Origin of the sequence: Novosphingobium lentum NBRC 107847 (assembly GCF_001590965.1) — a bacterium.
GTDB classification, from domain to species: Bacteria; Pseudomonadota; Alphaproteobacteria; order Sphingomonadales; family Sphingomonadaceae; genus Novosphingobium; species Novosphingobium lentum.
The window spans coordinates 54,731-111,382 of record NZ_BCTW01000012.1 but is presented as its reverse complement, the minus strand read 5'-3'; the positions used below and the strand labels follow the sequence as shown (position 1 = coordinate 111,382).

The 56,652-nt window shown below is 66.3% G+C and carries 54 protein-coding genes and 1 tRNA gene (2 of these 55 only partly in view); 35 read left to right on the top strand and 20 right to left on the bottom strand.

Annotated features, from left to right (window positions below; genetic code table 11):
* On the bottom strand, window positions 1–957 hold the 5' portion of the coding sequence (locus tag NL2_RS12455; RefSeq protein ID WP_068075696.1) for an acyl-CoA dehydrogenase family protein. It extends 183 nt beyond the left edge of the window; the window shows 957 of its 1,140 coding nt (coding positions 1–957); its start codon is at window positions 955–957; its stop codon lies off the left edge, out of view.
* A gap of 172 nt (window positions 958–1,129) precedes the next feature.
* On the opposite strand from NL2_RS12455, the gene NL2_RS12450 reads away from it, so the two are divergent.
* The gene (locus NL2_RS12450; RefSeq protein WP_068075694.1) at window positions 1,130–2,401 is read left to right on the top strand and encodes a cytochrome P450; all 1,272 of its coding nucleotides are present in this window, start codon (window positions 1,130–1,132) and stop codon (window positions 2,399–2,401) included.
* Complete coding sequence (locus NL2_RS12445) at window positions 2,394–2,573, top strand: rubredoxin (protein ID WP_068075692.1); 180 nt, start codon at window positions 2,394–2,396, stop codon at window positions 2,571–2,573. Before NL2_RS12450 ends, NL2_RS12445 begins: the two co-directional genes overlap by 8 nt.
* An 88-nt stretch (window positions 2,574–2,661) precedes the next feature.
* On the opposite strand, the gene NL2_RS12440 is transcribed toward NL2_RS12445, so the two are convergent.
* On the bottom strand, window positions 2,662–2,952 hold the full coding sequence (locus NL2_RS12440) for a hypothetical protein (RefSeq protein ID WP_369405449.1): 291 nt from the start codon (window positions 2,950–2,952) through the stop codon (window positions 2,662–2,664).
* Between the two features lie 197 nt (window positions 2,953–3,149).
* Here NL2_RS12440 and NL2_RS12435 point away from each other — a divergent pair, with 197 nt between their 5' ends.
* The 16 genes from NL2_RS12435 (at window position 3,150) to NL2_RS12360 (ending at window position 15,894) form a co-directional block, all read left to right on the top strand.
* On the top strand, window positions 3,150–3,500 hold the full coding sequence (locus NL2_RS12435; protein WP_068075688.1) for a hypothetical protein: 351 nt from the start codon (window positions 3,150–3,152) through the stop codon (window positions 3,498–3,500).
* Window positions 3,501–3,635: 135 nt separating this feature from the next.
* Complete coding sequence (locus NL2_RS12430) at window positions 3,636–4,235, top strand: hypothetical protein (RefSeq protein ID WP_068075686.1); 600 nt, start codon at window positions 3,636–3,638, stop codon at window positions 4,233–4,235.
* Window positions 4,236–4,255: 20 nt separating this feature from the next.
* Entirely contained in the window at window positions 4,256–5,566 is a 1,311-nt protein-coding gene (locus NL2_RS12425) for a hypothetical protein (RefSeq protein WP_068075684.1), read from the top strand.
* A 130-nt stretch (window positions 5,567–5,696) separates the two neighbouring features.
* Window positions 5,697–6,242 carry a DUF3617 domain-containing protein gene (locus NL2_RS12420; protein WP_169799509.1) on the top strand — a complete coding sequence of 182 codons (546 nt, stop codon included), beginning with the start codon at window positions 5,697–5,699 and terminating at the stop codon, window positions 6,240–6,242.
* Between the two features lie 85 nt (window positions 6,243–6,327).
* Complete coding sequence (locus NL2_RS12415) at window positions 6,328–7,140, top strand: esterase/lipase family protein (RefSeq protein WP_245647675.1); 813 nt, start codon at window positions 6,328–6,330, stop codon at window positions 7,138–7,140.
* A gap of 196 nt (window positions 7,141–7,336) precedes the next feature.
* Window positions 7,337–7,702 carry a hypothetical protein gene (locus tag NL2_RS12410; protein ID WP_068075680.1) on the top strand — a complete coding sequence of 122 codons (366 nt, stop codon included), beginning with the start codon at window positions 7,337–7,339 and terminating at the stop codon, window positions 7,700–7,702.
* 40 nt (window positions 7,703–7,742) lie between these two features.
* Window positions 7,743–8,072 (top strand): ArsR/SmtB family transcription factor, encoded by a 330-nt coding sequence (locus NL2_RS12405; protein WP_068075678.1) that lies wholly within the window; start codon window positions 7,743–7,745, stop codon window positions 8,070–8,072.
* A 120-nt stretch (window positions 8,073–8,192) separates the two neighbouring features.
* Window positions 8,193–8,627, top strand: a complete 435-nt coding sequence (gene arsC / locus NL2_RS12400; protein WP_068075676.1) for an arsenate reductase (glutaredoxin) — start codon at window positions 8,193–8,195, stop codon at window positions 8,625–8,627.
* The gene (locus tag NL2_RS12395; protein ID WP_068075674.1) at window positions 8,627–9,292 is read left to right on the top strand and encodes an aquaporin; all 666 of its coding nucleotides are present in this window, start codon (window positions 8,627–8,629) and stop codon (window positions 9,290–9,292) included. The genes arsC and NL2_RS12395 overlap by 1 nt, the downstream gene beginning before the upstream one ends.
* Complete coding sequence (gene arsH / locus NL2_RS12390; protein WP_068075672.1) at window positions 9,289–10,059, top strand: arsenical resistance protein ArsH; 771 nt, start codon at window positions 9,289–9,291, stop codon at window positions 10,057–10,059. The genes NL2_RS12395 and arsH overlap by 4 nt, the downstream gene beginning before the upstream one ends.
* Window positions 10,060–10,150: 91 nt before the next feature.
* Window positions 10,151–10,594, top strand: a complete 444-nt coding sequence (locus NL2_RS12385; RefSeq protein ID WP_245647674.1) for a hypothetical protein — start codon at window positions 10,151–10,153, stop codon at window positions 10,592–10,594.
* Between the two features lie 173 nt (window positions 10,595–10,767).
* Window positions 10,768–12,198: a circularly permuted type 2 ATP-grasp protein gene (locus NL2_RS12380; RefSeq protein WP_068075668.1), complete on the top strand. Its 1,431-nt coding sequence runs from the start codon at window positions 10,768–10,770 to the stop codon at window positions 12,196–12,198.
* A 20-nt stretch (window positions 12,199–12,218) separates the two neighbouring features.
* Window positions 12,219–13,166 carry an alpha-E domain-containing protein gene (locus tag NL2_RS12375; protein ID WP_068075666.1) on the top strand — a complete coding sequence of 316 codons (948 nt, stop codon included), beginning with the start codon at window positions 12,219–12,221 and terminating at the stop codon, window positions 13,164–13,166.
* A 15-nt stretch (window positions 13,167–13,181) separates the two neighbouring features.
* Window positions 13,182–13,994 carry a transglutaminase family protein gene (locus tag NL2_RS12370; RefSeq protein ID WP_068075664.1) on the top strand — a complete coding sequence of 271 codons (813 nt, stop codon included), beginning with the start codon at window positions 13,182–13,184 and terminating at the stop codon, window positions 13,992–13,994.
* Window positions 13,995–14,109: 115 nt separating this feature from the next.
* Entirely contained in the window at window positions 14,110–14,877 is a 768-nt protein-coding gene (locus NL2_RS12365) for a proteasome-type protease (protein WP_068075775.1), read from the top strand.
* Window positions 14,878–15,279: 402 nt separating this feature from the next.
* A complete protein-coding gene (locus NL2_RS12360) occupies window positions 15,280–15,894 on the top strand; it encodes a response regulator transcription factor (protein WP_068075662.1) in 615 nt (204 codons plus the stop codon).
* Between the two features lie 114 nt (window positions 15,895–16,008).
* Here NL2_RS12360 and NL2_RS12355 read toward each other — a convergent pair whose 3' ends face one another.
* A complete protein-coding gene (locus NL2_RS12355; RefSeq protein ID WP_068075659.1) occupies window positions 16,009–16,725 on the bottom strand; it encodes an extensin family protein in 717 nt (238 codons plus the stop codon).
* Window positions 16,726–16,879: 154 nt separating this feature from the next.
* On the opposite strand from NL2_RS12355, the gene NL2_RS12350 reads away from it, so the two are divergent.
* The 9 genes from NL2_RS12350 (at window position 16,880) to NL2_RS12310 (ending at window position 30,697) form a co-directional block, all read left to right on the top strand.
* Window positions 16,880–18,028, top strand: a complete 1,149-nt coding sequence (locus tag NL2_RS12350; RefSeq protein ID WP_068075657.1) for a phosphoserine transaminase — start codon at window positions 16,880–16,882, stop codon at window positions 18,026–18,028.
* A gap of 119 nt (window positions 18,029–18,147) precedes the next feature.
* A complete protein-coding gene (serA, locus tag NL2_RS12345) occupies window positions 18,148–19,731 on the top strand; it encodes a phosphoglycerate dehydrogenase (RefSeq protein ID WP_068075654.1) in 1,584 nt (527 codons plus the stop codon).
* Window positions 19,732–19,931: 200 nt separating this feature from the next.
* A complete protein-coding gene (locus NL2_RS12340; RefSeq protein WP_068075651.1) occupies window positions 19,932–21,050 on the top strand; it encodes an ATP phosphoribosyltransferase regulatory subunit in 1,119 nt (372 codons plus the stop codon).
* Window positions 21,051–21,196: 146 nt separating this feature from the next.
* Window positions 21,197–22,501 carry an adenylosuccinate synthase gene (locus NL2_RS12335; protein WP_068075648.1) on the top strand — a complete coding sequence of 435 codons (1,305 nt, stop codon included), beginning with the start codon at window positions 21,197–21,199 and terminating at the stop codon, window positions 22,499–22,501.
* A gap of 2 nt (window positions 22,502–22,503) precedes the next feature.
* Window positions 22,504–23,019, top strand: coding sequence for a L,D-transpeptidase family protein (locus NL2_RS12330; RefSeq protein WP_068075643.1), 516 nt, complete (start codon window positions 22,504–22,506; stop codon window positions 23,017–23,019).
* A gap of 142 nt (window positions 23,020–23,161) precedes the next feature.
* Window positions 23,162–24,325: a helix-turn-helix domain-containing protein gene (locus NL2_RS12325; RefSeq protein ID WP_068075639.1), complete on the top strand. Its 1,164-nt coding sequence runs from the start codon at window positions 23,162–23,164 to the stop codon at window positions 24,323–24,325.
* Window positions 24,326–24,781: 456 nt separating this feature from the next.
* Window positions 24,782–27,265 carry a TonB-dependent receptor gene (locus NL2_RS12320; RefSeq protein WP_068075636.1) on the top strand — a complete coding sequence of 828 codons (2,484 nt, stop codon included), beginning with the start codon at window positions 24,782–24,784 and terminating at the stop codon, window positions 27,263–27,265.
* Window positions 27,266–27,409: 144 nt separating this feature from the next.
* The gene (locus NL2_RS12315) at window positions 27,410–30,178 is read left to right on the top strand and encodes a bifunctional YncE family protein/alkaline phosphatase family protein (protein WP_068075632.1); all 2,769 of its coding nucleotides are present in this window, start codon (window positions 27,410–27,412) and stop codon (window positions 30,176–30,178) included.
* Window positions 30,179–30,418: 240 nt separating this feature from the next.
* Complete coding sequence (locus NL2_RS12310) at window positions 30,419–30,697, top strand: hypothetical protein (protein WP_068075629.1); 279 nt, start codon at window positions 30,419–30,421, stop codon at window positions 30,695–30,697.
* Window positions 30,698–30,723: 26 nt separating this feature from the next.
* Here NL2_RS12310 and NL2_RS12305 read toward each other — a convergent pair whose 3' ends face one another.
* The 3 genes from NL2_RS12305 to NL2_RS12295 form a co-directional block, all read right to left on the bottom strand.
* Window positions 30,724–31,833, bottom strand: coding sequence for a glycerophosphodiester phosphodiesterase family protein (locus NL2_RS12305; protein WP_068075626.1), 1,110 nt, complete (start codon window positions 31,831–31,833; stop codon window positions 30,724–30,726).
* A gap of 2 nt (window positions 31,834–31,835) precedes the next feature.
* Complete coding sequence (locus NL2_RS12300; protein WP_157083152.1) at window positions 31,836–32,207, bottom strand: hypothetical protein; 372 nt, start codon at window positions 32,205–32,207, stop codon at window positions 31,836–31,838.
* A 127-nt stretch (window positions 32,208–32,334) separates the two neighbouring features.
* Complete coding sequence (locus NL2_RS12295) at window positions 32,335–34,959, bottom strand: MMPL family transporter (RefSeq protein WP_068075619.1); 2,625 nt, start codon at window positions 34,957–34,959, stop codon at window positions 32,335–32,337.
* Window positions 34,960–35,274: 315 nt separating this feature from the next.
* Here NL2_RS12295 and NL2_RS12290 point away from each other — a divergent pair, with 315 nt between their 5' ends.
* Entirely contained in the window at window positions 35,275–36,774 is a 1,500-nt protein-coding gene (locus tag NL2_RS12290; RefSeq protein ID WP_068075616.1) for an ArnT family glycosyltransferase, read from the top strand.
* A 54-nt stretch (window positions 36,775–36,828) separates the two neighbouring features.
* On the opposite strand, the gene NL2_RS12285 is transcribed toward NL2_RS12290, so the two are convergent.
* From NL2_RS12285 to NL2_RS12275, 3 genes are all read right to left on the bottom strand, one after another.
* The gene (locus tag NL2_RS12285; protein ID WP_068075613.1) at window positions 36,829–37,941 is read right to left on the bottom strand and encodes an MlaA family lipoprotein; all 1,113 of its coding nucleotides are present in this window, start codon (window positions 37,939–37,941) and stop codon (window positions 36,829–36,831) included.
* 338 nt (window positions 37,942–38,279) lie between these two features.
* Window positions 38,280–38,993, bottom strand: coding sequence for a phosphatase PAP2 family protein (locus NL2_RS21635; RefSeq protein ID WP_245647673.1), 714 nt, complete (start codon window positions 38,991–38,993; stop codon window positions 38,280–38,282).
* Window positions 38,993–41,239, bottom strand: a complete 2,247-nt coding sequence (locus tag NL2_RS12275; protein WP_068075610.1) for a TonB-dependent receptor — start codon at window positions 41,237–41,239, stop codon at window positions 38,993–38,995. The genes NL2_RS21635 and NL2_RS12275 overlap by 1 nt, the downstream gene beginning before the upstream one ends.
* A gap of 212 nt (window positions 41,240–41,451) precedes the next feature.
* Here NL2_RS12275 and NL2_RS12270 point away from each other — a divergent pair, with 212 nt between their 5' ends.
* The gene (locus tag NL2_RS12270; RefSeq protein WP_068075607.1) at window positions 41,452–41,775 is read left to right on the top strand and encodes a cupredoxin domain-containing protein; all 324 of its coding nucleotides are present in this window, start codon (window positions 41,452–41,454) and stop codon (window positions 41,773–41,775) included.
* Between the two features lie 32 nt (window positions 41,776–41,807).
* Here NL2_RS12270 and NL2_RS12265 read toward each other — a convergent pair whose 3' ends face one another.
* Window positions 41,808–43,895, bottom strand: a complete 2,088-nt coding sequence (locus tag NL2_RS12265) for a TonB-dependent receptor (protein ID WP_068075604.1) — start codon at window positions 43,893–43,895, stop codon at window positions 41,808–41,810.
* Between the two features lie 318 nt (window positions 43,896–44,213).
* Here NL2_RS12265 and NL2_RS12260 point away from each other — a divergent pair.
* Window positions 44,214–44,289, top strand: a tRNA-Val gene (locus tag NL2_RS12260).
* A gap of 25 nt (window positions 44,290–44,314) precedes the next feature.
* On the opposite strand, the gene NL2_RS12255 is transcribed toward NL2_RS12260, so the two are convergent.
* Window positions 44,315–44,971: a TlpA family protein disulfide reductase gene (locus tag NL2_RS12255; RefSeq protein ID WP_084356061.1), complete on the bottom strand. Its 657-nt coding sequence runs from the start codon at window positions 44,969–44,971 to the stop codon at window positions 44,315–44,317.
* Between the two features lie 40 nt (window positions 44,972–45,011).
* Here NL2_RS12255 and argH point away from each other — a divergent pair, with 40 nt between their 5' ends.
* The 4 genes from argH (at window position 45,012) to NL2_RS12235 (ending at window position 48,815) form a co-directional block, all read left to right on the top strand.
* Complete coding sequence (gene argH / locus NL2_RS12250; protein WP_068075771.1) at window positions 45,012–46,400, top strand: argininosuccinate lyase; 1,389 nt, start codon at window positions 45,012–45,014, stop codon at window positions 46,398–46,400.
* Window positions 46,397–46,693 (top strand): hypothetical protein, encoded by a 297-nt coding sequence (locus NL2_RS12245; protein ID WP_439646898.1) that lies wholly within the window; start codon window positions 46,397–46,399, stop codon window positions 46,691–46,693. Before argH ends, NL2_RS12245 begins: the two co-directional genes overlap by 4 nt.
* A gap of 69 nt (window positions 46,694–46,762) precedes the next feature.
* A complete protein-coding gene (gene lysA / locus NL2_RS12240; protein ID WP_068075601.1) occupies window positions 46,763–48,022 on the top strand; it encodes a diaminopimelate decarboxylase in 1,260 nt (419 codons plus the stop codon).
* Window positions 48,023–48,035: 13 nt separating this feature from the next.
* Window positions 48,036–48,815 carry a precorrin-2 dehydrogenase/sirohydrochlorin ferrochelatase family protein gene (locus NL2_RS12235; RefSeq protein ID WP_068075598.1) on the top strand — a complete coding sequence of 260 codons (780 nt, stop codon included), beginning with the start codon at window positions 48,036–48,038 and terminating at the stop codon, window positions 48,813–48,815.
* A 16-nt stretch (window positions 48,816–48,831) separates the two neighbouring features.
* On the opposite strand, the gene NL2_RS12230 is transcribed toward NL2_RS12235, so the two are convergent.
* From NL2_RS12230 to pyrE, 9 genes are all read right to left on the bottom strand, one after another.
* Window positions 48,832–49,269 (bottom strand): PaaI family thioesterase, encoded by a 438-nt coding sequence (locus tag NL2_RS12230; protein ID WP_068075595.1) that lies wholly within the window; start codon window positions 49,267–49,269, stop codon window positions 48,832–48,834.
* Entirely contained in the window at window positions 49,266–49,745 is a 480-nt protein-coding gene (locus tag NL2_RS12225) for a PaaI family thioesterase (protein ID WP_068075592.1), read from the bottom strand. The genes NL2_RS12230 and NL2_RS12225 overlap by 4 nt, the downstream gene beginning before the upstream one ends.
* 95 nt (window positions 49,746–49,840) lie before the next feature.
* Window positions 49,841–50,359 (bottom strand): Holliday junction resolvase RuvX, encoded by a 519-nt coding sequence (gene ruvX, locus NL2_RS12220; RefSeq protein ID WP_068075765.1) that lies wholly within the window; start codon window positions 50,357–50,359, stop codon window positions 49,841–49,843.
* Window positions 50,356–51,507, bottom strand: coding sequence for a DUF3089 domain-containing protein (locus NL2_RS12215; protein WP_068075589.1), 1,152 nt, complete (start codon window positions 51,505–51,507; stop codon window positions 50,356–50,358). The genes ruvX and NL2_RS12215 overlap by 4 nt, the downstream gene beginning before the upstream one ends.
* Before the next feature lie 4 nt (window positions 51,508–51,511).
* Window positions 51,512–52,612 (bottom strand): AI-2E family transporter, encoded by a 1,101-nt coding sequence (locus NL2_RS12210; RefSeq protein ID WP_068075586.1) that lies wholly within the window; start codon window positions 52,610–52,612, stop codon window positions 51,512–51,514.
* Window positions 52,609–53,613, bottom strand: coding sequence for a signal peptidase I (gene lepB, locus NL2_RS12205; protein WP_084356060.1), 1,005 nt, complete (start codon window positions 53,611–53,613; stop codon window positions 52,609–52,611). The genes NL2_RS12210 and lepB overlap by 4 nt, the downstream gene beginning before the upstream one ends.
* Window positions 53,610–54,011: a holo-ACP synthase gene (gene acpS / locus NL2_RS12200; RefSeq protein WP_068075583.1), complete on the bottom strand. Its 402-nt coding sequence runs from the start codon at window positions 54,009–54,011 to the stop codon at window positions 53,610–53,612. The genes lepB and acpS overlap by 4 nt, the downstream gene beginning before the upstream one ends.
* Before the next feature lie 148 nt (window positions 54,012–54,159).
* Window positions 54,160–54,933: a pyridoxine 5'-phosphate synthase gene (locus NL2_RS12195; protein ID WP_068075580.1), complete on the bottom strand. Its 774-nt coding sequence runs from the start codon at window positions 54,931–54,933 to the stop codon at window positions 54,160–54,162.
* Window positions 54,933–55,517, bottom strand: coding sequence for an orotate phosphoribosyltransferase (gene pyrE / locus NL2_RS12190; RefSeq protein ID WP_068075577.1), 585 nt, complete (start codon window positions 55,515–55,517; stop codon window positions 54,933–54,935). Before pyrE ends, NL2_RS12195 begins: the two co-directional genes overlap by 1 nt.
* Before the next feature lie 375 nt (window positions 55,518–55,892).
* Here pyrE and coxB point away from each other — a divergent pair, with 375 nt between their 5' ends.
* Window positions 55,893–56,652 carry the 5' portion of a cytochrome c oxidase subunit II gene (coxB, locus tag NL2_RS12185; RefSeq protein WP_068075761.1) on the top strand. 401 nt of this gene lie beyond the right edge of the window, so the window shows 760 of its 1,161 coding nt (coding positions 1–760); it begins with the start codon at window positions 55,893–55,895; the stop codon falls past the right edge of the window.

Here is a 56,652-nt window from a genome sequence, read left to right as displayed (position 1 = left end):
GGCGGCTTCGTCGGCGGTCAGTTCGCCCTTGAGGTGCCGCGCGATCGCCCAGTCGAGGTGCGCCCAGCCGACCTGCAGCTTGGCCTTGATGTCGGCCAGCGTGAAGCGGGTGTTCTGGAAATCGATGACCTTGCGCCCGAATGCGGTGCGATCGCGGGTGAACGCCACCGCCTCGTCGAATGCCCGCTGCGCGGCGGCTTGCGCGGTGATCGAGATCGACAGTCGCTCCTGCGGCAATTCGCTGACCAGGATGATGAAGCCGCGGTTGACCTGCCCGATCACGTTGGCGGCCGGGACGCGCACATCGTTAAAGAACAGTTCCGAGGTGTCGGCCATCCACTGCCCGACTTTGTCGAGGTTGCGCCCGCGCGAAAAGCCCGCGCGATCCGCTTCGACGAGGATCAGCGACGTACCCTTGGCGGCCAGCGCCGGGTCGGTCTTGCACACGGTCAGGATCAGGTCGGCATTCTGGCCATTGGTGATGTAGGTTTTGGCGCCGTTGATCACGAAGTGGTCGCCGTCCTGGCGCGCGGTGGTGCGCACCGCCTGAAGGTCGGAGCCGGCGCCGGGCTCGGTCATCGCGATGGCCGCGATCGTTTCGCCCGCCAGCATCGACGGCAACCACTGTTCCTTGAGCGCGTCGGAGCCGTAATGCAGCAAGTACGGCATCGTGATGTCGCTTTGCAGCGTGATCGAATCCGCCATCATCGCATACGTGAATTCCTCGTTGAGGATCGCGTTGAAAGTGAAGTCGAGCCCCGGGCCGCCATATTGCTCGGGCATCGTCGGGCACAGCAGCCCCGCCGCGCCGGCCTTGCGCCAGAAATCGCGTGCGACGATTCCGGCCTCTTCGAATTCGGTGAGGCGAGGGGTGAACTCGCGCGCGATGAATCGCCGGACCATATCGCGAAACTGCGTGTGATCCTCGCCAAACAGATGGCTTTCGCGCTCGAGCATCGTCGTTCTCCCCGGTCCCGCACCATCAATGAAGCGGTTTACGAGTTTTATCAATAAATCAGTTTACGATGTTCGTCCATATTTTACGTATGGACATTACGCAATGATCGGATTAGCTTCACCGCAAAATAACGAATGGTCTCGTGGGGAGACAACCTGAGAGGATCGCCAAATGGCTTCGCTTGTTGAATCTTCCGCCGGCCAATCGCCCGTCGATCTCGACGCGCTTGATGTCGCCCGCGCCGAACTGTGGCAGGCCAATGCCTGGCGACCGCTGTTTACGCGCCTGCGCGCCGACGACCCGGTCAGCTTTTGCCCGGAGAGCTTCTTCGGGCCGTACTGGTCGATCACGAAATACGATGACATCGTCGCAGTCGAGGCTGATCCGGCGACATTTTCGTCATCGTGGGAGCATGGCGGCATCGTCATTTTCGATATGCACGACACCGGCGTCCAACTGCGCATGTTCATCGCGATGGACGATCCCGAACATGGCGAAAAGCGCAAGACGGTGGCCCCCGCCGTCGCGCCGAGCGAAATCGCCAAACTCGCCGGGCCGCTGCGCGAACGCACCGCCGCCGTGCTCGATGCGCTGCCCGTGGGCGAGACGTTCGACTGGGTGCAGCGTGTCTCGATTCCACTCACGACCGCGATGATCGCAACGCTGTTCGATTTTCCATGGGACGAGCGCGACAAGCTGCCCGAATGGTCCGACTGGGCCGCGAAGATCGATATCGGCCCCGATCCGGTGCTCAACGCCGAACGCGAGCGTCATGTGTTCGCGATGGCCGCGCGGTTCAAGGAACTGTTCGACGAGCGCAAGGCTGCACCGCCGCGCGGCGACCTGCTCTCGATGATGGCGCACTCCACCGCGATGGGCGACATGGACGAGCAGCGGTTCATCGGCGCAATCGCGCTGCTGCTGGTGGGCGGTAACGACACCACGCGCAATTCGATGTCGGGCCTGATCGAGCGAATGAACCTGTTCCCCGACGCGTGGGCTGCCGTGAAGGCCGATCCCGCCACGCTCGCCTCGGGCGCGGCGACCGAAACCATCCGCCTGCAGACACCGATCGCGCACATGCGCCGCACCGCCACGCGCGACGTCGAATTCGGCGGCAAGACCATCCACAAGGGCGACAAGGTGGTGCTGTGGTACAATTCGGGCAACCGCGACGAGAGCGTGTTCCCCGATGGTGACCGCTGGGATCCGACGCGCGAAAACTCGCGGCGGCATCTTTCGTTCGGCTATGGCATCCACCGCTGCCTCGGTGCGCGTCTGGCCGAATTGCAGTTGACCGTGCTGATCGAGGAACTGGCCAGGCGCGACATGGACGTGAAGCTGGCCGGAGAGCCCGATCGCATTCCGTCGTGCTTCACCAACGGTTATCATCACATGCCCGTCACGCTCGCGCGCGGGTCAGGAAACCGCAGCGATGGCTGAGCCGTTCCAGCGCTACAAATGCCTCAACTGCGGGATGATCTACGACGAGGCGGATGGCTGGCCGGATGACGGTATCGCCCCCGGCACGCGCTGGGCGGATGTTCCCGACGACTGGATCTGTCCGGAGTGTGGCTCGGAAAAACGCGATTTCACGTTGATCGACTGGGAATGACCGCAATGCGTTGACCGGAAGGGATTGGCAAGATCGTGACGATCCCGCGCTGCCCCTTCCGGCCGGTATTCTGATCGGCAGCGCCAGATCAGCAGCGGTTGCGATCGCGGGTGTGCTGCTTGTCGAGGTGACGGCCGAGCAACGCACCGCCGACGCCGCCTGCCACGGTGCCAAGCGTGCCGCCGCCAACTGCGTTGCCGATCAGCGCACCGCCGACACCGCCAGCGATCGTGCCGACAGCGCCATTGCCGCCGCCGCAGTTGTAGCGGGCTTGCGAATGATAGACGCGGTGATGGCGGCGCGCGAACGCGGTTTCAGGGACGACCGAGGTGGCGGTCAGGACGCCGAGCATGGCGATGAGGGGCAGTTTCGATTTCACGGTGAATCTCCTTTGTTCCGATGCGTAACGCGCCCGGGCCGAAAAAGTTGCGTCGATGGCTGAATCGACGTTGCACCGCGTACGGTGGAGCGCGCCGGCACCCGCATTGTTGACGGGCGCAAACTTAACCCGACGTTGCCGGATCGCATCGCGGTTCCACGCGTTGGGAAAAACGGGCGGGACGAAGGGTTTGCACCATGAAACGATCGACGATGATCCTCGCGCTCTCGCTGACCGCGCTGCCGCTGTCGGCCTGTGCCACCGACGGCTACGGCTATGGCGGGGCCGCCTATGCCGAATCCTACCCCTACTCGGGCTGGTACGACGGCTATTACGGTTCGATCTACGACGGCTACTGGGGCGGCGACGGCTTCTTCTATTATCGCCCGAGCGCCACCGACCGCGCCTACCGCCGTGGCGACCGGGTGCACTTCCGCAACCAGGCCGGCGATCCGCGCTACAACCACATTGAGGGCAGCTTCCGTCCGCAGCGCGGTTATTCGATGCCGCACTTCAATGGCGGCGGTCACCGTCGCGGCGGGCACTGATAGCTTCCAGACGACCGCCCGTTGCATACGCGCGCCATTTGGTTATCATCGCCGCGTCGCGATAGCGGGAATGATTGAACGCTAAGCGCGACATTCCTCCGCCTGCCTTTGATCTGCTCTGGAGGACATCGCCCAATGAAACATCAGCTTACCGCCCGGATCGTGCTTGCCTCGCTCGCCTGCGCACCGATGCTGGCCTCCGCGCCGCTGACTGCCGCAGTGCAGGCGCCAGGTGCACGCGTATCGCCCCGCATGCCGCGGCTCGAGGCACCGATCAAGGCGGTCTCGATCGAGCGGCGGCAAGCGGTGCTGCGCGCGGCCGGCGTCATCGCGCCGTCACCGCCGCCGCAGCCCGGCGCGGTGATCAGCCTGACCGTGCTGTCGCCCGCCAGCGACAAGGGCTATCTCGACTTCATCACCCCGGACGAAGTGCTCGCCCAGCCCGACTGGGGCCCTTACGCGTTCTTCTCGCGCACGGCCGCACGGCCCGATTCCAAGGTGGTCGTCTATTGGAAGGGCATGCCCGGTGCGCTGTATCTGGCCGATTGCACCGTGCACAGCAGTCTGCCGACGCTGAGCGTGAACGGCGAGACGCTGAACGTCGGCGGTGAACACGTGCTGTTCGTGCTGAAGGAAAGCAGCGGGGCCGGCACGGCGGGCTATTCCAGCTTCGAGATCAAGACCACGCAAGGCCAGGCGTTTGCCTATCGCGGCTGCGAGATCAGTCCGGCCTGATCGCAACGGGGTCGCAGGCTGTGGACGGGTCGTCGCAAGTCCTTTCGCGCGACGGCGCATACCGGATCGATCTGGCGCGGACCGACCGCGACCTGGCGATGCACGTTGATGCCTATTACGAGGCGCCCGATCTGGTCGATGTGGCCAGCGGGCGCACGCTGCTGTCGCTCGACGCCGGCAGATGGACGTCGATCACCACGCTGGTGTGGGGCAAAAGCGGCTTCCAGTTGCGGTTGATGCGCATCGATCTCGAGGTCGAATCGTTCCTCATCCTCGATCCTGCGCACTCGCGCTTTGCGCTGTCACCCGGCTTGGACGGGCAGATGTGGAACGACGAGATCGCCGACGAAGGGCTCGATTGGCGGGGCGGCTGGGCCGGAAGTGAGGACTGGCTCGATGCGCAGTTCACGGCGCTGCGCAGCGCGCGCGAGGCCGCGCGGGCGGTTCCGACCCCACCGCCGGCTCCGCCCAGCGCGTTCAGGATCGCCTGGCTGTCGGTCGTGATCGACGATGGCAAGGGGCTGGACCTGCCCGTGCTGAACGGCCCCTATTCGCCAAGCATCCGTGAGCGCAGCACCGGCAGGCTGGTGTTCGATCTGTCACCGGCCATCTGGGACGTGTCGAGCGGAACGTACCTGGCACCCGACGTCATCACGTTTTACGCCAAACGCATCGTAACCGGCCTGGGCCATGCCTTTGCGCTCGACCTGCCGCGCCGCCGCTATGCGCTGGAGAGCGACAGCATCCGGTGGGACAGCGGGATGCCGCTCGACGAGGTGCGTTGGCGCAGCGACTGGGATCGGATCGAGCAGGGCCTGATCTCTGCGACGGGCGGCTCCGGCGTCGAAGTGGAGCAAATCCCGCCGTCGCCATCGCCAGTACCCGCCGGGCTCGGCGTGCGCATAGACTACGACGAGATCGAACTCAGCATGGTCCACATGCAGGTTTACGGCACGGTGTTCGATGCGGCGAGCGGGGCGATGCTGTTCAGCCTGCCGATGGGGCGCTGGGTGGACACCGCAACTTGCGACAGCCACGGCACGCCGATGATCGACTTCGCGCCAGAACACGGCAGCGATGCAGCGATGTTGCGTTACGATCCCGCGCGCGACCTGATCTGCCGCCACGATGGCGCCAGCGGGGCGTCGGGCCGCTGGCATCCTTCGCACGAAGCCTCACAGGCGTGGAACGACATGGCCGACACCTGCCGTTACGTGGCGCCGCCGCAAGTGTCCCTGCCCGGCACGCGTAAACCGCGCTGGCGCAGTGCGCGGTCCGTTCTGGCCGTTGTGCTGGCTCTGGTGCTGCTGCGCTGGTGGATAGTGGGGTAGCGGGTGCAGAGAGCCCAACCGCTCAGCCGGTGATCCTCGTCATTGGCAGCGGGGCTCGTGGATGTTAGCCCGTTGCTCCCGAGCGCCCTTGCAGATGTGGTGGCGCGTCTTTTCGGAAAGGCTTCCTGCGATGCGTTCGATGATGCTGGCCGCTGCCCTGGCTGTTCCCCTCGCGCTGGCTGCGTGCAGCAAGACTTCGGTCGACGAGAAGAACGTCTCGGTGGAAACGGTGGCCAAGAAAGTGGCGGACAGCGACCTGCACTTCACCCCGGGGCGCTGGGAAACCACCATGAAGTTCGAAAAGCTGGACATGGGCCCCAACATGCCCCCGCAGGCCAAGGACATGTTCGAGCGGATGACCGGCAAGGTCCGCTCCGTCAGTTCGTGCCTGACCAAGGAAGAAGCGGCCAAGCCCGAACCCAAGTTCTTCGGCGGACAATCCAAGGAATGCACGTACGAGCATTTCACCATGGGCGGCGGCAAGATCGACGCCAAGATGGCGTGCAAGCGCGGCACCGGTCCTCAGGACATGACGATGACGGGCAACTACACACCCGAAAGCTATGACATGACCGTGCAGACCAGCGGTGCGCCGATGCAGGGGATGAAGATGGACGTCACCATGACGATGGCGTCGAAGCGGGTCGGGGAATGCACCGGCAAGGAAGACGGCTGAAACAAAACCGCACTTCCGCTCATTCATGCCGCGTTGTCCAAGTGTGAACTAAGGCCGCCGATTGCAAGTTGAGCCGGGATACGCGATGTTCGGAATGCGGGCGATGAAGCAACAGGGCGTGGATAGCTGGAAGCAGATGGGCGACCGGATCGTGCGCCTGCGCGATGAGGTCCTGCGCCGCAATGCCTTGGCGCGCGAGCCGCAGCCCGATGGCGTGACCTCGCCCTCGATCCGCCTGCTGCTGCGCGAGTTCGGCACCGGGGCGGAACGCTTTCGCGACAGCGCCCGCATCCGCCGCGAGGGCGGGCTGGCGATGGCGCCCGCGCAATCGCGCGCGGTGATGCTGCTGCCCGGCTTCGGCGCGCACCCGGCGCGGATGCGCCCGTTGCGCCGCGCGCTGGAAAGCGCCGGCCACCGGGTCAGCGACTGGGGGCTGGGCTTCAACCTTGGCCCCACCGCCGAACGGTTCGAACTGCTGCTGCAGCGGATCGAGACGATGGCGCGGCGCGAAGGCCAGCCGCTGGTGCTGGTCGGCTGGAGCCTGGGCGGGATCTATGCGCGCGAGGCGGCCAAGCGGCTGCCCCACGCGGTGTCGCTGGTGATCACCATGGGCACGCCGTTTTCGGGCGATCGCCGCGCCAACAACGCGTGGCGCGCCTACCACTTCGTCACCGGCCACCGCGTCGAGGAACCGCCGGTGGGCGACGACATCGCCGCCAAGCCGCCGGTGCCGACCGTGGCGCTGTGGAGCCCGCGCGACGGCATCGTCGCCCCCCGCGCCGCCGCCGGCTGGCCGGGAGAACGCGACGAAGCCATCGCCATCCGCTGCACCCACCTGGGCTTTGCCAGCCACCCCGCGGTGGCGCGCGAAGTGGGGCGGCTGCTGGGGATTTACTGAGGGGGCAGAGGGGGAACCGGCGGGGTTCGCTCAGTGCGGTAGATCGCCATATCTTTTCTGCCTGCGACGACCTGCCGTCCGATTTTTCTGAGCGTAGCATCGAACCACGACGGCAATAATGCTGGCCACGGCCTCATTATTCCTATATTCCAGAATTATCGAATCATAAAGTTCGATAGCGGAAGAGGGAACCGAGATGAAATCTGCATTTCTGGCGATCGCAGCGCTCGTTGCGACAACTTCGGCCAATGCCGGTAGCCCTGCTGCGCCGCTCGTGACGATCACAGGCAGCGCTCAGGGCAGCTGGGAAATGCTGTGCCACGTAACCTCGTCGAACGGCGACGAGACGATCCTCGGGCTCGGCCCAGATCACGCCTCGTCGGCTCTCACCTACCTTCGGCGCGCGACCTGCAATTACAAGAACAGCGCCAGGGGGCCGCTGACGGTCACGTTTGCAAGCAGCACTTTCGCCTGCCCCTTCAAGGCGCCTGTCGCGGCGCCGTGTGAAGCACAGTTCACCCCTGGCGCTTTTGGTTCGATCGAGATTCGGCGCAAACAGTAGAAGGCTTCCCGAACCGCGAGGCTGCCACTATACTGGAAATATGGAAAACAACATTGCCGTAGCTGCCTTGTCGGCACTTGCCCATGGCGGCCGTCTCGCGGTTTTCAGGCTGCTGGTGCAGGCCGGGCTGGAAGGCTTGCCCGCGGGTGAGATCGCACGAAGCCTTGGTGTCCCTGCCAACACCATGTCCACGCATCTGGCCATCCTGTCTCATGCCGGGCTGGCAACCTTTGAACGGCATAGCCGCTTTGTTGTCTACCGCGCCAACATCGACAGCCTGCGTGAGCTGATGGTCTTTCTCGCCAAGGATTGCTGTCAGGGCCGCGAGGATTTGTGCGGGCAACTCATCATTGATCTATCCTGCTCGTGAGCCTGGAACCACGCCGATGACCGACCAGATATTCAACGTGCTGTTTCTATGCACCGGCAACAGTGCCCGCTCGATTCTCGGCAACACCGAAGGCGCAACCGCTCGTACCGGAGCCACACAATGACAACCGACATCATCATCTATCACAATCCGGAATGCGGCACTTCCCGCAATGCGCTGGCCATGATCCGCAACGCCGGGATCGAGCCGCATGTCATCGAATATCTGAAATCACCGCCGTCGCGTCCGATGCTGGAAGGCCTGATCGCTCGCGGCCACATGGTTCCCCGCGATCTGTTGCGGGAAAAGGGCACGCCTTATGCCGACCTCGGTCTCGACGACCCTGAATTGTCGGACGCCGACCTGATCGATGCCATGATGCTTCATCCGATCCTGATCAACCGTCCGTTGGTAGTGTCTCCATCAGGCGTGAAGCTGTGCCGACCGTCCGAGGCCGTTCTCGACCTGATTCCGGCGGACCAGCAGGGTGCGTTTGCAAAGGAAGATGGCGAACTTGTGGTTGCTGCCGACGGTCACCGGATCACCCCGACGTGATGAGCAGGGCGATGTGGGCCGAGGGGATAGGCAGTTTCCTGTTGTTCGCCACCGTGATCGGCTCGGGCATAATGGGCGACAAATTGTCTGGCGGAAACGTCGCCGTGGCCTTGCTTGGCAACACGCTGGCCACAGGGGCGATGCTGTTTGTGCTGATCACGATGTTGGGGGCGATCTCGGGCGCGCATTTCAATCCTGTAGTGACGATGGTCATGCGGATGCGCGGAGAGATCGCGAACGCGGCTGCGCTGGGCCATGTCCTGGCGCAACTGGCGGGCGGAGTGCTGGGCGTATGGGCCGCGCACGTCATGTTTGACCTGCCGGTGTTCGAAGTCTCGACCAAGGTACGTACGGGCATCGGGCAGTGGGCGGGGGAAGGTATCGCGACCTTTGGTCTGCTGTTGACCATCATCGGCACGGTAAAGATGCGGCCGGGTTGGGTTCCGGCCAGCGTCGCGCTCTACATCACGGCCGCCTACTGGTTCACATCGTCCACCAGTTTTGCAAATCCGGCAATCACCATAGCCCGATCGCTGAGCGATACGTTTGCAGGCATCGCGCCCGCCAGCGTGCCAGGATTTGTCGCAGCGCAGATTGTCGGAGCGGTTTGCGCGCACTTCGCCAGCAACAGGTTGTTCGCCGACGCCCTGGAACAGCCGATATGAACCGACTGCGCGAATTGCCAGAACCGGATTACCTGCCCGCGCTCCGTTCCGAATTTGCCCATTGCTCGCCAGCCTCGGGCTTGGGCGATCTCGACCCACCACCGCGCATTCTGCTCCTCTACGGTTCGCTGCGAGAGCGCTCTTACTCACGGCTGGTGGTTGAGGAGGCGGCGCGCCTCCTTCGATTTTTTGGCTGCGAGACGCGGATATTCAATCCTGCCGACCTGCCTATGCCTGATCAGATTGAGGACGATGATCACCCGGCAGTTCACGAATTGCGGGAGCACTCCATATGGTCGGAGGGGCAGGTCTGGTGCAGCCCGGAACGGCATGGCCAGATTACGGGGATCATGAAGTCGCAGATTGATCACCTGCCGTTGGCATTCAAGGGGATGCGACCGACACAAGGCCGCACTCTGGCGGTGATGCAGGTTTCAGCCGGGTCACAATCATTCAACAGCGTCAATACCCTTCGGGTCCTTGGACGTTGGATGCGCATGTTCACCATCCCCAATCAATCAAGCGTGGCCAAGGCATTCACAGAATTCGACGACCGCGGGCGGATGAAGCCTTCCAGCTACTATGACCGTCTTGTCGACGTGATGGAGGAACTTGTGCGCTTCACCGTGCTGCTTCGCCCGCATGCAGAGCAGCTGGTCGATCGCTATTCGGAGCGGGTCGAGGCGGACAGACCGGTCGTCGGTGGGGATGGCAACCTTGCAACGCTCGTCGATGACGCGGCCGGAACGGGCGAAGGAAACGCCTGAACGCAACCGAGCGGATTGGAGCAAGACAAGCGTGGCTGGCTCGGCGAGAATGCGCTCCACTCCATCGGATTCGACCAGAGGCGCAAGGATCGTGGCACCGCACAATTGGTGGCTGTTCGCAGGCGGCATGCTCAGTGCCGTGGCGTCGCTGGCGCACCTTGGCTGTATCTGGCGCGGTGCGGCGTGGTATCGCTTCTTCGGCGCAGGGGAGCGCATGGCCCGGCAAGTCGAGCGCGGTGCGACTGCGCCGACCGTCATTACGCTGGCGATCGCGGCGACGCTGGCGCTGTGGGCGGTTTGCGCACTGTCGGGCGCGGGCGTGCTGCCTCGCCTGCCGCTACTGTACCCCGGACTGACGATCATCGCGGCGATCTACCTGCTGCGCGCGGCGGCGCTGCCGTTGATGCTTCGCACGATGCCCGACCGTAGCACGCGGTTTCTCGTGACCAGTTCGGCCATCGTGCTCGCGATAGGCCTGATTCACGCCGTCGGGCTGTACGTCGCATTTCGGCACGGGGCGGGCAAACTGGGCTAAATCCACCCCATCCCCCTTGCCTTCCGCCCGGTTGCGGGCATAACTCGCGGCAGGGGCGCCCACGCTCTCCCTTGCGGGCTAGCGCGAGAGAACAGTTTTTTCTTCGCAGGTGCAGCATGGCTGCTTGGCAAACCGCCACGCATGGTGCATCCAGCTAGCAACGGGATGACGCGATGAACCAAACTTCCGCTGCGTGCTTTGACGAAATGATCGACGCGGATGGCGCGGTGCGAAGCGCTTATGGCGGCTACAGCGCATGGTACAACGAACAGGTGCCCGAGCTTTTGCGCCGCAAGGGGCTCGAGGCCGAGGCGTTCTTCCGCCGCACCGGGATCACCTTCAACGTCTATGGCGATGAAGACGCCGAGGAACGGCTGATCCCGTTCGACATGGTGCCCCGCATCATCACCGCCACCCAGTGGCGGCGGCTGGAAAAGGGCATCGAGCAGCGCGTGCGCGCGCTCAACGCGTTCCTCCACGATCTCTACCACCGCCAGGAAATCGTGCGGTCGGGGCGATTGCCCGAGCGGCTGCTGCAGAATAACCCGGCGTTCCTGCACGAGATGGTCGGCTTCACCCCGCCCGGCGGGGTCTATACCCACATCGTCGGCATCGACCTTGTCCGCACCGGCGAGGACGACTTCATGGTGCTGGAAGACAACGCCCGCACCCCGTCCGGCGTCTCCTACATGCTGGAGAACCGCGAGACGATGATGGCGATGTTCCCCGAACTGTTCACCCGGGTGCGGGTGCGCGATGTGTCGGACTATCCGCGCCGCCTGGCCCGCAGCCTGGCCGCCTGCGCGCCGGCCGGGGCATCGAGCAAGCCGGTGGTCGCGGTGCTGACGCCGGGCATCTACAACAGCGCCTATTTCGAGCATGCGTTCCTGGCGGACCAGATGGGCGCCGAACTGGTCGAGGGCAGCGACTTGCGCGTCGAGAACGGCCGCATCGCGATGCGCACCACCTGCGGCTACGAACCGATCGACGTGATCTATCGCCGGGTGGACGACGAATACCTCGATCCGCTGACGTTCAATCCCAACAGCGTGCTGGGTGTATCGGGGATCATGGACGTCTATCGCGCGGGCGGGGTGACCATCGCCAATGCGCCGGGCACCGGCATTGCCGACGACAAGGCGATCTACAGCTTCATGCCCGAGATCGTGGAGTTCTACACCGGCGAGAAGCCGATCCTGCCCAACGTGCCGACCTGGCGCTGCGCCGAGGCGGATTCGCTGGCCTATGTGCTCGACAATCTGGCCGATCTGGTGGTCAAGGAAGTCCACGGGTCGGGCGGCTACGGCATGCTGATCGGGCCGACGTCGTCGAAGAAGGAAATCGCGAGATTCGCCGAAAAGCTTCGCGCCAAGCCGCAGAACTACATCGCCCAACCCACGCTGTCGCTGTCCACGGTGCCGATCTTCACCAAGGCCGGGCTTGCGCCGCGCCACGTCGATCTGCGCCCGTTCGTGCTGGTGTCCCCCGGCGGGGTGGACATCACCCCGGGCGGATTGACCCGCGTCGCGCTCAAGAAGGGCAGCCTCGTGGTCAATTCCAGCCAGGGCGGCGGGACCAAGGACAGCTGGGTACTGGACGCTTGATGCGCGCGGGGAGACGCTAGATGCTCGGGAGATCGGCCAACGGCATCTTCTGGATGTTCCGCTATCTCGAGCGGGTGGAAAACACCGCGCGGCTGGTGGAGGCGGGGTTCCGCATGGCATTGACCCGCGATGCGGCCGACGCCAGCGAGGAGTGGCGCTCGGTCATAATCACTGCGGGTCTGCAATCCAGCTACGAGGCCAAGTTCGGCAAGGAATACCCGGGCCACCAGGTGTTCAACTTCATGCTGCGCGACAAGGACAATCCCGGCAACGTGCTGACGATGAGCGAGGCCGCGCGCACCAACGCCCGCATGGTCCGCGCCGGGATCACGCGCGAGCTGTGGGAATCGATCAACGAAAACTGGATGACGCTATGTGATGTGCTGGCGCGGCCGATCCGCGACACCAGCCTTGGCGACATCCTCGATACCATTCGCCGCCAGTCGACCCAGGTGCGCGGCGCGATGATGGGCACGATGTTGCGCAACGAGATCTTCAACTTCGCGCGGATCGGCAAGTTCATCGAACGTGCGGACAACACCGCGCGCATCCTCGACGTGAAGTATTACGTGCTGCTGCCGGCGGTATCGTACGTCGGCTCCAGCCTCGACAACGTGCAGTGGGACAACGTGCTGCGCTCCGTCTCGGGCGAGCGCGCCTATCGCTGGCTCAACGCCGGGCGCATGGATCCGCGCGGCATCGCCGAATTCCTGATCCTCGACGGCCGGTTTCCGCGCAGTCTGGCGTTCTGCTATTCCAAGCTGCGCTCCAACCTGGCGTCGCTGGCGCGCGAATACGGGTCGGAGATGGGCTGCCACGAACTGCTGCGCAACGCCGACAGCCAGTTCCACAGCCTGACTATCGAACGCATCTTCGAGCAGGGCCTGCACGAATTCATCGGCGACTTCATCGCCCGCAACCAGCAACTCGCGCTGCAAATCCAGCGCGATTACCGCTTCATGGAATAGGGAAACGATCCAACGGTGCGTCTCGCGATCGATCACATCACCAGCTACGCGTTTTCCTCGCCGGTTTCCCGCGGCCTGCAACGCCTCAGGCTCACCCCCAAATCGACTTCAGGGCAGCGCATCGTCGACTGGACGATGGAACTGGAAGGGGCCACGCTGGAAGTCGAATACGACGATCACAACCAGAACCACGTGACCCTGATCGCGCTGGTCCCGGGCGCCAGCAGGCTGGTCATCCGCTGCCACGGCGTGGTCGAAACCGCCGACGAATCAGGCATCATCGGGCGCCATGCCGGGCATCTGCCGCTGTGGTACTTCCTGCAATCGACGCCGCTGACGCGCACCGGGCCCAGACTGCGCAGCCTGGCGGCGAGCCTGGCCGGGGCGACCGACCGGGTGGCCATGCTGCACCGCCTGTCGGATGCGATCCACGACAAGGTGGCCTATGCGACCGGGCACACCGACGCCGACACCACCGCCGAAGAGGCGCTGGCGGTGGCGTCCGGCGTTTGCCAGGATCACGCCCACATCTTCATCGCGGTGGCGCGGGCGGCCGGCATTCCGGCCCGCTACGTCAGCGGCTACCTGATGATGGACGATCGCGTGAACCAGGAGGCGGGCCACGCCTGGGCCGAAGCCCACGTCGACGGGCTGGGCTGGGTCGGCTTCGACGTGTCGAACGGGATCTGCCCCGATGCACGCTACGTCCGCATGGCCACCGGGCGCGACTACCGCGATGCCGCGCCGATCACCGGAATCCGGTTCGGCACGCACGAAGAAACCATGAAGGTCTCGCTTGCGGTAGAGCAGCAGCGTATGGAACAGTAGTTTACGGCCAAGCTGCGCCAGCCTCCGAGTCCCGTTTTCGACACGCCGTTTTCGGCAGGCCGGATTTGTGGACCGGGTATCTTTCGTCAGCGCGATGGTCCGGTTGGGGGAATCGATGACCTATTGCGTGGGAATGGTGCTCGACAAGGGCCTCGTGATGATGAGCGACACCCGCACCAATTCGGGCGTCGACAACATCTCGGTGTTCCGCAAGATGCACAGCTGGTCCGTGCCGGGCGAACGCATGATCGCGCTGATGACCGCGGGCAACCTCGCCACCACGCAGGCGGTGATCAGCCAGCTCGAGGAACGCAGCAAGGCACCGCACGAACGCCGGCCATCCGTGCTGGAAGCGCCGACGATGTTCCAGGTCGCAACGATCGTCGGCAATCTGCTGCACGACGTGGTCGAGCGGCGGCAGGACGGGCAGCTGTCTGCGCAAGGACCCCGCTTTACCGCCTCGATCATCATCGCCGGGCAGATCAAGGGCATGGAACCGCGCCTGTTCATGATCTATCCCGAAGGCAACTTCATCGAAGCCTCGTTCGACACCCCGTTTTTCCAGATCGGCGAGACCAAGTACGGGCGCCCGATCATCTTGCGCGGGTACGACCGGTCGATGAGCTTCGAGGATGCGGTCAAGCTGCTGATGGTGTCGTTCGATTCCACCGTGGCGGCCAACTTGTCGGTCGGGCTGCCGTTCGATCTGCTGGTGATGGAGCGTGACAACTTCGAACCGCTGCACCAGCGCCGGATTCTCAACAGCGATCCCTATTTCAAGGCGATCTCGTCCGGCTGGGGCGAGGCGTTGCGCCAGGCGTTCCACTCGCTGCCGGCCTATTCGTTCGACGATCCCGCCGCGCTGCCCAGCCCGATCGAATAGCCGCTTCGGCAGCGTCAACCGGCTACGCGGCTGGCTGTACCCAGCTTCTTTAGAGCCCCTCCGACGGCGCCTCGCAAGGGCGCCGTTTCGGCGTGAGCGAACCATCCGATTTCGACGTACCGATGGTGCTTAAGTAATTGTACTAAGGTGAATTGCTTGCTGCAAAATGGGTCGGCGTCAACCGTATTCGGTTACTGATTGTGGTGGCCGGAATAGGTAGTTGCGGCTGTAACAACAAACGATTTCACGCCATTTTGAAGCGGACTGGGATTTTTGGTCCGATTTGGAAGTGACCAACAGCAGGACTTCGTACGTATGCAAGCCATGCAGCTGGATTTGATGGTCCGAAACGGGTTGATTGCCGATAGCCAAGCGAGCTGTGGTGACCACTTAGTAACATCCATGAGCAACGCCACCCTTCACATCCTCGACAGCGACGCGGCACGCCGTGCCAAGCTCGCGCGCCTTGCCTTCACGGCCGGGTTCCATGCCGAAATCTATGCCGATTGTGCAGAACTGCTGGGGCATGCCCCGACCTCGGGCATGGTGTTGATCCACGATGAACGCGGCACCGAGGTGCAGCACCTGATGGCCCAGATGCTTGCCTTCGGCGCGTGGTTGCCGGTGGTGGCCGTGGCCGAGGACCCCGACACGGTCAGCGTGGTGCAAGCGATCAAGGCCGGCGCGCTCGACTATCTGGCGCTGCCGCTCGACATCGGTCCGCTCAAGGAAGCGGTCGCACGAGCGGAAGTCGAAGCCGAAGGCCATCGTGCCCAGCGCGCCCGTGCCGCCGAAGCACGCCAGCGCATCGGCCGGCTCTCGATGCGCGAGCGCGAAGTGCTCGATCGCCTGGCCGCCGGCTGCAGCAACAAGGCGATCGCCCGCGACCTAGAGATCAGTCCGCGCACGGTCGAGATCCATCGCATGAAGATGATGGGCAAGCTGGGCGCGCGCCATGCCGCCGAAGCCGTCCGGCTGCGGATCGAGGCCACCGGTCTCGACGATCTGGCCGCCTGATTGTTAACGATCCGGCCGCCGTTGCGTTAACCATTAGCCGCAGGGTCGCACCACCCTTCGGGTCGCACTTCAGGACGACAGCGGTAGCAGCCGGGTCGTCCTTCCCAGACACGATCAGTGGCAGAAACGGCCGTCGCCCAGCTCGACATGCAGGTGGTCGCGGTGCGCCGCGTTGTAGTCCGGGCTCAGCACGGTGCCGAACCGCTTGCACGCGCTGGCGCGCACCACGCGCAAGAACTGGCGCACGGCCGGGTCGGGGTTGTTCCAGTCGCCCAGCACGGTGATCCGCCGTCCGTCGGCCAGCGCGAAGCCGGATACGTCGATCGCATTGGCGCTGGCGTGTGCCGACAGCCGGTCGCTGCCCGCGACATTGCGGCATGAATAGCTGCCGAAGGTCTCCACCCGCACCAGCGGGCTGCCGAGGATCTGCAGCGCGGCCCGGCCCGCGCCGAACCGCGTCCAGCCGGTAAATCCGCGCGCCATGCTGCACGACACCACCGGCAGATTCGATACCATGACCAGCCGGTCGTCGCCCGGCACCCCGCGCAAGTCGATCGCGTTGGCGCGGTAGCAGCCATTGCCATAGTCGCGATCGTCGAGCCGCAGGAACGTGTCGTGCGCCCCGCGCAAGTCGGCAAGGCAGCTTTCGCCTTGGGCCGAGGTGGGGCGCGGGATGGCCTGCGGGCCCCTGTGAGCGTTGGCGTGCGCCGCCGTATGCGCGCGGTTGCGGTGCTGCGGCTGCGGGCGCGACGGCCCGAGGCAGCTTGCCAGCAGCGCCACGAGCACGAGCGCCAGAGCGGGGCGGAAGCTTGGTGATTGGGGGGTTGGCATCGCGCGCCATCATGGCGGGCAAATGCTGAACCGCCAAGAAACTGTAACCGGTGCGGTGCAGCATCGGTCCTTGACAGGGGGCGGCTTGTCTCTAAGGCCGCCGACGGGCCACGCGGTCCCAACGCCGCGCGTGCTCTCTGCAAGGAGAGACTACATGACTGAGCTTACCCGTCCGGCGCGCAAGCCTGCGCGCCCGTTCTTCTCTTCCGGTCCCTGCGCGAAGCCGCCGGGCTGGGCTCCCGAAAAACTCGCCACCGAATCGCTGGGCCGCTCGCACCGCGCCAAGATCGGCAAGGCGCGCCTGCAGTACAGCATCGACCTGATGCGCGAAGTGCTGCAGTTGCCCGACACGCACCGCATCGGCATCGTCCCCGGTTCCGACACCGGCGCGTTCGAGATGGCGATGTGGACGATGCTGGGCCAACGCCCCGTCACCACGCTCGCCTGGGAAAGCTTCGGCGAGGGTTGGGTGACCGACGCGGTCAAGCAGCTCAAGATCGATCCCACCGTGATCCGCGCCGACTACGGCCATTTGCCTGAGTTGGGTCAGGTCGATTGGTCGAACGACGTGCTGTTCACCTGGAACGGCACCACCAGCGGCGTGCGCGTGCCGAACGCCGACTGGATCCCCGCTGACCGCGAAGGCCTGTCGTTCGCCGACGCGACCAGCGCGGTGTTCGCCTATGACATCGACTGGGCCAAGATCGACGTCGCGACGTTCTCGTGGCAGAAAGTGCTGGGCGGCGAAGGCGCGCACGGCGTGCTGATCCTGGGCCCGCGCGCGGTCGAGCGGCTCGAAAGCTACACCCCCGCCTGGCCGCTGCCCAAAGTGTTCCGGCTCGTTTCCAAGGGCAAGCTGACCGAAGGCGTGTTCAAGGGCGAGACGATCAACACCCCGTCGATGCTGGCGGTGGAAGATGCGATCTTCGCGCTCGAATGGGCCAAGGGGCTGGGCGGGCTGAATGGCCTGAAGGCGCGCAGCGATGCCAACGCCGCCGCGCTGGATAAGGTTGTGGCCGAACGCTCGTGGCTGAGCCACCTCGCCGCCGATCCAGCCAGCCGCTCCAGGACCTCGGTGTGCCTGTCGGTCGAAGGTGCCGACGAAGCCATGATCAAGGCGTTCGCCGGTGCGCTCGAGAAGGAAGGCGCGGCCTATGACATCGCCGGATACCGCGATGCCCCGCCGGGCTTGCGCATCTGGTGCGGCGCCACGGTCGATGCCGCCGATATCGCGGCATTGGGCCCGTGGCTCGACTGGGCTTACGCTTCGGTGAAAGCCGAAGTGCAGGCTGCCAACTCCTAATATGATCCGTCACCCTGAACTTGTTTCAGGGTCCATTTCTCCCATCGCACCGCCGGAGCCAGTGGCGCGATGGATGCTGAAACAAGTTCAGCATGACGATTTCTGAATTGGAATTTCCCATGACCAAGCCCCGCGTACTCATTTCCGACCAGATGGACCCCAAGGCCGAGCAGATATTCCGCGAGCGCGGCTGCGATGTCGATGTCATCACCGGCAAGACGCCCGAGGAGCTGGGCGAGATCATCGGCCAGTACGATGGCCTCGCGATCCGTTCGACCACCAAGCTGACCAAGGAGCTGATCGCCAAGGCGACCAACCTCAAGGTTGTCGGCCGCGCCGGGATCGGGGTGGACAACATCGATATCCCCGCTGCATCGGTGAAGGGCATCGTGGTGATGAACACCCCGTTCGGCAATTCGATCACCACCGCCGAACACGCCATCGCGCTGATGTTCGCGCTCGCCCGCCAGCTGCCCGAGGCGGACGCCTCGACCCAAGCCGGCAAGTGGGAGAAGAACCGCTTCATGGGCGTGGAAGTCACCGGCAAGACGCTGGGGCTGATCGGCGCGGGCAACATCGGTTCGATCGTCGCCAGCCGCGCGCTGGGGCTGCGCATGAAGGTGGTGGCGTTCGATCCGTTCCTCACCCCCGAACGCGCGGTGGAGATGGGCGTGGAGAAGGCCGATCTCGACACGCTGCTGGCGAAGGCGGACTTCATCACGCTGCACACGCCGCTGACCGACCAGACGCGCAACATCCTGTCGGCCGAAAACCTCGCCAAGACCAAGCCGGGCGTGCGCATCATCAACTGTGCGCGCGGTGGGCTGATCGATGAGGTTGCGCTGAAGGCCGGGCTCGATTCGGGCCACATCGCGGGCGCCGCGCTCGACGTGTTCGTGAAGGAACCGGCCAAGGAATCGCCGCTGTTCGGCACGCCCAACTTCATCTCCACCCCGCACCTCGGCGCCTCGACCGACGAGGCGCAGGTCAACGTGGCGATCCAGGTGGCCGAGCAGCTGTCGGATTACCTGATCAGCGGCGGGGTCACCAACGCGCTCAACATGCCGTCGCTTTCGGCCGAGGAAGCGCCGAAGTTGAAGCCCTATATGGCGCTGGCCGAGCGCCTGGGCAGCCTGGTGGGCCAGCTGGCGCACGACAACCTCACCAAGATCAGCATCGAGGTCGAAGGCGCCGCCGCGCAGCTCAACATCAAGCCGATCACCGGCGCGGTGCTGGCGGGGCTGATGCGTCGCTATTCGGACACGGTGAACATGGTCAACGCGCCGTTCCTGGCCAAGGAGCGCGGATTGGACGTGCGCGAAGTGCGCCATGACCGCGAAGGCGTGTACCACACGCTGGTGCGCGTCACCGTCGCTACCAGCCAGGGCGAACGCTCGGTCGCGGGCACCTTGTTCGGCAACACCCAGCCGCGCCTGGTCGAAATCTTCGGCATCGGCATCGAGGCCGATCTCGACGGGCACATGCTGTACATCGTCAACGAGGATGCGCCCGGCTTCATCGGCCGCATCGGCACGCTGCTGGGCCAGAACGGCATCAACATCGGCACCTTCCACCTCGGCCGGCGCGATGCCGGTGGCGAGGCGGTGCTGCTGCTCTCGCTCGACAGCCCGATGCCGCAGGACCTGATGAAGGAAGCCTGCGCGCTGCCCGGCGTGAAGACCGTGCGCGCGCTGGAATTCTGATCAGGCGTTGGCGAGCGTCCTTCGACAGGCTCAGGACGAGCGGGGGTGGATTCACTTCCGTTCGTCCCGAGCCGGTTGTTAAAATTTCCGCTCATCCTGAGCTTGTCGAAGGATCGCTTTTCTTCTTTGCTTTGCGCTATGTCGCCAAAAGAAGGGCAGTCCTTCGACAGGCTCAGGACGGTCGGGAATAAAGATTTATCATGGACGACAGCGACCCCGATCTGCTCCCCGAGGGGCTTGAAGACCGCCTGCCGCGCAGCGCGGCAGCGGCGACGCGGGCGATGCGCGCGATCCAGGACGTGATGCACGGCCACGGTTACGACCGCGTGCTGCCGCCGATGATCGAGTTCGAGCGCAGTCTGGCCAGCCGCATGGCCGGCATCCAGTCGCGCCGCATGTTCCGCTTCGTCGATCCGTCGAGCCTGCGGATGATGGCGCTGCGATCGGACATGACCCCGCAAGTGGGCCGCATCGCCGAAACCCGGCTGGTGCAGGCGCCGCGCCCGCTGCGGCTGTGCTATTCCGGACAAGTGCTGACGATCAAGGGGCAGGGCCTCGATCCGGCGCGCGAGCGGTTGCAGTGCGGCGCCGAACTGATCGGCGTGGACAATGTCGCGGCGGCGAGCGAGATCGTCGCGCTGGCGATCGAAGCGCTGGCGGCGGCGGGTGCGCACGGCATCAGCGTCGATTTCACGCTGCCCGACCTGGTCGATACGCTGTCCGAAAAGGCCATGCCGTTGCAGCCCGGTCAGATCGACGCGGTGCGCCGCGAGCTCGATTCCAAGGACGCCGGCGGGCTGGTCGATGCCGGCGGCGCGGCCTACGTTCCGCTGCTGTACGCTACAGGCGAGTTCGAGAGCGCGCTGGCGCGGCTGGCCGAGATCGATGCGGGCGGGGCGCTTGCCAGCCGGATCGCGGCCTTGCGCCAGATCGCGGCGAGCCTTGACGGCACCGCGCGGCTGACGCTCGACCCCAGCGAACGCCACGGCTTCGAATACCAGAGCTGGTTCGGCTTCATGCTCTATGCACAGGGCGTGCGCGGCGCGGTCGGGCGTGGCGGCACGTACCGCATCGCGGGTGAGGGTGAAGGCGAAGTCGCCACCGGCTTCTCGCTCTATCCCGACGCGCTGATCGACCTGGCCGCCGCCAGCGAAGCGCCGCAGGACGCGGTGTTCCTGCCGCTGGGCCACGACCGCGAGACTGCCGCGCGGCTGCGTTCGATCGGCTGGCGCACGGTCGCCGCGCTCGACGCTGCCGATGGCGCCGCGCGACTGGGCTGCACGCATGTGCTGGGCGCCAACGGGCCGGAGCCGCTGTGAACCTGTCACAGGCTTGACTTGCGCCGCCCAGTCACCCTACGGCGCGCACCGCATCAGGAGCCTTCGCTCCGACCAACCATCCGCAACGCCGAGTCCTGTCGAAGGGCGTTTTCCGGATCCACCTGGCAGGGTGGAGGAGTGTATCCATGGCCAACGTCACCGTGATCGGCGCCCAGTGGGGCGATGAAGGCAAAGGCAAGATCGTCGATTGGCTGGCCAGCCGCGCCGACGCCGTCGTGCGCTTCCAAGGCGGCCACAATGCCGGGCACACGCTGGTCGTAGGGAACGAGGTGTACAAGCTCAGTCTGTTGCCGTCGGGCATCGTGCGCGGCACGCTGTCGATCATCGGCAACGGCGTGGTGCTCGACCCGTGGGCGCTGAAGGCCGAGATCGAGAAGCTGACCGGGCAGGGCGTGACGATCCATTCGGAAAACTTCGCGATTGCCGACAACTGCCCGCTGATCCTGCCGCTGCACCGCGATCTCGACGGGTTGCGCGAAGGCGCGGCGGGCGCGGGCAAGATCGGCACCACCGGGCGCGGCATCGGCCCCGCGTACGAGGACAAGGTCGGTCGCCGCGCGATTCGCGTGTGCGATCTGGCGCATCTCGATGCGCTCGACAGCCAGCTTGATCGCCTGTGCGCGCACCACGATGCGCTGCGCGCCGGCTTCGGCCAGCCGCCGGTCGATCGCGCCGCGCTGATCGAGGAGCTGCGCGAGATCGCGCCGTTCGTGCTGCAGTTCGCGCAGCCGGTGTGGAAGCGCCTGAAAAAAGTGCGCAAAGCCGGCGCGCGTATCCTGTTCGAAGGCGCGCAGGGCGTGCTGCTCGATGTCGACCACGGCACCTATCCGTTCGTCACCTCGTCCAACACCGTCAGCGGCACCGCTGCCAGCGGATCGGGGCTGGGGCCGAACTCGACAGGGTTCGTGCTCGGCATTGTCAAGGCCTACACCACGCGCGTGGGATCGGGTCCGTTCCCGACCGAGCTGGAGGATGAAACCGGCCAGAAGCTGGGCGAACGCGGCCACGAATTCGGCACCGTCACCGGGCGCAAGCGCCGCTGCGGCTGGTTCGACGCGGTGCTGGTGCGCCAGTCGTGCGCGATTTCGGGCGTGACCGGCATCGCGCTGACCAAGCTCGACGTGCTCGACGGGTTCGACAAAGTGCGCATCTGCACCGGCTACCGCCTGCGCGGCAGCGATGGCGTGGTCAAAGTGCTCGACTATTTCCCCAGCCATTCGGCCGACCAGGCCTCGGTCGAGCCGATCTACGAGGAAATGGACGGCTGGAAGGACACCACCGCCGGCGCGCGCAGCTGGGCCGACCTGCCGGCGCAGGCGATCAAGTACATCCAGCGCGTGCAGGAACTGATCGAAACGCCGGTCGCGCTGGTTTCCACCAGCCCCGAGCGCGAGGACACCATCCTCGTGCGCGATCCGTTCGTGGATTGACCATGCGGCTGCCGCGCCGGGTGCTGCCGCTGGCGATGGCAGTGGCAGGCGCGGGCGCGATGCAGGCGTCGGCGCAAGTTGCCGACGCGGGCGAGCCATCGGCCGAGGTCGATCTGGTCGTGGTGCACAAGGCCGCGCGCCAGCTGATATTGCAGGCCGGCGGCCGCGTGGTGCGCACCTACGATCACATCCAGCTGGGCGAGCAGCCGGTGGGCCCCAAGCATTTCCAAGGCGACGGGCGCACCCCCGAAGGCCGCTACACCATCGATTACGGCAATCCTTCCAGCAGCTATCACCTCTCGCTGCACATCACGTATCCCGATTCGCGCGACACCGCGCTGGCGCGCGCGGCGGGTCGCGCGCCCGGCGGGCAGATCTTCATCCATGGCCAGCCCAACGGTACCCATGGCCGGGTGACGGGCGACTGGACCGATGGCTGCATCGCGCTCGACGATGCCGAAATTGAGGAATTGTGGGAGCTTGTGCCCGATGGCACCCCGATCGAGATCGGTCATTGATCCAAAACCGAAGTTTCTGATCTTGACCTGAACCCTTTTTGTTCTACGCCTGTTCTGGCGCGGAAACGTTACGCAAAGGCACATGGCGCCGCATCGGTGTCGCGTTCAGCCCGGCGTGGCCCGCGATCGGAGGTCAAGGCTGATGAGCACCGCTGCGTACCGGTTCGACCGCGACCCCGCCAACGATTTTGGGACGCAGCCGCTGGTGGTTTCGATCTTTGCCGATCGCAGCTATTTGCGCGCCGAAATCGCGGAGGATGCGGCAGCGGCCGGGCTGCGTGTGGCGCAGGCCACCGACTTGGCGCAACTGCTGCTGTCCGACCAATCGCGGCCAGACGAGTTGCGGCCAGATGACGCGCGGGCAGACCAAGTGGGGCCGGTTGAATACAAGCTGGGCGATCTCGTGCTGGTCGATTGCCCGGTGATCGACGGGGCTGAGATGGCGGCGCTGTCGCGGCTCGACATGCGCGTTGCGCAATGCGGGGCGCAAATGGTGGTGTCCACCAGCATCGGTTCGCTGGACGATGTGTTCGGCTGCCTCGACCAGTCCGACGCGCAGATTCTCGTCACCCCCAGCCGCGCCGAACGGATGATCGCGCTGGGCCGCATCATGGCGCGCGGCGCCGGTGCGCGCGTGCGCGAACTGGGTGAGGACGAACGCCTCGCGCTGTTGCGCCTGACCGAACAGGTCACCCAGATCGCACAGAAGCTCGACAGCCTTTCGGGCGGCGGTCCTTTTGCGAATGGCGGCGGCCATGGTCCTGGTCTCGGCAATGCGATGCGGGGCAGCTTCGATGCTGGCGCTGGCTGTGATGATGGCGATGACGATCGCAATGGGGACGACGATCCATCGGCCTTCCGCTTCCGCTCGCCCGCGCCGGGCTACACCGCTGCTCCGCTTCACGCCGCCGCTGCCGATCCGGCCACCGACCGGCTGGTGCGCGCATCGCGCCATCCGCTGCCCGATCCGCGCCTGATCCGGCGCGTGATCCGGCAGCGCCAGTTGCGCGCGCGCTTCTTCGAAGGTGAGCTGTTCGCCGATCCGGCGTGGGACATGCTGCTCGACCTCACTGCCGCGCGCGCCGAACATATCCGCGTGTCGGTGACTTCGCTGTGCATCGCCTCGGGTGTTCCGCCCACCACCGCGCTGCGCTGGATCGGGCAGATGACCGACGTCGGGCTGCTCCAGCGGGTGGACGATGAAACTGACCGGCGCCGCGCGTTCATCACCCTCACCGAAAAGGCGGCGGATGCCATGGCGCGCTACTTCGGCGAACTGGGCAACGGCGCCGCCAAGCTCGTTTAGGGCGATCGCCCGTTCCCCTCGCATCGTCGGGGCTGCTTTGGCTGTCCCGATCTCCGCAATATCCGTCACGCTAGGGGCGTTGTCGGCTCGGACGGATGTCCTGGCTGCTGCGGCTGTCAACGGTGGCGATCGCGTCGCCGCGCCGCCGTGGGCATTGCCCGCCCCGTGCGGGCCCGCAAGTTGCGCGCCCGCCCTCTCCCGCCCGCCACATGCTCGCCCACATCACCCGCTCACTTCGGCCCGGTTCCTTTCGCATCCGGTTCGGTTGGTTCGGTGTCCGTCGCGTGCCAACGGCGTCATTCGCGTGACGCGGAAAGCGGATGTGTCATCGAACCTACTTCAATCGGACACGCAGCCGTCGCACTTGGCCCCTACCGCCGCCTCGGGTTGGGGGGCGAAGTCGGCGCGTGCGCGCGTTCGGCGGGCGCTCCCTTTGCGATTTTCAAGGGGGCTTAGATGCAACGCGTTTTCAGGACTTTCATCACGCGCGTCGTTCCGGTCATGCTGGCCGGCGTTTCGACCACGGCGATGGCCGCGACCACCGATACGGATAGCGGCGCGTCCGCCGCTGCGCCATCCGCAGTGACCGCCGATGCGGCAGCCGCGGCAGACGGGGCGGCCAGCGGGCTGGGCGAAATCATCGTGACCGCGCAGAAGCGCCCCGAAAACCTGCAGCAGACGCCGATCGCGATTTCGGTGCTCGGTGCTGACGACCTGACCAACCGCCACGCCCAGTCGCTGCTCGATCTGGGGGACGGCGCGGTGCCCTCGCTGCGCATCGCGCCGTTCTTTTCGCGCCCCAGCGCGCTGATCATCAACGTCCGCGGGGTGGGTGTGCTGTCGGATTCCAACCAGCCGGCGCGCGATCAGGGCGTGGGCATCTACATCGACGGGGTCTACCTCGGCCGCGCCCAAGGGCTTGGCTCAGCACTGTTTGACGTCGCCAACATCGAAGTGCTCAAAGGCCCGCAAGGCACGCTGTTCGGCCGCAACACCGAAGGCGGCGCAGTCAACATCGTGACCAAGCGGCCGAGCGGTGAATATAAGGTCAACGCCACCGTGGGTGCCGGAAACTACGGCAGCTACAAGGGTGAAGTCCATGTCGATCTGCCTGAATTCGCCAATCTGAGCGTCAAGCTCGATGGGATCGTCAGCCATCGTGGCGGCATGGTGAAGAACCCGCTGGCCGGCGCTTCGGACTTCAACGCCTATGACAAGCGCGGCATCCACGGCGAAGTGCTGTGGAAGCCGGCGCCCAACTTCAGCGCCGATCTGTCATACGATGCGTCGTACGATGCGACCACCACGCTGTACCTGCAGCTGATTTCGCCCGGCACCGGCCTGGCCGCTACCGCCACGGCACCGGCGCTTGCACCCAACAAGCTCGCCGCGATCGGCCCGGTCCAGCCGACTCGCGCCTCGACCGCCGTAGTCGGCTCTCCCGAACAGCCCGGAATCGGTAACACGCACGGCGTGCGCCTCGGTCTCGATTGGCACATCGCCCCGCAAGTGACGCTGAAGTCGATCACATCGTATCGCACGCTGCGCCAGAGCCAGTTCGACAACGGCAATGCGGTGCCGTCGCTGCAGCAACCGCTGACCACGGCCAACCCCACCGGCAGCTTCGTCGGCTTCGCATTCTCGCGCTACAGCCTCGCCAAGTTCAAGCAGCACCAGTTCAGTCAGGAACTGCAGGCCGTGGGCGAGCTCGACCGGCTGCAGTTCGCGTTCGGCGCCTTGTATTATCAGGAAAAGGTTTCGGACAACGCGCAGACGGTCAACACCAACGTGTTCGCCGATGCGGCGGGCATCGGCTACACCTTGCGCAACTACAATCTCGACACCCAGCCGCTCGATCGTGCGAGCCACGTCAAGACCACCAGCATCGGTGCCTATGGCCAGGCGACTTACACGCCGCCGCTGCTCGACGATGCGATCCACCTGACCGCAGGCGGCCGCTATACCCACGACAAGAAGGAGGGCGCGCTCGACATCGTCAACGGGGCAGCTCCGATTCTGCCGGTCAACGGCACGAACGTGGTCGGGCCGATCCCGCTCAATGCGTCGTGGTCGCGCTTCGATCCGATGGTCAATCTGGCGATCGACGCATCGCGCGACATTCACTTTTACGGCAAGTGGAGCACCGGCTACAAATCGGGCGGCGCCAACTCGCGCTCGCTCAGCTACCAGACGTTCAATCCCGAAACCGTCTCGATGTTCGAGATCGGCGCCAAGACGGAGTTCTGGAACCGCCGCGCGCGGCTTAACGTGGCCGCCTATACCGGCCGGTACAAGGACATCCAGCTCGACTTCAGCGGGTTGTACGAGGATGTGATCAACGGCGTGCGCGTGGCGACAACGCGTACCACCACCAACACCGTCAATGCGCCAGGCACCGGTCGGCTCAAGGGCATCGAGGCCGAGTTCACGCTCGCCCCGGTCACCGGCCTGACGCTGACCGCCAGCTATGCCTATAACAGCGTGAAGATCCCCAACACGCTGAACCCCTTCCCGCAGACGGGCGGGGTGTTCATCACCGTGCCGGTGCCGATCTACCAGGTCTATACCCCCAAGTACGCGGCCAGTGGCTCGATCGATTACGAGATCCCAGGCAACGGGTTCACCTTCCGTGGACACTTCGATGGCAACTATGACTCCGGCTACTACGCCAACTACACCGACACCACGTACGATCCGGTGACCCGCGCGGTGCGCTTTGCGCAGCCCAAGGGCGAGCATGGGCTGGTGTTCAACGGTCGATTGGCGATTGCCGATATCGACATGGGCGGCACCGGTGCGAAGTTGACCGTCGCGGTGTGGGCGCGCAACCTGACCAACGAACAGCACTTGTTCTACAAGTCCGGCTCGCCGACCTCCGGGGTCACCGGCTTCTACAACGATTTCCGCACGTTCGGTGTGGAAGCCAATATCAAGATGTAGGCCGTTGCGGATGCGGGGCGGGATCTTGCGAACCCGCTCCGCGTTCGCTTCCGCAGGGTCGGCGATGCGTTTAGTGCTGGTTCGGCCAACGCCGGTGCGGCACCGGCCCAAAAAGCAACACGACCGCGTGAAACGAGGTGTTCGATGAGGTTCCTGTTCGCGCTGCTGCTGGGCACAGCCTCATCCATGGTATCGGGCCAGGCGCTCGCTTCCCCACCCGCACCGGCGCCGATGCTCCCGACCGGGCAGGCGCTGACTCCGCTGGCGGCGCCCGGTGCGCGGTTCGAACCGCTGGTCGCGCGGACCGGGCCACGGCCCGATACGCTCGCCGATGGTGCCTCGGCCATGGCGATGAGCCCCGATGGCCGGACCATGCTGATGCTGACCAGCGGCTTCAATCGCGTCAACGGCGCCGATGGCGCGATCCTGCCCGACCAGTCCAACCAGTATCTGTTCGTCTATGCCGTCGACGATGCGGGCAGCCACTGGCTGCAGACGCTGACTGTCCCCAACAGCTATTCGGGTGTCGACTGGCTGCCCGATGGTTCGGGCTTCGTGGTCGGCGGCGGCGTGGACGATGTCGTCCATCGCTTCGTGCGCGGCGCGGGCGGCTTCGCGGTCGCCGGCGCGCCGATCAAGCTCGGCCATCCCGGCGGCAATGGCTTTGACGTGAAGCCGCAGGCGGCGGGTGTGGCCGTCAGCCCCGATGGACGGCGCGTGCTCGTCGCCAATTACTACAACGATTCGGTGTCGCTGATCGATCTGGCCACCGGCACCGTTATCGCCGAGCGGGACATGCGACCGGGCAAGGTCGATCCGCGCCAGTCGGGCGTGGCCGGCGGTGAGAACCCGTTCGCGATCGTGTGGACCGACAATGCGACCGCGTATGTTTCCGCGCCACGCGACCGGCAGATCGTGCGGCTGGCGGTAAACGCCGGCTCGGTGGACGTCACCGCCCGGATTGCCATGCTGGGGGAACCCACCGCGCTGCTGTTCGATGCGCGTGCCGGGCGGCTCTATGCGACGCAGGACAATGCCGACCGCATCGCCATCGTCGCTACCGGCACCGGCCGGCTTGTCGCCGAACCACGGCTGGGCATGCCTGCGCAGATGGCGGTTCTGCCGGGCAAGGGCACCAACCCCAACGCGCTGGCGCAACTGCCCGATGGGCGGCTGCTGGTGACGATGGGCGGCATCAACGCGCTCGCGATCGTGCGCGCGACCGCCACCGGTGCCGAAGTCGAGGGGCTGGTGCCGACCGGCTGGTATCCCAGCGCGGTGGCCGCCAGCCGCGACGGGCGGCACGTGTTCGTCGCCAACCGCAAGAGCCCGCCCGGTCCCAACCCGCAGGGCTGCCCACCCAAGAATGCCACGGTCAAGGCGCAGGCCAACGCGTGCGGTGCTGCCAACCAGTATATCTTCCAGCTCGAAAAAGCCGGGTTGCTGCAGTTCCCGATGCCCGACGCGGGCGCGCTGGTGAAGACGACGCTGCAGGTGGCCGACAACATCGGGCTGTCGGCCACGGCATCGCGCGCGGCAGCGCAGGCGCGGATAGCCGCGTTGCGCAAGAAGATCCGCCACGTGGTGTTCATCGTGAAGGAGAACCGCACGTACGATCAGGTGCTGGGCGACCTGCCCATCGGCAACGGCGATCCCTCGCTGGCGATCCTGGGCCGGCGGCTGACGCCCAACCATCATGCGCTGGCCGAACAGTTCGTGACGCTCGACAATTTCTACGACAGCGGCGAACAGTCGAGCACCGGCTGGACCTGGACCACCGCCGGTCGCGTGCCCGACCTGCTCGAAAAGACCGCGCCGGTGAACTATGCCCAGCGCGGGCTGGCCTATGAAGCCGAGGAAGTCGACCGCTTCATTGCCACGTCGCAGACCCCGGCCGAGCGCCACGCCACCAACCCGCAAGTCCCGGTCGATCGCGACCTGCTGCCGGGCTCTGCGCTGCTCACCGCACCCGATGGCGACGATGACGACGAACAGGGGCAGGGCTTCTTGTGGAACGCCGCGATCAAGGCCGGGCTGTCGGTGCGCAACTACGGGTTTTCCGATGCCTCGGTCTATGACACCGGCCTGCCGGGCGCGGTGCCGCTGGTGCGCGAGCCGTTCAAGACCGGGCAGCACATCTACACCCCCGCCGACAGGCTGCTGGCGACGCGCAGCGATCCCTATTTCCGGGGGTTCGATCAGAAGTTTCCCGATTTCTGGCTGGCCAAGGAATGGCTGCGCGAATTTGCCGGCCAGCAAAAGCGCAACGCCATGCCCGCGCTCACGCTGCTGCGGCTGAGCCACGATCACTTCGGCGATTTCAAGGATGCGATCGATGGCGTCGATACCGTCGAAACGCAGATGGCCGACAACGATTTCGCCGTGGGCATGGTCATCGAAGCGATCAGCACCAGCAAGTTCCGCAACGATACGCTGGTGTTCATCATCGAGGACGATGCGCAGAACGGCGCCGATCATGTCGATGCCCGGCGCAGCATCGCCTTTGTCGTCGGACCCTATGTGCGCCGGCAGGCGGTTGTTTCCACGCGCTATGACACGGTCAGCATGCTGCGCACGATCGGCAGCGTGCTGGGGCTGAAGCCGCTGGGCCTCAACGATGCGCTGGCGCTGCCGATGGTCGACGTGTTCGATACCGTGGCGCACGACTGGGCCTACACCGCGCGCGCGGCGGGCGTGCTGGCGACCACGAAGCTGCCGATCCCGCGCGACCGGCTGGTGGCGGCGGCGCAACCTTGCCCCAACCACGACGCTGCCTACTGGACGGCGGCCATGGCCGGGCAGGACTTCCGCCACGAAGACCGCCTCGACACTGCGAAGTTCAACCGCGCGCTGTGGCAGGGGTTGTCCGGCGGCGTGACGCAAGCCCACGCGACCGCGTTTCCCTGCCTGTAGAGCGCCCGGCCATCAGGTCGGGTGGCCACCGCTGCCCATGCAGCGACGACACCGCCGCGCGATCGTGGCGGATCCGGCATGGTGGTTGAGGGTTCGAGGAACGGGGCGGCACCGGCGACCGCACATCGGACGAGTCCCGGAACTGCAATATAGTAACGATACCATCACACTGGGTCAAAAAGGTGCCGCCGTTCAGGGAACGCCTGCGGATGGCTGCCGTGCAAGGGTTTCGGGCTGCGCATGAAGTCGGACGACGATCATCAGGACGGATTTGCGTCATCCGATCGCGTCGGGCCGGATCGCGCCGGGCCCGATCCCTGTTCGATACCCGAACTGTCCGCCGCCGAACGGTTGATGCTGGTCGAGTTCGCCCGCGTGATTCGCGCGCGGCCGGTGCGCTCGATCGTGGCCGAGAGCGCGCTCGAACACGCGGCCGCCGTTCTCGAAGCGACCGCCTTGCGCGCAACCGGCGGTGATGGCTCGCCCGACGATGTGGTCGCCGGACCTGTCGCCGGCTAGCCTGGCCCTCCGCCAGGATGTGGCGATCAGGGATCGACTGCAAGGCGCCCCAGGGCCGGGTCATCGGTGAAGAAGGCATCGACGCCCGCCGCCAGATAGTGCCGGATTTCGGCCACGCTGCCCGCCGGGTTGCGCGCCGTATCGCCCGCTGCATCGCGAAAATCTGCAGCGAGATAGCGGTTTTCGGGCCGGAACGTCCAGGTCCCGACCAGCAGTCCGCTGCGATGGGCCTGGCTTGGCAGCGGCGTCGGCGAGCCGAGTTTGCCGTCTGCCGCTTGCGGGACGAGGTCGCGGAAATTCGGCGCGATGAAATCGGCGTAGCGCGCGATCTCGTCGATCCCGGCGGGTGTCAGCCGTTGCCGCCATGTGCGATTGTCGCCGGCAGCCGCGCGGTCGGCGGGGATCGCCCCGTTTTCGGTCAGCTGCATCAGCCGGACGTTGTTGCGGCCCGCCAGACGCGTCCGCAGCCAGAGCAGATTGGCGATCTCGAAGCTCTGGACGATGACCGGCGCGCGGCCCAGATAGCTGTGCATCGCCAGCTCGTCGACGAACCGCTGTTCCAGCGGCAGGCCGATCCCGGCGAAATAGGTCGAGTGCTTGAGTTCGGGAATGATCCCGATCGAGCGGCCCCGGGTCGCGGCCTCCGCAGCGACGAAGTCGATCATTTCGGCGAACGTGACGATCTGGAATTCGCCGTCGTATGCCTGGCTTTCCGGCCGGAACGCGCCAAGTCGTTCCTTCGCGCGCAACGTCTTGAGTTCGGCCAGCGTGAAGTCTTCGGTGAACCAGCCGGTGACCGTTTCGCCGTCGATCGACCGGGTCGCCTTGCGCGTGGCGAATTCCGCGTGCGTGGCAACGTCGGTGGTTTCGGCGATGTTGTTCTCGTGCCGGGCCACCAGCACGCCATCGCGCGTCGCCACGAGGTCGGGTTCGACGAAATCGGCGCCATCGGCAATCGCGCGGGCATAGCTGGCCAGCGTGTGTTCGGGCCGGTGCGCGCACGCGCCGCGATGGCCGAGCACCAGCGGCACGGTTCGGACGGATGCGCCCGCGCGCACCGGCCCGGCCAGCGGGACGGCCGCCAATGCCGCCGCGCCGCCGATCACGTCTCGGCGGCTGACCCCGCGATCGGCCATGATCAGAACGCGGCCGACAGCGTGACGAAGAACTGGCGCGGCGGGATCGGGTAGGCCGAATAGCTGTTCGTTGCCGATCCGACCGAAACCGTCGACAAGCCGGTGATGTCGACGCCGGGCAGCGTCTCGATCGCCTTCAGCGGCGAAACGCCCGGCAGGATCTTCTGGATCTCGGACGCGGGGATCTCCGTGGCCGAACGCGTCGATTTGGCGGTCACGATGATCGATTCGGTCAGCGCCTCGCCGGATGAATCATCGGCTGCCGGAGCGTCCGCTGCCGCCGGCGCGATTTGCGCAAACGACGGAACGGCCGCCGTGGCAGCAACCATCGCCCATATCGACAGAGTGGAACGCAACGCTGAACGATAGATCATGAAAGGCCCCCGGAGACGACGCAGATGCTGCACGTGCGAGGGGAGCTAGAGCGGTCAAGTGACAGGACCGCGATGGTTTTGCGTAAGTTCGAAGAACGCCGGCAGAATTACCCCGCAGCCGGTTCGATCAGTTTGCGGCCGGCGCGGGTTTGCCGGCGGGCGCGTGCTCGACCGGCCCCAGCAGGGCAGGCTCGAAGATCAGCGCGCAGACCAGCGTCCAGATCAGCGAGATCATCAGGATCAGCCCCATGCTGGCGGTGCCGGGGTGATGCGAGAACCACAGCGCGCCGAATGCGCTGCCGGTCGCCAGGGCACTGCACACCACGGCGCGGGCCAGACTGGACTGCAACAGGTCGCTGACCCCGCTGCGCCACGCCATCACGAAATAGATGTGGAACGCGACGCCGACGCCGAACAGCAGGGGAAAGGCGATGATGTTGGCAAAGTTGAGCGGCTGGCCGATCACCACGCAGGTCCCCAGCGTGAGAAAGCCCGACAGCACCACCGGCGCGAGGGTGAACGCCACTTCGCGCACACTGCGCAGCACCGCGTACAGCAGCAGGCTGACCAGCATCAGCGCCAGCACCCCGGCATCGATGAACGCGCGGGCGACGGTTCGCGCGGCTTCCTGCGTGGAAACCGGCAGGCCGGTCGCCTCTGGCGCGACCTTGCGGACGGCGGCGGTGAAATGTTCCAGCACGGCATTGTCCATGCTGTCGCCCGATGGCGTCACCTGCACCAGCGCCTTGCCGTCCCTGGCCACCCAGTCCGCCGCCATCTCGGGCGGCAGGGTGTCGCGGGAAACCTCGCCGGCCTGCATCGAGGCGCGAATTGCGTTGAGGCTGACGGTCAGCGGCTCGACCAGTATCGTCGCAACTTGCTCGCGCTGCTGGGGTGACGCGGCGGACAGCCGCGCAAAGCTGGTGGCGAGGTGGGCTGCGGCCGTGCCCAAGGCGCCCGGGCGCTTGACGGCCAGATCGCGCAATGCCGCCACGGCTTTGCCGAGTTCCGCCTGTGTCGATCGATCGTCGACGGGCTGGGGCAGGTCGAACGGATTGATCGCGGGATCGAGCAGCAGGCCGGCATCCTGGATCAGCGCCAGCTTGGCAGGCTGGTCGTCGGGCAGGAAACTGGACAGCGTGGTTGCCTGCGCCACTTCGGGCAGGCGCGACAGCCGCTGCGCCATCCGGTCGGCGGACGCGAGATCGGCGGTCATCACGGTGATGGTGTTGGGCGTGCGATCGGGATCGCGCATCAGATCGGCCAGCGCCAGCATCCCGGGCGTGTGCGGATCACGCAAGTGCAAGGGATTGAAATCGAATTTCACCCAGTGCAGCCCGGCGATCGACAGCACCATCGCCAGCGCGAACGAGGCCAGCACCGCCCGGCGGTTGCGGCCCAGCCAGCGGTCGACCGGGGCGGCACCCGCCCAGCCGACGGGCTGTGTGGGGACCGCCGGGTTCAGCTTGACCAGCAGCGCGGGCAGCATCGTGACATTGAGCACGAGCGCGATGATCATGCCGACGCCGGCGATCACGCCCAGTTCGGCGATGCCGATGTAGTCGGTGGGCAGGAATGCGCCCAGCGCCAGGAAGATCGCCGCCGCCGCCATCAGCAACGGTTCGCCGATGGCCATAGCGGTGCGTTCGAGCGCGCCCAGCGGTTCGGCATCCTCGCGGCGCTCGGCGTTGAAGCGCACGCCGACCTGGATGCCGAAATCGACGCCGAGGCCGACGAACAACGGGATGAACGCCACCGAGATCAGGTTCAGCCGGCCGATCGCGAGCAGGCCCAGCGCCAGCGTGATGATCAGCCCGGCGAACACCGTGAGCAGGATCGCCCCGACCATCCGGGCCGAGCGCGTGGCCAGCCACAACGTTGCCACCATCGCCGCGACCATCAGCAATCCGACCATGCCGATGTTGTCGCGGATGGTCCCGAATTCCTCGTCGGCGAGCATGACCTCGCCGGTGATTCCGGTCTTCAGTCCGTGCGCCGCATCGAGGTGCAGCGCGGCGATGTGGCCTTGCAGCGCGGCTTCGGCGGCAGACCCGGGCTGGAGGTCGGTAAAGTCGAGGTGGGGTTGCGCCAGCACCAGGCGCCGGGTCGGCGGGGCGAGCTGGCCCTTGCTGCCCGAGAACAGCCGCTGCCACGAAAACCAGGCGGTCTTCCCGGCCAGCCGCGCATCGATCGCCTGCGCCAGTTGCGCCAGCGGTTGCTCGAGCCGGGCGGTTGCGGCAGCATCGCCATCGGTGGCCGCGCCGGTCGCGGCGGTATCGATGGCCGTCGCCACGCCGCGCAACGAAGGATCGGCGGCCAGCGCGCCAAGCAGCGGCTGGGCATCGATCAGGCGCTGGGTGGTGTCCTTCACCTCCGCCAACGAGGCGAACATCAGGCCTTCGCTGGCCAGGAACGCGTTGCCGTCGGGGCGCTTGACCACCTGAAAATGCTGATGGTCGGCCGTCAGGGCGTCGGCGAGGCGCGCGGCCCCGGCCTCGGCGAGTTCGGGCGTCTGGCCATCGACGACGACCAGAATGGCATCCTGCAGCCCGGGAAACGCCTTTTCGACGGCGGTGTCGTTCTGTCGCCACGCCACCTTGGGCGAGATCAGGTCACCGGTATCGGTGGTGATGTCGAACGCCACGATCGTGTAGGCGAGCGCGAGCGCGACCAGAAAGCCGATCGATGCGAGCGTAGTGAGCGGGCGGCGCGCGGCAGCGAGCATGGCGCGTTGAAGCAGAGTGGACAGCACGGCCGCGGATTGGCTGAAAATGGCGCCCTGGGCAAGCCTGCTCGGGTCCGTCGCTCTCGGCGAAACCGGACGGCACCGAAATTCGGGTTGCAGCGCACCGCCGATCCACTATCCGGTCCGCCGGGGGGCAGGTCGCCTGCATTGCCGGAACCCTGATGGCGCGCGCCGGCTATCGGCTTTCGCCGGAAGGGGCTGCGCCGGGCAGTGGTGAACAGATGACCTGTCGTCAGCGGACCGACGGAATGTCGGTCGCCACCAGATGAGGTCGCTTGTGCAAAACGGTTCGGCGGGGATTGGGGCGTGAGTTCGGTCGCCATGGAAGCTCCGCTCCCCAGACCCGGCTTGTGGCACGGCCTGCCGGAAACGCTCAAGGCGTTCCTCATCCTCGCGCTGTTCACGCTGGCGACCAGAGCTTGGATTTTCGGCGATCCGGTGGTCAATATCGACGAGCAATTCTATCTCATGGTCGGCGACCGGATGCTCCACGGCAGCCTGCCCTACGTCGATATCTGGGACCGCAAGCCGATCGGCCTGTTCCTGATCTATGCCGCCGCCTGCCGGTTATTTGCCGATGCGGTGTGGGGCTACCAGATCATGGCGACGATATCGGTCATCCTGACCAGTTCGCTGCTGTTTGCCATGGCCCGGCGGGCGACGTCGTTCTGGCCGGCACTGGCCGGTGCTGCGGTCTATCCGGCATGGCTGCTGGTGTTCGGCGGGGTCGGGGGCCAGTCGCCGGTGTTCTACGACCTGCCGATGGCCATGGCCGCGGCATGGACGCTCAAGCTGGTGATCGAGCCGCGCAACCGGAACGTGACGGCAGAGGGCTGCGCGATCATGGTGCTGGCGGGCATCGCCATGCAGATCAAGTATGTCGCGATGTTCGAAGGCATCTTCTTCGGGCTGACCCTGCTGTGGCTGGGGTTGTCACGCGGACGGTCGCTGCTCGTGCTCGCCGGCCATGCGGTGGTCTGGGTGCTGAGCGCGCTGCTTCCCACCGTGGCGGCATGGGGCGTCTATGCCGCCATGGGCCACGGCGACGCGTTCGTGCAGGCCAATTTCCTGTCGATCTTCGGGGACACCAACCCGCTGCTCGAAGCCGTGGGGCGGCTCGCCGCGCTGACTTTCGGGCTATCGCCGCTGCTGCTGTGTTTCGGCATCGTCTGGCGACGCCGCGCCGGCATGGACGAAGCGGCGCCGCGCGCGGTGGCGTGGATGCTGGGCTGGGCCATCGCCAGCTATGCCGGGTTCCTGATCTACGGCATCTGGTACGATCACTATGTCCTGCCGGTGCTGATGCCGCTGAGCCTGGTTGCTGCGCTCGCGTTCGGCAGCGTCGGCTGGTGGCGGCGGCTGACCGGGCTGGTGATCGGGCTGGGCCTGGTCGGCGGGACCGCGCGCGCTGCGGTCGACGTGCAGATGAACGGCAACGAACGCGAATTGGCGCAGCTGTCGGCGCTGGTCGCACCCAACCTCGGCAACGGGTGCCTTTATGTGAACGAGGAGCTCTCTGCGCTTTACAAGATCACGCGCAGTTGCCTGCCCACGCGCTTTGTCTTTCCCCAGCACTTGGCGCTGGTCGCCTATCAGCACGCGTTGGGAATCGACCAGCTGTTCGAGTTGCGGCGCGTCCTTGCCAGCCAGCCGGCGGTCATCGTGCTCAGCCTGACGCCGGATGAATATACGCGGCCGGAAACAAGGAGCCTGCTCGAGGCGGCGCTGAAGCGTGGCTATCGGCTGGCGGGTACGGCCATCGTCGGCAACGCGACATATGCCGTCTATCCGTTGATCCGGCCGCCCGCCAGCAAGCCCTGACGTTCGGCTGCCGTCACCGGCCGGGGTGGCAGCACGATCAAGCTGATTTGGGGCTTATTTCGGCGGAGCCCGGTCCGGGTCCGGCAGAGGGTCCGCCAACGGGTCCGTGGCCGGATCGACCGGATCGAGCACTGCTCCTTCCGCCACCGGCTTTGCCTTCAGCGCCGCGATCTCGCCCGCCCGGTCCTGCAGATAACTGGCCCGCAGCGTGGCATAAGGATCGACCGAGTCCCTGCGGATCGATTCGAGTTCCTGATCGACCTCGGCGCGCTTGTCGAGGCCGTCGACCACGCGGATGACCGTGCCGGTCTTGCCCAGGTTCAGGCTGTTGCGCCAGATCGGCCGGTCGCTGTCTGGGTGCGTGATCTTGTAGAGGATCCGCGGCTGGGCAAACGCATCGCCAAAATCGCCGGCGGTGTCGCGCAGCGTCGTCGGACCCAGCACGGGCAGGTAGAGGTACAGGATCGGACCCACCCCGTAATAGCCCAGCGTATCGCCAAAGCCATTGGCGTGGTGGCGAATGTGGAACGGCTTGCGCTTGGCCACGTCGATCAGACCACCGATGCCGAACACCGAATTGATCAGGAACCTAACCACGCCTGCCACCGCGCGGTGCGGATGCAGCTGGACTAGGTCGTTGAAGATGACCAGCGGCTCGGATAGGTTCTGGATGGCGTTGCGCGCGCCATCGCGCGCCGGCTTGGGCACCACCTTGGTATAGACGATCGCGGCAGGGCGCAGGATGAAGCGATCGATCGGCTGGGAGATCGCATAGGAAATGCGGTTGATCGGCGCCAGCGGATCGGCGTCGCCGGGAATGCGCGCTTCGGTAAACGCAGGATCGTCATCGGCCGGAGCGCTCGCTTGCGCGGCGTTGGTGTCAGGCGCAGGATCGACCACTGGAGCAGCAGCAGGATCGCCAACAGGCGCCGTGGCGGCATCGACCACCGGTGCTGCGACAGGAGCGGCTACAGGGGCTGTCACCGGATCGGCAACCGGCGCCGAAGCCGGATCGGCAACCTGGATCTTCGGTCCGCCCGGCAGTGAGGCAACCACGGTCGGAACCGACGGTTCGGGCGCGAATGGCCGGGTGTTCGACACATCGAGCAGTGGCGGCACGAACGGTTGCGGGGTCAGGCTGGCCGCGGCAAAGTACAGGGAAAGCATTATTCAAACGGTCTCCGTCCGCCGCCACGCAACGCCAAGCGCCCGAGTAAAATGAGCAGAAAAGCGGATAGCGTTGCTACTTGCAGTCGGCGAAATGCACATGCCTGGATGAATGACCGCTGATCGTTGGTCTGCCGGAAATAGCACTGTGGGAAGCCAGCACAACAACAGTTTGCCGGACGAGCGCAAAGCGCAGCGGTCGCCGGCCGCAGCGGGCAAGGCGCCATCCTGACCGCGATCATCGTGCGCGTACGCAATCAAAGCACGCCCGAACGAACGCTTGCTGCAACAGGTCCGCCGAGGGGACCGGTTCAATCCCGCATGGGGATTCAGCAGAACTACCGCGTCGGGCTTTCGATACCGTCGGCGAACCGCCTGTCGTGCGCAAGCTCGTCACGCGCCGCGGTAAAATCGGTCAGGAAGGCAGGCTTGGCCATCAATCGTTCGGCAACGACCAGACCCAGCGTCTCGCCGCCGGTCACGTCGCTGCGGAAGTGGACTTCGCACACGATGCGGCTTTCGCCATAGCTGGCGGCGCGCGCCATGATCGGGGTGGCCTTGCCCGGCAGCAGCCGCGCGAGGACCGCTGCCATCGCGTATGCCATGGTGGTGTGCCCGCTGGGATAGCTCGACCAGTCGGCATCGTCGCCCTTGCCGCAATGCTTCAGGCCGGGCGCGGCGACCCACGGCCGGCTGCGGCGGAAGTGCAGCTTGGCGCGATCGGCGGCATCCTTTTCGGCCATCCGCACGTCCCCCATCAGGCGCGCGGTCGCCGGCAGGCGATCGAGCTGTAAGGCCGGACCGATGGCATCGGCGAAGATCGAGGCATTCTTGGTTTCGCTGTCGTGCTGGGCCGCTACCAGCATCGCATCGGTGCGCGCAGCTTCGACCGCACGTAATTCAGCCAGTTCGGCAGCTGCCTGCGCCGAGGTCGGCGCGGGCGGCGGCGGCAGGACCAGCGCCGGATCGAGATCCTGCGGTGTCAGCATCGATGCCGCCGGTGGCGATGTGGCGATCAGCGCGGCACTGGCGAAAACCAGCAGCCCGCGCATCAGAACACCACCGTGATGTCGCCCGTAACCGCCCGGCCGGGCTGGTAGTAGTACTGGTCGAAGTTGTTCGCCAACGGCAGGCCGGCGGACGCGGCCACCGTCTTGCTGTTCGGCGCGATTTGCGTGACGCGACGCGAACCGAACGCATCGGTCACTTCGATCCCGGCGCGAAACGGTCCGAACTCGTAGCTCGCCGCAATGATGGCGGTGTTGTAGCTCTTGATGTCATAGACCGGGTTGCCATCGCCGGTGGCCGACTGCGGCCCGGTGAACTTGTCGATCACCGAGAACTTGAACGGTCCCTGCTTGACGATCACGCCGCCGGCCGCGGTGCTTTTCGGCGCCTGGGCGATCTGCAGTCCGGTGTCGCTGGCCTTGGCGCTGTTGATCGATCCGTTGGCGAACACCGCGATGTTGGGGGTCAGCGCGAAGGCCACCTGGCCTTCCACGCCCTTGTAGACCGCCCCGCCGATATTGGTGAACACCGTGCCGACGCCGGCGACCGGCGAGGAGAAGCTCACGAACTTGTTGGTGAACTTGATGTGATAGGCGTCGAAATCGAACGACAGACGCTCGCCGTGATAAACCACGCCCGCCTGGTAATTGGTCGACCGTTCGGGCTCGAGATTCGAGAACTGCGGGTTGGCGACATACAATGCGCCCAGCGGCGGAGCGAGGAAGCCGCGAGCATATTCGGCATAGGCGGACAGCATCGGCGTGATCGCCCAGTTCGCCTGCACGAACGGCAGGTTGGCCTTGTAGTCACCCGTCACGGTCTGGGCATACCGCGTGGTCTGGTTGTAAGCGGCGATGATCTTGCGCCCGAAATCGACGTGCTTGAAGCCAGGCGTGATCGTCAGCGCCGGAACCGGACGCAGTTCCAGCTCGACGAATTCCTCGGTGTGGTTGCCCTGGCTGTTCTGGTCGAACTTCACGTACAGCGGGGTGAGCGCGCCGGTGACCGGGTTGGTCACCTTCTTTTCGATGTAGTTGAAACCGCCGGTGTTGAGATCGACGTCGGTCTGCTGGCGATAGGTGCGGCTCCATTCGAGCCAGGCACCGGTCGTCACCGTCGCAAAGTCGGTCAGCTTCAGGCGCAGCTTCATGATGTCGCCATAGACGCGGTACTTGTTGGTCTTGGTATAGCCGGGAACGTCACCGACCACCTTGGTCTTGCCGTCGGCCAGCGTGGTGGTGTTGGCGGTCGCGCCGGTCACGTCGAGCGCCGACAGCGTCTCGTTGTCATAGTAGTAGGTATAGGCCTGGTTGGTCAGCACGCTGCCCGGCGCGATGTGCGCTTCCAGCGTGGCGATCTCGAAGTCGGTCGTCTTGTCGGTGTGGTTGTACCCGAAATACTGCGGCGTCTTGGGATCGGCGTTGAGGCTGAAATCCTTGCCGAACTGCGCCTGCTGGAACAGCGTCGATCCGTCCTTGTCGGGCTGATTGAACCGGTTGTTGTTGTAGGTGCCCAGGAAGGTCAGCTTCACGTCGGTGCCCAGCGGCACCACGATCTTGCCGAACAGGTTGTAGTTGCGATATTTTTCATAGCTCAACGCGCCGTCAGTGTGAACGTACTGGCCGGTCACGACCGCCTTGATCCCGTCGCCGCCAAGATTGCCGGTGTTGAGCAACCCGCGCAGGAGGTAGGTGTTGAAGCTGCCGTAGCTGGCCTTGACCTGGCCGCCGAATTCATCGCGCGCGGCGCGGCTGAACAGATTGATGTTGCCGCCGAACGTTGCCTGGCCAAGCTGGCTGGCGTTGCCGGGGCCACGATCGACGACCAGCGTCTCGATGGTGTTCGACGGGAAGAACGTGGTCGAATGGTGGGTCGGATCGTTGGTGTCGCCAAACGGCACGCCGTCATAAGTGATGTTGAACTCGCCGTCCTGGAAGCCGCGGATCTGCGCCTTGGATTCCGACAGGCCGACGCCGTTGTTGCCGTTGAAGTTCGAAACCGACGGGGTGATCAGCGCGATCTGGTCGAAGTCGGCGGTGGCGGGCAGCGAATCCTCTATCAGCGAGCGGCTGACGATCGACTGCGGCTGCTTGGCTTCGAGCGACGCCGTCGTCGGCGCGATTTCATTGATGCGCGTCGCGGTCACGACAATGTCGGAGCCTTCCGCGATGCCGGTCTTCGTCGTCGAAGGCGTCGTCGCATCTTCGGCATGCGCGGGGCTGGCCAGCAGCGCAATTGCGGAAATTCCAGTCATGAGACCGAAACGGCGGACGGTGAACGGATTGCGCATAACGCCTTGAAACTCCCCTAAGCTGGGGTGCGGCTAACAGCGATTCATGACCGCTTGGATGCAGTTTGAAGACGTTTGCGTGACAGGTATTTGATTGGCCTGCGTCATGAAAAGGTCACAAACTTGGTCCGCACCCGACGCTCGCCTGACAGGGCTGCGGGCGGACATTTTAGTGCTATTGCGCGTGACTGCCGCTCACATCAGGAGATCCTGTGAAACGCCTATTCCAAGCCCTGGCCCTGGCCGGTTTCGCATCCGGCGCCGTGTCCGCTAGTGCTGCTGCCGACAAGCCGGTCGTGATCATCACGCTGAAAGACCATCGTTTCACGCCCGATTCGATCCGCGTTCCGGCCGGGCAGAAGATCACGTTCGACGTCACCAACCGCGATGCCACCGCCGATGATTTCGACAGCGACGAGCTTCACGTCGACCGTGACCTCAAACCGCATGAGCGGGCCACATTCGTGGTCGGGCCGCTGCGGGGCATTACGCGTTCAAGGGCGAACTGCACGCCGCGACGGCGCATGGCGAGGTGATCGCCGAGGCACCCACGCCGCATTGAGCGGGTTCAAAACCCTTGTTCGATGCCGACGAACAACCCGCGTCGCGGCCCCCATCCCACCGGTCCCGCGACCAGCCCGGTGCCGTCGCGCAGACGGTAGCGGGCATCGAACAGGTTGATGACATCGACGCGAACGTCGAATGGGTGTCCGTCAAAGTTTGCAGCGCGCCAGACTGCGCTGAGATTGGCCTGTGCGTAGGCGGGCAGATTGCTTCCATCCGGGATGCCGCCCGGGGCGGTTCGCGGAAGGCCGCTGCCGATCAGGACGTCGCCGGCCAAGCGAAACCGATCCCAGCGATAGCCCAGCCCACCCGATGCCGTGACGGTCTGCGCGCCGGTGGTCGCCACGGCATGATCGGTTGCGTATGCCACGACGTCAGGCGCGAAGTAGGCCTGGTTCGACCCGATCTGCCGTCCTCGCGCTTGTCCCACCGCGATATTGGCCCATGCGGCAAGTCCGCCTGCGGCGTACGTTGCGGTCACCTCGATCCCGCGAACGCGGCCGGTGGCGTAATTGAAGGTGAGGGTGCGGTACGATCCCGCCAGCTGCACTTCTTCGAGCAGGTTGGTCGCAGCGCGCCAGTAGGCATCGATGCCCAAGGTCAGGTCGCCCAGCTTCTGTTGCGCCCCGATGTCGTAGTAATCGTCGGTTTCCGCCTTGAGCCCGTCGCTGTGCCGGCCGGGCAGGCGGGCGGTGGTGGCGATCAGGTCGGCCCCGTCGCTGCTGCCGTTCTCGATCGGCGCGGGCAGGAAGTAGCGGGCATAGCCGAGATGGATCGTGGTGGACGAACCGGGGCGCCATACGGCGCTGGCGCGTGGGCTGAATGCCGTGGCATCGCCCCCATCCGCAACGTGATCGACCCGCGCACCCCAGTTGAGTGTCACCTTGTCACCCAGCCGCCATTCGTCCTGGGCAAACAGGCTGTCGGTGCGGCGGCGGGTGCGATCGCTGTCCTTGAACGCGAGCAGGGTCGTCGATGTCGGGCGTCCCGAGGCATCCACCGGGTAGGCCAGCGTCGTCGCACTGCCCTTGTTCAGCGCGGAGGCAACGACCACGCCGCCGCGCAGCGTATGGGCCTCGACCGGTTCGTACGAGACTTCGGCCTGGAAGCCGAAACTGTCGGCGGTCTCGCGAGACGCGCGACCGTAGCCGAAATATCCGACATCTCCGCCATCGCTGGTATCGAGCACGAGGAGCGAGGAGCGGACGAAGCCTGCCAGTTGCAGCGTGAACCGGTCGGTCGTGTGCAGCAGGCTGAGCACGGCAAACCGGTTGGCGTTGCGGGTCAGCGCGCCCAACGGCGGCGTCGTGCCTGCATTGCCGCGCGGATCGGGGATCTGGAACCGCTCATCCGACGCCGACACGATCAGCGATACCCGGTCCTGCGATCCGATGACGCGGTCGAGAAACAGCAGTCCTTCACCCTGGACCGTACGATCGTGGCGCCGGTTCGCGCTGCCATCGGTGCTGGCGATGCCGGCGTTGCCGCGCTGATACTGGCCCGAGGCGAAATAGTTGAGCGTGCCGGCCGATCCGCCATATTCGAACGCGGGCTGGATCGTGGCGTGGCTGCCACCGTACAGTTCGGCCTGCCCGCCGGCCAGATACACGCCATCCTTGGTCTTGATGTTGACCACCCCGCCGGCCTGCAGCCCGTACTGGGCCGGCAACGCGCCGGTGACGAGCTCGACCCTGGAGGCCAGCCTGGCGCTCAGGGTGTCGCCGGGGTCGGTCAGGCCATCGGGCAGGATGACGTTGTTGATGCGATATTGCAGCGAGCCCTGCGATTGTCGCAGCCGCAGTTGCCCCGAAGCGTCCTGGGTGACGCCGGGCGCCTGCAGCAGGATCTGGCTGATCGTTACCGTCTCCCCGCTCGGCCGACCCTCCACGGTATCGTTGCTCAGCGCATAGACCGAAGCCCCCATGGCCGAGCTGACATTTTCGAGCGCGGCATCCAGCCGGCGCGCCGTGACGGTCACCTCGGTAACGGGACGCCCCGGGCCATCATCGCCATCCGCGTCCTGTTGGGCCAGCGCCGGTGCGGGCAGGGTCGCCGCCGCAGCAGCAACAGCAAGGAGGATCGAGGTGCGCATGGTTGCTTTCGCCGGGGTCTGAGAATGTGGAAATCGTGGCCCAGGCCGACGATGGCTTAGGCGCCATGCGAGCGATGGTCTAATGCGGCGCTGCTGAACCGGACGACATTGCCGGCAAACTCCAGTCCATCGGCGTCCAGTCCATCGGCGTCCATCCCATCGGCGTCCGTCCCATCGCGCCGGGCGGCCCGACGCGCTTCGTTTGGGCCGCCCATCGCCCTCCGGTCGGCCACGGCAACAACCGGGCGGCGTCTATTGCCACCCCCAGACGGTTGACCTTGCCGCGAAACCCAAGCAATAGCGCCGCATCCTGGCGTGGGGCGGTTAGCTCAGTTGGTAGAGCATCTCGTTTACACCGAGAGGGTCGGGGGTTCGAGCCCCTCACCGCCCACCATGGCCAAGGCGCTTCGGCAACCTCGTTATTTCGCCGCCAGCACATCGGCCAGCATGGCGTCGGTGCGCGGGCCCGACCAGTCGTGCGCGCCGACCATGCGCCACACTTCGCGCCCTTGTGCATCGTAGAGCACCGTCGTCGGCAGCAGCCCGGTGTTGTAGTGGAAGCCGAGGTCGTTCTTGGCGTCCATCCACGGTTCGAGATGCGCGAAGCTGTGCGTGGCGAAGAACGGCTTCACCTTGTCCGCCCCTTGCATGTCCTGCGATACGGTGACCACGCGCAGTGTGCCCTCGTGCGCGGCGGCCAGCTTGTCGAGCATGGGCATTTCCAGCACGCACGGCCCGCACCATGTTGCCCACAAGTTGACCAGCACCGGCTTGCCCTTGAGATCGGGCAGGCGCAGCGTCTTGCCTGCCGGGTCTTCCACGGTGAAATCGGGCATCTGCGATCCGCGGCTGGCGATGTCGAGCGTGCCGTTGAACGCGTCCCCGCCGCCTTGCGCCGCGTCCGGGCCGCCGACCGTTTCGCCGGCGCTGGCGCCTGCCACGCCGCCAGCCGCACTTTTGCTGCCCGGTTGCGCCGCGCCGGGGCTTTGCCTATCGCACCCGCCAAGCGCGATCACCGCGCAAAGCGCCACCACGGTGCTGACGGAGACCAGGGACTTGGCGGATCGCGAAATCATGAACGGCGAAGGCACTAACGGCAAGGCGGGCTCCAATCAGATGTGGGGCGGCCGCTTCGCTGCGGGGCCATCGGCAATCATGCGCGAGATAAACGCCTCGATTCCGTTCGACAAGGCTCTGTGGCGGCAGGACATCGCCGCGTCCAAGGCGCATGTCGCGATGCTGGCCAGGCAGGCCATCGTCAGCGGGGAGGACGCCGCCGCGATCGCGGCCGGGCTCGATACCATCGCCGCCGAATACGCAGCCGACGGCGTGCCCGAGGACTGGGACCTCGAAGACATCCACATGACCACCGAAAGCCGGCTGGCCATGCTGATCGGCCCGGCGGCGGGGCGGCTGCACACCGCGCGCAGCCGCAACGATCAGGTCGCGACCGACTTCCGCCTGTGGGTGCGCGAGGCGTGCGAGCAGGTCGATGCCGGGCTCGCCGCGCTGCAGGTCGCGCTGGTGACGCGGGCGGGCGAGCACGCCGACTCCATCATGCCCGGTTTCACCCACCTGCAGACCGCGCAGCCGGTGACGCTGGGGCATCACCTGATGGCCTATTACGAGATGGCGCGGCGCGACCGGTCGCGCTTTGCCGATGCGCGGACGCGGATGAACCAGTGCCCGCTGGGCGCCGCTGCGCTGGCGGGAACGGGCTTTCCCATCGACCGGGCGATGACCGCGACGGCGCTCGGCTTCGACGGCCCGACCGCCAACAGCCTCGATTCAGTATCCGACCGCGATTTCGCCATCGATTATCTGATGGCCGCCGCGCAGTGTTCGCTGCACCTGTCGCGGCTGGCGGAGGAGTTCATCATCTGGGCCAGCCAGCCGTTCGGTTTCGTCACGCTGCCCGACAGCCTGTCGACTGGCAGCTCGATCATGCCGCAGAAGAAGAACCCCGACGCGGCCGAACTGGTGCGTGGCCATTCGGGGCGGATCGCCGGCTGTCTGGTGTCGCTGATGATGACGATGAAGGGCCTGCCGCTCGCCTATTCCAAGGACATGCAGGACGACAAGCCGCCGGTGTTCGAGGCAGCCAGCCTGCTCGGCCTGTCGATCGCGGCGATGACCGGGATGGTGGCCGAGGCGACGTTCCGCACGTTGCGGATGCGCGCGGCGGCCGAGCTGGGCTATGCCACCGCGACCGATCTGGCCGACTGGCTGGTGCGCCAGGCGGGCATCCCGTTCCGCGAAGCGCACCACATCACCGGCGCGGCGGTGAAGCTGGCGGAAAGCCGCGGCGTGGCGCTCGATGCGCTGCCGCTGGCCGATCTCACGGCGATCGACGCGCGGATCGACGAGCGGGTCTATGCCGCGCTGTCGGTCGAGGCATCGGTCGCGGCGCGCGCCAGCCATGGCGGAACCGCGCCGGTCGAGGTAAGGAAGCGCGTGGCCGAGGCGCGCGTGGCGCTGGGGTTGAACGAAGGACCGCCCGCTTGATCCGTTTCCGCACGAGATTGCCGGTGAAGGCCGCGTTGCCCGCAAAGGCTGCGATGGTTGTTGTCGCCGCGCTGGCGCTGGCCGCCTGCGGCAACCGCCACGAACTGCAACCGGGCGCCGGGAAGCAGCTTCCGGTTGCGCCATTCGGTCGCGAGGACCGGCCGACGGCGGACCAGCTGCTGGCCCAGCCGATCCAGACGTCGCCCGAACGCAGCGTGGAACTGCGAAAACGGTCCGAGGAACGGGCGGACGATCCATTCGACCTGCCGCCCGAGGACAAACCTTCTTCGTAAGCCTTCTTCCGGGGCCTTCCTGACGCGTTGTTTCCAGACGCGAATCCCCATTCCGACGCGAGTTTCCCGATGGACCATTTCGAACTCCACCACGGCGTGCTCCACGCCGAACACGTGCCCCTGACCGTGATCGCCGATGCCGTCGGCACCCCGGTCTATGTCTATTCGCGCGCCACCCTGACCCGCCACGCCCGCGTGTTCCGCGATGCGCTGGCGATCCTGCCACAGGTGCGGATCGCCTATGCGATCAAGGCCAATCCCAATCTGGCGGTGCTCAAAGTGCTCGCGGCCGAAGGCTACGGCGCCGACGTCGTCTCGGGCGGAGAGATGGAGCGCGCGCTGGCCGCCGGGATGGACCCGGACAGCGTGGTGTTTTCGGGCGTGGGCAAGACCGCCGCCGAAATGCGCCGCGCGATCGAGGCCGGTATCGGGCAGTTCAACATCGAGAGCGAGGAAGAGGGCGTCGAGCTGGCCGCCGTCGCTGCCGCGATGGGCCAGACCGCCACCGCCGTGCTGCGCGTCAATCCCGATGTCGATGCCGGCACCCACGGCAAGATCTCCACCGGCAAGGCCGAGAACAAGTTCGGCGTGCCGTTCGATCGCGCGGCGGATATCTACATGCGGCTGGCGGCAACGCCCGGCATCGCGATGCGCGGGCTGGCGCTGCACATCGGCAGCCAGCTGGCGAGCCTGGCCCCGCTCGAGGCCGCGTTCACCAAGATCGGCGGGCTGATGCGCGCCATTCGCGGCGCGGGCCACACGGTGACGCACATGGACCTGGGGGGCGGCATCGGCGTGCCCTACAAGGCGGGCGACGAGTATCCCAGCCCGGCCGACTATGCGGCGATGGTCGCGCGCGTCACCGCAGGCTGGGACGCGGTGCTGATGTTCGAGCCGGGGCGGGTGATCGCGGGCAACACCGGCGTGCTGCTGACCCGCGTGATCCGCGTGAAGCAGGGCGCGGCCAACCCGTTCGTGGTGGTCGATGCGGCGATGAACGATCTGGCGCGGCCCGCGCTTTACGATGCGTGGCACGATTTCGTTGCGGTGAGCCCGTCGGGCGAGCGGATGCTGGGCAACATCGTCGGCCCGATCTGCGAATCGAGCGACACGTTCGCGATGGGGCGCGAGATCGACCGCGTGGTGGCGGGCGATCTCGCGGTGTTCCGCACCGCCGGCGCCTATGGCGCGACGATGGCCAGCACGTACAACAGCCGCGCGCTGGTGCCCGAAGTGATGGTCGACGGCGCGCGCTGGGCCGTGGTCGCCGACCGGATCGAGCCGGCGACGATCCTGGCGGCGGAACGCGTGCCCGAATGGCTCGATTGAGGACACGGAGCCGATGCTGAGCCTGCCCCTGTTCCACCGGATCGCAGGCCAGCCGGTGATCGTGCTGGGCGAGGGTGAGGCGGCGGCGGCCAAGCGACGGCTGGTGACGCGCGCGGGCGGCGAGATCGTCACCGACATCCAGCAAGGCGTCGATCGCGGCGCGCGGCTGGCGTTTGTGGCGCACGACAATCCGCAGGCGGTGGAGGGCGACGTGATCCGGCTGCGCTGCGCCGGGTTGCTGGTCAATGCCACCGACCGGCCCGAGCTGTGCGATTTCACCGTGCCCTCGCTGGTCGATCGCGCGCCGGTGCTGATCGCGGTGGGCACTGGCGGCGCGTCTGCCGGGCTGGCCAAGGCGGTACGGCTACGGCTGGAGCGGCTGCTGCCGCAAGGGCTGGGCGCACTGGCCGATGCGCTCCACGCCGCGCGGGCGGGGTTGAGGGCACGGTTCCCCGAAGCATCCGACCGTCGGCGCGCGCTCGATGCGGCGCTCGAAGACGGCGGGCCGCTCGATGTGCTGCGCGCCGATGCGGCCGGGCAGGTGGCAGGCTGGCTTGACGGCGCGCACAGCCAGCATGTCGCGCCGGTGGAGATCACGCTGCGCAGCGACGACCCCGACGACCTGACGCTGCGCGAGGCGCGGCTGCTGGGGCAGGCCGATGCGCTGGTCCACGATGCGGGAATTCCGCCTGCGATCCTGACGCGCGCGCGCGCCGATGCCGTGCGGATTCCCGCGGGCGGTGCGGTTCCGGGCGAGGGGCTGGTGGTGATCCTGCGGCATTCGGGTAACTGACGCCGCCGGTCTCAGGTCAAGCCTGATCCTTGGGGGACAGCAGGAAGTTCATCCAGCAGCTCGCGATCGGTTTTTCGCGGTTGTCCTGCCAGGCTTCGGCGCTGACATTGGCGACGCGGCGCCCGGCGCGGGTCACCCGGCCGATCGCGTAAGTGCGCTGCACGGTGCCGCCGCGCATGTATTCCAGGCTGATGTTGACCGGCTTCAATTTCAGCAGCCCGCCGTCGCGGCGCAGTTCAGCCTGCAGCGCGGCGATCGCCGCCATCTCGAGCAGGCCGCCGATCGCGCCGCCGTGGAGGAACCCGGGGCGGCCCCGGATGCGGTTGTCGAAATCGACCATCAGCATCGGTATGCCGTGTTCGATGCGATCGACCGCGATGCCCAGTGCGCGCGCATACGGCGGCAGCTGCGCGGTGATGTCCGCAGGATCGACGGGCGAGGCGGGATCGCTCATGCGCCGTCGGCGCCGAGCAGCATGAACACGCCGGTGGCATGCGCCACCGGATCGGCGGGGTCGCCGTCATGCGCGATGCCGCGCACGAAGCCGACGCTGCGTTTCAGCTGGTAGCATTCGCCGCGCGCGACGATCGCCTTGCCGGGAATCGCGGCGCGGACATAATCGATCCGCAAGTCCAGCGTGACTTGCGGCATGAACGCGCCGCGCCGGATCCACACCGCCAGCGAGGTGGCGTTATCGAGCAGGCTGATGATCGGGCCCGAGGCGAGCACGCCGGTTTCGGCCATGCCGACCAGATCCTCGCGCCAGTCGAGCCCCAGCTCGATCCAGTCCGGCCCGTGCGCTTCGTAGCGCATGCCGAGGAAACCGCCGTGCCCGTAACTGCTGAGGATGGCCGCGGCCTTGACCGGATCGAAACCCGAATCCTGCGCCCACGGCGAACGGGCAGGAGGCGGGGGTGGGGGATTGTCCATCGCGTGCGGTGTTGCCGGGGCTGCGCGGCGCTGACAACGGTTTATTGCGACAGCCGGCGCGATTGCGGCGTTGCCGTAACGTCAGCGCGAAGCATCTAGAACGCGTTGCCTGCCAGCGCGTCGATCGCGCCCTGCAGAATCAGCGCGGCGGCCGCCGAATCGATGCGCACCGCGCGCTTGGCGCGGCTGAAGTCCTGTTCGATCAGCGATCGTTCGGCAGCTTGCGTGGTCCAGCGTTCGTCCCACAGCAGGATCGGCAGGCCCAGGTCGGCCAGGTTGCGCGCCATCGCGCGAGCCGCCTGGCTGCGCGGGCTTTCGCTGCTGTCCATGTTAAGCGGCAGGCCCACCACCAGCCCGGCGACCGATCGTTCGGCGATCAGCGCGCGCAGCACGGCCTTGTCTGCGGTGAACTTGCCGCGCACCACGGTCTTGCCCGCGCCGGCAAAGCGCCACCCGGCATCGCACAGCGCCGTGCCGATGGTCTTGGTCCCGGTGTCGAGCCCGAGCAGCACGCCGCCGCCCGGCAGAGCGGCGCGGAAGTCGGCGGCGCTGGTGGTGATGACCGCGCGGGCAAGCGCGGCGGGCGGCTGGCCGGATGCCTGCGGATCGTTCATCGCGCCGGACCGTGGCCCGCCCACCAAGCGGCCTCGCGCTGCGTGACATCGACCCGCAGGTTGGCCCAGAACAGCGGGATGTCGTACAAGTGGAAATTGTTGCCCGGCAGCACATAGGGCCCCATCGCCGGGGGCGGGCCGATCAGCAGCAGGCCTTGCGGATCGCAATGCGCCGGGACCATGCCGGGCACGATGCTGGCACCCTCCAGCAGGTTTCTGTCCGCCGATTTTGCGTCTCCCGGCACCAGCGAGCCGAGGTTGGCGGACGCCGGGGCGGGGCGGGCGTTCCCGCCGGTCAGCGGGTTGGTGCACACCACCGCGCCCGTGCCCTTGCGCTGACCATCGAGCCCGGCCGAAGCGGCATAGACATCGAGCAACTGGCTGGGCGCGGCGGGCTCGGCAAAGCTGATCCAGCTGGCCAGGCAGCCCGCCTGCGTCGGCGCGGTGCACGCGGGCAGGCCGGTGGCGGGCAGGTCGTGCGCCAGCGATATCGGCCAGCCGATCGCATAGACCGCGATGATCCGCCGCGCGATCGGCTTGCCGGCAACCCGGTCCTTCAGCAGGTGCAGCAGGTGCAGCGAGCCCTGACTGTGCCCCGCCAGCACGATCGGCGCATCGACCGGCGCCTGCGCGACAAACGCGTCGAACGCGCTGAGCACGTCGCGGTAGGCCAGATCGACCGCTGCGCGGGCGGCGGGCGCATCGGTCAGGAAGCTGCCGATCGCGGCCTGGCGATACGTCGGCGCCCAGACTTGCGCGGCGCGGTTGAACGGGCTTGCCATGCCGCTGACGAACAGGCCGGCGCGGTTCCGCGCGGTGGCATCGTCGAGTGGCTCGTTCCAGTGATCGCGGGCGATGTAGCTGGTCGGATGGATGAAGAACACGACCGCGCGCGAGGCCGGCAGGCCCGCCGGGTCGTGCCAGCCCGGCGGCAGCCAGCGCGCCGGATCGGTGGCATTGCGCGGGTGCGACAGCCACATCGCCGGGTTGTCGTATGCCGAGGAGGCCAGCCGTTGCTGTGGTTCGAAATCACCCTTGGGCACGAACGCGAAACGCGTCAGCTGGTCCGGGAACAGCTGCAGCGCAGCCATCGAACCAATCACCAGCACGATCAGGATCGCGACGAGGTAGAGGAACTTGCGCGCCATGCCGCTATCCCTGTGCTTCCGCTATCGTCGCGGCGTTGCGTTCGGACCGGCGTTCGAGCGCGATCTTGAGCATCGCAACGATCGGATCGGCCAGCGCCAGCCCGAGGATGCCGAACAATACGCCCATGATCAACTGTGCGCCCAGCACCAGCGCGGGTGCCAGGTCCACGGTCTTGCGCGCGACCATCGGCACGATGATGTTGCCGTCCACCGTCTGCACCACGAGATAGACGACGATGCAGAATATCCCCATGCTGGTCCCGCCCGAAAAGCCGACCAGGATCATCAAGGTGCCCGAAATCGGTGCGCCGATATTGGGCAGGAACGCCAGCAGACCGGTCAGCAGGCCCAGCAGCGCGGCCATCGGCACACCCCAGAAGCTGAGCAGCAGGCCGGTGACCAGCCCTTCCGACGCCATGCCCAACAGCCGCCCGGCGAGCAGGCGGCGCAGCGAATGGCCCATCCGCACCAGCGTCTCGTGAAAATCCTCGCGCTCGCCCACCGGCAGCATCCATGACAGGCCGCGCTGGTAGAGGCGCGGCTCGATCGCGACGTAGATGCCCAGGATCAGGATCAGCAGCACGGTCGTGACGAACCCGAACAGCCCGCCCAGCACCCTAGTCACGGGACCGACGCCGCCCAGCGCGTTTTCCAGGATCGACTTGGCATCGAACTGTTGCACATCGATCCCGTGCAACTGCGCGAAAGCCAGCACGCGCTGGAACTGCGCGGAGATCACCGCCGGGAACTGCGCGGCCTGGCTGGCGATCTGGCTGCCGGTGAAATAGATCGTCCACAACAGGAACGCCGCGGTCAGCACCAGCACGATCGCCACCCGCCACGCCCGGCCGATCTTGAGCACCCGGCCCAGCAGCCGTGCGCCGCCGTCGATCATCGCGGCGAACACCACGCCGCCGAAGATCACCAGCAACGGCTGCGCCAGCAGCACCAGCAGCGCCGCCGCCGCGATCATCGCGATCCACACGCCGGCCTTCTTGGCCTCGCGCAGCACCATGTCGTCGCTGATGTCGGACGGGCCGGCGCGGGTGGATAGCGCCGAAGGTTTGGGGCTGTCGGGCAAAGTATCGGTGTCGTCGATGGTCATGGAGCGGCCTTTTGGGTTGGGCGCGGGTTCGCGAACTGCGGGCGCAGGCTGCTCCACGCGCGTTCACCGCGCAGCGATCGCCACCAGCTCAGCGGGTTCCAGCTCTCTCCCCCGTCCAGCGAGAACGTCAGGAATTCGGCGCGACCGCCGACATCGGCCAGCGGCACCGGACCGCCCAGGCCCTTTTCCTCGACCGGCGCGCGGCTGTCGGCCGAATGGTCGCGGTTGTCACCCATCAGGAACACGTGATCCCTGGGCACCGTGATCTCGGGGTAGTGGTCCAGCGGCTGGTCGCGGTGATCGATCACGCGATAGGATGCGCCGTTGGGCAGCGTTTCGCGCAGGATCGGCAACTGGCAGAATTCCTTGCCCATCGCATCGCGATAGCGAAGCCCCGGGAACGTCTCGTCATCACACGGCTGGTTGGCATCGACCGGCAGTTCGAGCGGGGGCTCGACCGCCTGCGGCACCGGTTTGCCATTGAGGATGACTTGGCCGTTGACCACCGCCACGCGATCGCCCGGCAGGCCGATCACCCGCTTGATGTAGTCCTCGTCGCGGTCGGGCGGGACGACGATGACGATGTCGCCATAAGCCGGGGTCTTGCCCAGCAGGCGCCCGGTGCTGCGCGGCAGCAGGTGGAACGAGGCCGAAACCCACGACCAGCCATACGGATACTTGGCCACCACCAGCCGATCCCCCACCAGCAGGTTGGGCATCATCGAGATCGACGGGATGTAGAACGGCTTGGCGACCAGGCTGTGGAAGCCGATCACCGCCAGCAGCATCACGCCCAGCCCGCGCAGTTCGGCCCACCAGTCAACCGGGCCGCGGGGCTTTGCGTCAGGGATGGTACCGAGGACACCGTATTCGGTGTCCCCGCTCGCGTTCGGCGGCTGGTCAGGGACCACCGGATACGGTGTGCCCGCGACGTGCGCCGGGGATACCGTATCCGCTGTCCCCGTGGGTTCCACGCCCGCGTTCTGCACGTCGTCTGTCATATCGGCCGGGCCTCGATCACCACGAACGCCTGCGCCCAAGGATGATCGTCGGTCAGCGTCAGGTGGATCACCGCTTCATGTCCTTCGGGTGTAATCGCCGCCAGCCGCGCTGCCGCCCCTCCCGCCAGCGCCAGCGTCGGCGCGCCGGAGCGGGCGTTGACCACGCCGATGTCCTTCATGAACACCCCGGCGCGGAAACCGGTCCCGACCGCCTTGGAAAAAGCTTCCTTGGCGGCGAACCGCTTGGCCAGCGTGCCGGCCTTGGTGAACGGGCGGCGGTTGGCCTTGGCCTGCTCGACGTCGGTGAACACACGCGTCTCGAAGCGCACGCCGAAGCGGTCGAGCGACTTCTGGATACGCTCGATGTTGCAGAGGTCGGAGCCGAGGCCGATGATCATGGTGCGACCCGGGGACACCGAATACGGTGTCCCCTGACGCTGGCACGAACCTGGGGACACCATATTAGGTTTCCCCGCAATGCGCGGCGTCGGGTGGCTTGCAAGAGCACACCGAATACGGTGTCCCCGGGTTGTTCCTGCCGCTCCCTCACCGCGCATCATCCATCAGTTCGCGCATGTGGCGCACGGCGTGTTCCAGCCCGGTGAAGATCGCCTCGCCGATCAGGTAGTGGCCGATGTTGAGCTCGGCCAGTTGCGGGATGGCGGCGATCGGCTGGACGTTGTCATACGTCAGGCCGTGCCCGGCGTGGGGCTCGATCCCCTCCTTGGCGGCGAGCGCGGCCATGTCGGCGATGCGGCGCAGTTCGACTGCGACCTGCTCGCCCCCTCCTGCATCCTGGCAGGCATGGGCGTATTCGCCGGTGTGCAGTTCCACCACGGGCGCGCGCAGCATCATCGCCGCCTCGATCTGGCGCGGTTCGGGCGCGATGAATAGGCTGACGCGGATGCCCGCATCGGTCAGCCGCGCCACGATCGGGGCGAGGCGGTTGTGCTGGCCGGCGGCGTCGAGCCCGCCCTCGGTGGTGCGCTCCTCGCGCCGTTCGGGCACGATGCACGCGGCGTGGGGGCGATGGCGCAGTGCGATCGCGAGCATTTCCTCGGTCGCGGCCATTTCCAGGTTGAGCGGCAGCTTGGTGGCCGCCTGGATCCGCGCCAGGTCCTCGTCGCGGATGTGGCGGCGGTCTTCGCGCAAGTGCGCGGTGATGCCGTCGCCGCCGCACGCCGCGACGATCTGCGCCGCGCGCACCGGATCGGGATGCGCGCCGCCGCGCGCGTTGCGGATCGTGGCGACGTGGTCGATGTTGACGCCCAGTCGCAAACGGGCGGGGCTCAGCCGTCGAGGAGAACCAGCCGTAGTCATCACGCCGCCGCCCGGCTCCCGGGCTTGATGGCGGGCGTTGCCGCCAGTTCCGGCGGCAGTTCATCAGGCGCGTACGTCGGGAAGTTCAGCGCGACGAGCGGGAAGAACGGCACGCCAAGGTCAACGCTGCCGCCCGACCGATCGATCAGCGACGCCGCCGCGATCACCTCGCCGCCCGCCGCCTCGATCGCGACGATCGCCTCGCGGCTCGACAGCCCGGTGGTGACCACGTCCTCGACCATCAGCACTTTGTCGCCGGGGTTGAGCGAAAAGCCGCGCCGCAGTTCGAACGTGCCGGTCGGGCGCTCGACGAACATCGCCTCCACCCCCAGCGCGCGGCCCATCTCGTGGCCGATGATCACCCCGCCCATCGCGGGCGCCACGACTTTGGCGATCTGGCTGCGGATTTCGCGCGGGATCTTCACCGCAAGCGCGGCGGCGAGGCGCGATGCGCGCATCGGGTCCATGAGCACGCGCGCGCATTGCAGGTAGTGGGCGCTGTGGCGGCCCGAGGACAGCAGGAAGTGCCCTTCGAGAAGCGCCTGGCTGGCGCGGAACTCGGAGAGGATTTCGTCTTCCTGCATGCGATGGGGCCTTGCTTCTGCGATGCGCGCGCCGGGCGCGTGCGGGGTTTCTGCGGCGCGCGCGCAAAGCGCGTGCGGGAGTTCGTAACAGTCGCGCCGGGGCGATCGGCCCGGCGTTTGCGCAAATGGAGCGGTGCGCCTCGCACGACAAGTCTTTTCGACGCCGCCGGGCCGGGCGCCGGTACGCGCAAACCGCCTGTTTCGCGGGCGAACGGGCTGCAGCGACGCGCGACGCTGACGTCTGCCAAAAATATGCCCCAAGCCGCTTGAGACATGGGACATCCGCGCGTATAGGCCGGTCCGATCGAGGGATTTATGGGGTTGCGCGCATCCTTTGGGTTGGGGCGCAAACAGGGAAAAGCGGAACTTTCGACGATGAGTCTTGCCGATACAGCCCGTGCACTGGGCAACGTGATGGCGGCCACTGGCCGTAACCTTGGCCTCGCTGCGGCGCTGCTGATGGCGCCGCAAGCGATGGCGCAAGCGCCCGCCGCGGCTCCTGCCGCCGCTCCGGCAATGGCGACTCCGGCGGCGATCACGCCGGCGCCCGTCTCCGCCGCGCCGGCTGCCAAGGCCGACGTCGCCAAAGCCGATGCGGCCAAGCCTGCAGCCAGTGCATCCGGCGCCGACAGCACGTATGTTCCGATGAAGCCCACGCCCGGCAAGGGCATGCCGATCGCCGGGGCCTATGGCTTTCAGGACCAGTATTCGATCACCGGCCAGCAGGCGCTGTGGATGCACGATGTCATCCTGATGCCGGTCATCGTCATTATCACGCTGTTCGTGCTGCTGCTGCTGCTGGTGGTCGTCGTGCGGTTCCGCAAGGGCGCGAACCCGGTCGCCTCGAAAACCAGCCACAACACGTTCATCGAAGTGGTGTGGACGCTGATCCCGGTCCTGATCCTGGTCGCCATCGCGGTGCCGTCGATCCGGTTGCTCGCCGCGCAGTACAAGCCTGCGCCGGCCAAGGCGCTGACGATCAAGGCCACCGGCTACCAGTGGTACTGGGGCTATACCTACCCCGACAACGGCGGGTTCGAGGTGATCTCGAACATGCTCAAGGAGCAGGGCGATCCCTCGCTGAAGGCTGGCGACCGCTTCCGCACCGACGATGACGGTCCCGAGCATCTCGGCG

What these genes read in the sequence shown, in the direction of transcription:
- NL2_RS12450 (WP_068075694.1), top strand. Translation starts at nt 1,130, where the DNA reads ATGGCTTCGCTTGTTGAATCTTCCGCCGGCCAATCGCCCGTCGATCTC.
- NL2_RS12445 (WP_068075692.1), top strand. Translation starts at nt 2,394, where the DNA reads ATGGCTGAGCCGTTCCAGCGCTACAAATGCCTCAACTGCGGGATGATC.
- NL2_RS12435 (WP_068075688.1), top strand. Translation starts at nt 3,150, where the DNA reads ATGAAACGATCGACGATGATCCTCGCGCTCTCGCTGACCGCGCTGCCG.
- NL2_RS12430 (WP_068075686.1), top strand. Translation starts at nt 3,636, where the DNA reads ATGAAACATCAGCTTACCGCCCGGATCGTGCTTGCCTCGCTCGCCTGC.
- NL2_RS12420 (WP_169799509.1), top strand. Translation starts at nt 5,697, where the DNA reads ATGCGTTCGATGATGCTGGCCGCTGCCCTGGCTGTTCCCCTCGCGCTG.
- NL2_RS12415 (WP_245647675.1), top strand. Translation starts at nt 6,328, where the DNA reads ATGTTCGGAATGCGGGCGATGAAGCAACAGGGCGTGGATAGCTGGAAG.
- NL2_RS12410 (WP_068075680.1), top strand. Translation starts at nt 7,337, where the DNA reads ATGAAATCTGCATTTCTGGCGATCGCAGCGCTCGTTGCGACAACTTCG.
- NL2_RS12405 (WP_068075678.1), top strand. Translation starts at nt 7,743, where the DNA reads ATGGAAAACAACATTGCCGTAGCTGCCTTGTCGGCACTTGCCCATGGC.
- arsC (WP_068075676.1), top strand. Translation starts at nt 8,193, where the DNA reads ATGACAACCGACATCATCATCTATCACAATCCGGAATGCGGCACTTCC.
- NL2_RS12395 (WP_068075674.1), top strand. Translation starts at nt 8,627, where the DNA reads ATGAGCAGGGCGATGTGGGCCGAGGGGATAGGCAGTTTCCTGTTGTTC.
- arsH (WP_068075672.1), top strand. Translation starts at nt 9,289, where the DNA reads ATGAACCGACTGCGCGAATTGCCAGAACCGGATTACCTGCCCGCGCTC.
- NL2_RS12380 (WP_068075668.1), top strand. Translation starts at nt 10,768, where the DNA reads ATGAACCAAACTTCCGCTGCGTGCTTTGACGAAATGATCGACGCGGAT.
- NL2_RS12375 (WP_068075666.1), top strand. Translation starts at nt 12,219, where the DNA reads ATGCTCGGGAGATCGGCCAACGGCATCTTCTGGATGTTCCGCTATCTC.
- NL2_RS12365 (WP_068075775.1), top strand. Translation starts at nt 14,110, where the DNA reads ATGACCTATTGCGTGGGAATGGTGCTCGACAAGGGCCTCGTGATGATG.
- NL2_RS12360 (WP_068075662.1), top strand. Translation starts at nt 15,280, where the DNA reads ATGAGCAACGCCACCCTTCACATCCTCGACAGCGACGCGGCACGCCGT.
- NL2_RS12355 (WP_068075659.1), bottom strand. Translation starts at nt 16,725, where the DNA reads ATGCCAACCCCCCAATCACCAAGCTTCCGCCCCGCTCTGGCGCTCGTG.
- NL2_RS12350 (WP_068075657.1), top strand. Translation starts at nt 16,880, where the DNA reads ATGACTGAGCTTACCCGTCCGGCGCGCAAGCCTGCGCGCCCGTTCTTC.
- serA (WP_068075654.1), top strand. Translation starts at nt 18,148, where the DNA reads ATGACCAAGCCCCGCGTACTCATTTCCGACCAGATGGACCCCAAGGCC.
- NL2_RS12340 (WP_068075651.1), top strand. Translation starts at nt 19,932, where the DNA reads ATGGACGACAGCGACCCCGATCTGCTCCCCGAGGGGCTTGAAGACCGC.
- NL2_RS12335 (WP_068075648.1), top strand. Translation starts at nt 21,197, where the DNA reads ATGGCCAACGTCACCGTGATCGGCGCCCAGTGGGGCGATGAAGGCAAA.
- NL2_RS12330 (WP_068075643.1), top strand. Translation starts at nt 22,504, where the DNA reads ATGCGGCTGCCGCGCCGGGTGCTGCCGCTGGCGATGGCAGTGGCAGGC.
- NL2_RS12325 (WP_068075639.1), top strand. Translation starts at nt 23,162, where the DNA reads ATGAGCACCGCTGCGTACCGGTTCGACCGCGACCCCGCCAACGATTTT.
- NL2_RS12320 (WP_068075636.1), top strand. Translation starts at nt 24,782, where the DNA reads ATGCAACGCGTTTTCAGGACTTTCATCACGCGCGTCGTTCCGGTCATG.
- NL2_RS12315 (WP_068075632.1), top strand. Translation starts at nt 27,410, where the DNA reads ATGAGGTTCCTGTTCGCGCTGCTGCTGGGCACAGCCTCATCCATGGTA.
- NL2_RS12310 (WP_068075629.1), top strand. Translation starts at nt 30,419, where the DNA reads ATGAAGTCGGACGACGATCATCAGGACGGATTTGCGTCATCCGATCGC.
- NL2_RS12305 (WP_068075626.1), bottom strand. Translation starts at nt 31,833, where the DNA reads ATGGCCGATCGCGGGGTCAGCCGCCGAGACGTGATCGGCGGCGCGGCG.
- NL2_RS12300 (WP_157083152.1), bottom strand. Translation starts at nt 32,207, where the DNA reads ATGATCTATCGTTCAGCGTTGCGTTCCACTCTGTCGATATGGGCGATG.
- NL2_RS12290 (WP_068075616.1), top strand. Translation starts at nt 35,275, where the DNA reads ATGGAAGCTCCGCTCCCCAGACCCGGCTTGTGGCACGGCCTGCCGGAA.
- NL2_RS12285 (WP_068075613.1), bottom strand. Translation starts at nt 37,941, where the DNA reads ATGCTTTCCCTGTACTTTGCCGCGGCCAGCCTGACCCCGCAACCGTTC.
- NL2_RS21635 (WP_245647673.1), bottom strand. Translation starts at nt 38,993, where the DNA reads ATGCGCGGGCTGCTGGTTTTCGCCAGTGCCGCGCTGATCGCCACATCG.
- NL2_RS12275 (WP_068075610.1), bottom strand. Translation starts at nt 41,239, where the DNA reads ATGCGCAATCCGTTCACCGTCCGCCGTTTCGGTCTCATGACTGGAATT.
- NL2_RS12265 (WP_068075604.1), bottom strand. Translation starts at nt 43,895, where the DNA reads ATGCGCACCTCGATCCTCCTTGCTGTTGCTGCTGCGGCGGCGACCCTG.
- NL2_RS12255 (WP_084356061.1), bottom strand. Translation starts at nt 44,971, where the DNA reads ATGATTTCGCGATCCGCCAAGTCCCTGGTCTCCGTCAGCACCGTGGTG.
- argH (WP_068075771.1), top strand. Translation starts at nt 45,012, where the DNA reads ATGTGGGGCGGCCGCTTCGCTGCGGGGCCATCGGCAATCATGCGCGAG.
- lysA (WP_068075601.1), top strand. Translation starts at nt 46,763, where the DNA reads ATGGACCATTTCGAACTCCACCACGGCGTGCTCCACGCCGAACACGTG.
- NL2_RS12235 (WP_068075598.1), top strand. Translation starts at nt 48,036, where the DNA reads ATGCTGAGCCTGCCCCTGTTCCACCGGATCGCAGGCCAGCCGGTGATC.
- NL2_RS12230 (WP_068075595.1), bottom strand. Translation starts at nt 49,269, where the DNA reads ATGAGCGATCCCGCCTCGCCCGTCGATCCTGCGGACATCACCGCGCAG.
- NL2_RS12225 (WP_068075592.1), bottom strand. Translation starts at nt 49,745, where the DNA reads ATGGACAATCCCCCACCCCCGCCTCCTGCCCGTTCGCCGTGGGCGCAG.
- ruvX (WP_068075765.1), bottom strand. Translation starts at nt 50,359, where the DNA reads ATGAACGATCCGCAGGCATCCGGCCAGCCGCCCGCCGCGCTTGCCCGC.
- NL2_RS12215 (WP_068075589.1), bottom strand. Translation starts at nt 51,507, where the DNA reads ATGGCGCGCAAGTTCCTCTACCTCGTCGCGATCCTGATCGTGCTGGTG.
- NL2_RS12210 (WP_068075586.1), bottom strand. Translation starts at nt 52,612, where the DNA reads ATGACCATCGACGACACCGATACTTTGCCCGACAGCCCCAAACCTTCG.
- lepB (WP_084356060.1), bottom strand. Translation starts at nt 53,613, where the DNA reads ATGACAGACGACGTGCAGAACGCGGGCGTGGAACCCACGGGGACAGCG.
- acpS (WP_068075583.1), bottom strand. Translation starts at nt 54,011, where the DNA reads ATGATCATCGGCCTCGGCTCCGACCTCTGCAACATCGAGCGTATCCAG.
- NL2_RS12195 (WP_068075580.1), bottom strand. Translation starts at nt 54,933, where the DNA reads ATGACTACGGCTGGTTCTCCTCGACGGCTGAGCCCCGCCCGTTTGCGA.
- pyrE (WP_068075577.1), bottom strand. Translation starts at nt 55,517, where the DNA reads ATGCAGGAAGACGAAATCCTCTCCGAGTTCCGCGCCAGCCAGGCGCTT.